Here is a 47,107-nt window from a genome sequence, read left to right on the forward strand (position 1 = left end):
CGAAGGTTACATGATATCAGCCAGACTTGGAAACTATCTCATCAAATTAGTTCCCCCATAGAACCTCCTTGAGCCATCTTGCACACTTTTCTCTTTTTGTCAAATTTTATGTTAAGAAAGATGTGACTAATGGATAGCTTAATAAGGGGGGCATCTGACAACTTTTAACGCCTACCTACTTATCTTTAGGCCTTTTTGAGATCAAAAAGTTCTGGGACTGGGAGTGAGCGGGGGGAAAATTGGGGGACTTTTGCCCTGAAAATTAGGTAATTGACCCCCTAAAAATGGCTGAAACCCCACAACCTACCCCTAGGAAAAACTTTTTGCCGCAAACCCTACTTATTTTTTGGCGGTTTTAACACAATCGAGGGTACGGACGATGGCAGCTGCCGCGTAGTTACGACGGGCGGGATCATTTGGTACAAAAGAACTACCCTGTTCGTTCAAGGGAGAGGCCACACCGCAAAATCCCGACATCTGGGTAATTAAACTGGCGGCCCAATGACCGGAAGTATCGGAAAAATTGACGGGAGTTTTAGTTTGGGCTAAATCGGGGGCTTGTTGTTGCTGAGTTTTCAGGTAGGTGGCGGCCTGTTTGAGAATCGCCATCAATTCGGCCCGGGTGATGGGGTCGGTGGGGCGGAATTCGCCGTTAGCTTTGCCGGCAACAATACCATTGGCCCGGGCCCATTGGATTTTTTTGGCACTCCAGCGCGTCGCTTCTACGTCGTTAAAACTGCCGCTGCTGGGGGGAATATCTTCTAGGTTAATTTTGGTGACAGTTCCCATCCCTTCAATAATCATCGAGACGAATTGTTCCCTAGTGACGGGATTTTCGGGGCGGAAGGTGTTATCTTCTTTAAAACCGGCCACTACCCCAAGGGCGATCGCTTTTTCGATCTCAGTTTTATAGATATCGCCGCTAATATCCCGGAAACTGGCCTCAGCAGTGGGGGGAGGAGTGGTTTCGTTGATAGGAGGTCTGCCGGCGGCTGCGAGAACTTCCGTTTCTTTGCCGCTAAAGTAGAAGTGGCCTAAACTTTTGCCTTGGAAAGTACGACGGCTGAATCTCCAACCCGGTTCGAGGATAATTTTCATAAATCCTGTTTGCATTCCTCGGGTTCTTCCCACCACTAATTCCGGTCTGCGGGCATCCCGGGGAGTTCCGACTAAGTATAATTCGCCATTGCGTTCCACAATACGCAGGATGTAATCTAGCCCAAAATCCCGGCCATCGAGACGGATAGAATAACCATTACTATCGGTGGCGCGGCGACAAATGCCGGTAAAGTCAAAGTTGAGAAGCAGCGGGTCGATCATGACGGGATTTGAGCCGCTTTCGCTCCAACACTTCTGTTTTCCCTGGATTTGTTCCAATACTAGCAGGTCAAATTTATTACCTCCGTAGGGACGAGCGATCGCTACTATCTGGCTCTGCTCGATGTCCTGTTCGTCAAAGTTGGCCGCTGGTGTGGCAGTTATGCCCAAGGTCATTAGGGCGGTTAGGGCGATCGATAATCTGGCTTTCATGATCTTTATCTATAAGACGATTTTTGCAGTAAAAATAATAGACGTGCTAATCCCAATATTCTAAGACTGAATGCTTCCAGTTGTTGTTCCAGACTGCGCCGGATTGTTGTCTGTCCGCACAAGTTTTCTCTCTATCTTCAATTTCCGAACCTATTGATCCGAGCAATATTCTGCTTGAACTGGTGGGGTGATCAATATTCATTCGGTTGGCTGTTGAAAGTGGCGAGATTTTGGCGGATTGTCGAAAATTTTAGCCAGCCATTTCAGTCTTAGGCTAAGATGGGGAGAGAGGCTTTTAATTGGCCGCATCCCTTGACTTCCTCACAGGATTTAAACCCAATAATTGCCTAAAAAATTGCAATTAATCGATTGAGGACTATCAGTGCTGCGGTGAAGATGTCAACATAGTTCATTAGCTCTGGTGAGCCATTGCCCTTTCTTTGGTGTGTGTGAGGTAAACAATTATGAGTAATTCCCCCGGCGATCCTTCTCCTCGTCCTAATCTTTTTCTGAGTATCGGTCGATTTGTCCGCCGGCCTTCTACTTTAATTGTCGGGGGAATTACTCTCCTAGGAATTACCTCCCTTGGCTATTTTACGACTCGTTATTTAGTTTATGAACGTCTCACCCCAATTTTAGACAATATCTTCAGTGAAATGCTGCACAGACCCGTCAGGGTAGGTAAGATAGAGGGCTTTTATTTTAATCGCATTCGTATCGGTAAATCGGCAATTCCAGCTACGGCCAATTCTGCCGATAGTTTATCTATTGATGCGATCGAATTGGGATTAAATCCGCTGCCCTTACTTTTAGGTCTGCCGCTGCCGGTTGATGTCAAGTTAATTAATCCCAGTATTTATCTCGATCAGGATAAAAATGGTCAATGGCTCGATAATTTAGAAAAAATAGCTAGTAACTTTGATCGGGAGGCACCCATTAGGTTAAATCTGGGTTTTCAGGTGGAGAAGGGAGCTATTACTATCCAACCCTATGCCCTGAAAAAACCGATAGAAATTAAGGCCGATGGTCAAGGAAGATTTATTGATAATCAAAGGCAGCCTCTCACCTACGATTTTAGCGCAGAAATCCTCAAAAGTCAAGTAAAAATTCAAGGAGAAACGGCGTTAAAAACGGGTGAAAGCCTAACTAATCTTCAGATCGACCGTTTAAACTTAAGTCAACTATTAACTTTAATTCCTAATCGCAATTTTCAATTAAATCAAGGACAAGTAAATGCTAATATTGCTCTCAATATTCCCAGTTGGGCAAAGCTAAATCAAAGTCAAGGTAATGGCAATTTTCAGGTGACAGATTTGGCGGGAAAATTCCAACCTTTTCAGTATCCAATTAAGCTAACAACTAAGTTAAATTTACAGGGAGATAAAGTATTAGTTGAACAGGCGATCGCAAGTATTGGCAAGATTAAAACTGAGGTAAGAGGAGAAGTAAATTGGCAAACTGGTTATCATCTCAAGGTCGCTCTAGAATCGGTGGATTTACAACAGCTTTTAAGAATTATTTATCTGCAATCACCTCTGGATTTACGGGGAGAAGCACGATCTACTTTTCAAGTGACGGGAAAACTAGATCAACCTCTAATTAAAGGAACCGTTAGCAGCAGCAAACCGATTATTTTTGAGCAAATTCCTATTCAATCAATAACCAGTAATTTTCAAACAAATCTCAATAATCTTAATTTAGATAAAATTAAAATTAAACCCGTCGCAGGTGGAGAAATTAAAGGGGAAGGAAAATTGCAGTTAAATATTCTGCAATCCCTGCAAAAAAATCAACCTCTTGACGGGACAAAAATGCCGATTAATTTGAATTTACAAGCGCATTTTCCCACGAGAAAAATCTTATCTCAATTCGCGACAATTCCCGCTAAAATTAATATAAATGATCTGCAAGCTAATATTAAAGCTAGGGGTAGTTTAGGACTGCCACAATTATTAATTAATTGGCAAATACCCACGGTTAATCAGTCAGGATTACTCAATGTTGCCGGGGAGGGTAAAGTATTTTTAGGGGGCAACAAAATAAATTTAACCGATACGGTCATTAAAACAAATGGCGGCAAACTACAGGTTAATGGTAATGGTGATTTTACCAGCAAATTAGTCCAGGCAAAAATCACGGGCAATAACTTTTTATTGACTCCTTTTGTGCCTCTTGTTTGTCAATATTTAGATAGTATTTGCCCCTACCTAGAAACCTTAGAACCCTTAAATTTAGAGACAGCTAATATTCAATTTAGTGGCAAAATTGACCAACTTAATATTAATACTTTAAACGGAATTGCTAACTTAGGAATTAGCGGTAAACAAGGCACAATTTTCGTCAATAGTCAAGTATTGCAAGGAAATCTTCAGGCTAACGCTTTCTTAGCGGGATTGCCGATTAATTCCCTATTGCCTAACTTACCAACCCAGGTTAAATTAACGCGATCACAAATTAATTTACAGGGTTATTTAGGGGAATTACTGAATAATAAAAATAATATTTTCAGCAGTTGGCAAGGTCAAGGGAATATGGAGTTATTAGTAGATAATAATCCTTTAATTGCCACAGCTAAACTGAATCGAGGTTTCCTGACAGGAACAGTTAACACTGGGGGAATTAGTCTCAATCCTCTAGTGGAAAATTTAACAGTTCCCGTCAGTTTAGGCAAGACAAAAATTAACTTTGCTGGTAGAATAAATTCTCTGATTAGCGGTACTTTAACGGATTTACAAACTTGGCGCGGAGAAGGAGATATACAGTTATTTGTCAATAGTCAATCTCTAAGAACGACAGCCCAACTGGAACAAGGTATTTTAAGTGGTATAGTTAATACGGCAGGCATTAACTTAAATCCGTTTTTACCCAAGATAAATATTCCTGTTAGTCTAGGAAAAACACAAGTCAATTTCACTGGTGCAATCAATAATTTACTAGCGGGAAAAATCCCTAATTTGTCCACCGTCAATGCTAGGGTAAATACTCGGTTGTTAGTGGATAATAATACGATTAATACTGATATTCAGTTAAACAACGGGATTTTTAATATTCTCAGTAGTTTAGAGAATTTTCAGACTAATATTCCCATACCTTTGAATATTTACCAAACCAGGTTTCAAGCAACAGGAAATGCCCAAACTATTTTCGACTCCCTGCTAGAAAAACGACTCAACTTAAGCAGTATCAAAGCAGTTTTTAACTCTCGTATTAATGTAGCTAAAGGAGAAATTAAAGCTAAGGGACAACTGAATAATAATTTATGGCAAAGTGATATTATTGCCGCTAATCTTAATCCCGCTGCCGTACTAGGACAATTACCAGGAATAAAATCAATCTCGATTCCTCACTTAGATTTTAAGGCCAATTTAGCGGGAAACATTCAAGAAATTTGGCAGGGAGTAACACCGATTCAGGTTAATAATCTTTCGGCACAGTGGGGAGAAAATAGCTTTGATGTGCGCGGAAATATTCTTTTAGCTAATCTTACCAGTCAACCTGATATCGCTGAGGTTAACTTAAATCTACAGGCAAAAACTGACTTTTCTACTATACCCTTAGATCAGATTATATCGCTTTTACCGATCGATCCTCGTTTGAAACCCAGAGAATCGACACTGACAGGGTTCGGAGAATTTCAAGGAAAAATCACAGGAAAAAATCTCTTAACTGCGTGGCAAAAAGTGGGAAATATACAAATCAAAGGAGATATAAATTTAGCTAACTTTAGCATTAATGATCGACCCTTTGAACCTATCTTAAAAGGAAGTATGCAAGCAGGAATTGGTCAAAATATTAGTTTAAATCTGCGGGGAAATCAGGACATTATTGACCTAACTTTCGATCCTTGTCAACAAAAGAATTGTCTGCTGCCCTATCTTCCCTTAGGGATAAATATTCGCCAAGCTTTTGGAAATAAGACTCCTTTTCTAGCAACAGCTAAACGAAGCGGAGAAAATTTAAATGTTCAGATTGCCAATTTTCCCCTAGAAATCCTGAAAATATCTCCAACGGCAGCCTATAATATTCCAGGGATTATTGCTGGACAGATGAATGCTAATCTAGACATCAATTTATTTAACTTACAGGGACAAGGACAACTAGAGATTAATCAACCTAGTTTAGGTAACTTAATTGGGGAAAAATTAACGGCAAATTTGGTTTATCGGGATTCCATAGTCCAACTGCAAGCGGGGAGTTTACAAGCGGGTGCAAGTCAATATAATCTGCAAGGTTTATTTAATTGGCAAACCCAAGCAATAGAAGCTAAACTCAGGGTAGATCAAGGTTATATTCAAGATTTATTATCAGTTGCTAGTATCTATGATTTAACCAGTTTAATCAACCTTTTCTCCTCGGAGAATAACCAGACTATTCAACTTAGTACACTAGGAGTAGGTAATCCCGAAGCGTCCCTAGCACAACAGGTAAATTTGCGGGCAAAAATTGAAGAAATAATCCAGCAATTAGCAGGTAAAAGAGGGGTAGTCGGGATACCTTCTGAACTAGATTTTCGCGGCCGTTATCAAGCAAATATAGCCTTAATTGGGACTTTAAAAAATCCCGATCTTAGCGTACAATTTCAGGGCAATCGATGGGAATGGCGACCACAAAGACCGACGGTAAATATTGTTAACCCTCTGGGAATTGTCACCACCGATACCCAATTAATTCCGATTGATGAAGTAACAATTAATCTTAACTTAAATCGTCAGTTGCTCAGGATAGAACCGATTAGATTAAAGTCACGAGATTCTTCCGTATTTTTGGCGGGTGATTTTTCCTTAAAAAAATTAGAGGGAACTTTTGCAGTGGAAAATCTTTCTCTCGATCTCTTGAGAAATTTCGTCCAGTTTCCCTTGGATGTATCCGGTAGTCTAAAAACTCAAGGACAAATTACAGGAACTTTATTAAATCCTCGTATTCAGGGTAATTTTGCCTTTATTGATGGTGCAATTAATGCCCAAAATATTAATCAGGATATAATTGGTTTATTTACCTATAATCAGTATCGTTTTGATTTGCGGACAACCTCCTCGGAATCAATCCAACTTTATGCCAGCATTCCCTATCCTCCCCTACCGGGTAATGATCAATTAAAAATCCAAGCAAAATTGGGAACCGATGCACTCAAATTAATTGAAGCTATCAGTCAAAACACCATTGAATGGGTTAACGGTGAGGGAGAGGTAGTTCTTTCAGCGACGGGAAGATTAGATATAAAAGAGGGTTTAAAAATCAAAGATTTAGAAGCAAATGGTATAGTTACTCTCGATAATGCCGCTATCCGCAGTGTTGCTTTTCCAGAGATTTTAACCGTAAATGGCCGCATTGGGTTAACCCCTGAAAACTTAACAGTAGAGGAATTACAAGGCTTGATCGCTGACAGACAAATTTCTGTGGTGGGAGTTTTACCTTTCTTTCAAGCCTTCAAAAATAATCCTAATCCCTTAACAATTAATATTCAAGAGGGAGATATAGCAATTAATGGCCTTTATCGAGGATTAATTGCTGGGAATGCTATGATAACGGGAACAATTCAGCAACCAATTATCGGGGGTAATGTGCGTCTTTCTAGGGGTAAAGTTTTTCTTCCTCGCACAGCAGAAATTAATCAAGAAACGGATAAACCAGTGAGTCGCTGGCTGCAGCCTCTCAACATTCCTCAGACCACCAATATTACTCCGGTTTTAAATAATTTCCAAGTGTCTTTAGCGGGATTATCAATCGAACAAGAACCTTTGTATCAATTTGATTTTAGTGGTGCTTTAACCTTGAACGGTTCGCTCACTCCACTGGAGAAATTACAAACCAATGGAGTGATTAATCTCGAGCGAGGACGGGTTAGCTACATCGATACTCGTTTTCTTCTTAACCGACGCAATCAAAATGTTATTGTTTTCGATTCTAGTCGCGGGTTGGGACTTTTTAATCCCTTTGTTGATATTCAACTGCGAACAATTCTCAGCGAATTTTCTCAATCTCGCGATTTTGCTATCTCCCGTCCAGGGGGGGATTTTCCTAGTAATGAAATTCCCGATGATAGCCTCAATCGCATTCAAAGGATCGATGTCACCCTCAGCGTTGAAGGGGAATTAAATCGCTTGCTACCAAATTTAGGTCGTAACATCAATGAAGTGTGCCAAATTCGTCCCGATAGTCCACCTTTTCCCCTAGAGGAAAACTATACAGATGCAGAATTACAAAAAGCTGCTAATTGTTTACAAGCATTGGCTTTTGCTAGAGGTGAAGATGAGGGATTGCTTAATACTCCCCTAGTTAAATTAACCAGCACTCCCCCCCGCAGTCAAGGAGAAATCGTTCGACTTTTGGGGGAACAATTGCTGTCAGTTTTTAATGGTTTACAGGGGAAAAATACGGAACAATTGATTCAATTTGGAGTGGTTCAGTTGGCAATTCCCCTCTTAGCACAAGGAGTCGTGTATGATGTGGAGAATGCGGTTAGTAATGCGATTGGAGCAACGGATTTTAATATTCTTCCCAATTTGGAAACCGTCTATCGAGTTAATTCCCAGTCTTTTATCCGCTTCTCCTACGATTATAATTTGAATGAGTTTACCGTCCGCTATCAAACCCAATTTTAAGGTAAGATTGAGAGATATAGGAGAGTTCAGAAGTTAGGAGACAAGGCAAAATTAGGTTATACTTCATCTTACTTGATATTCTATGATTATTCGCGAGGCTAAAGAAACAGATTTACCAACAATTATCGAGATTTATAATGCTGCTGTTCCCACTCGCAAGGCAACCGCAGATTTAAAGCCTATTTCCCTCGAAAGTCGGCGAGAATGGTTTAAAAAGCACGATCCTGAACAGTATCCCATCTGGGTAATAGTGCTCGAAGGTCGGGTGGTGGGTTGGCTGAGTTTACAGATGTTTTATGGTCGTGTCGCTTACCAAAAAACGGCAGAGGTTAGTTTATATATTTCCCCCGATTATCAAGGTCGTGGAATCGGTAAATTATTAGTAGAATATGCCCTGAATTGCTGTCCAAAATTGGGTATATCTAATCTTATCTGTATTATTTTTGCCCACAATCAGGCCAGTATTCGTCTCTTTGAAAAATTCGGCTTTCAACGATGGGGTTATTTACCTCAAATTGCCGAACTAGACGATTTTCTGGCTGATGTAGTCATTTTAGGGAAAAAAGTCGCTTAAATAGGCAATTCTCCCCATAGCTAGACTAAATTCTAGACTTAATTGAATATCAGTATTTTCTGGTTCGCCTAAAGATGATTTCTGGGTGAGAGAAAAGAGATAGTCTTCATGACCCTTCCTTAGCATAATTTTTTCTCATCAAGAAACTACTATCAAGGCTTAAGTTTTCTTACCAGACTCAGTTAATTTATCGATTAGGTCAAGCTGTGTATCGAGATCATCCCAGATATCCTATACTTATTTTACAGCGTTTCTCATCAAGATGAAGTGTAATCTAATTTGATATCGACCACCGACTCCCCAAAACGAGAACTGTTTACCTCATCATTAAGATAACTGCTATAACCATGAATAATTTTAAAATACTGCTCATCGGCTATGGTAATACTTTAAGAAATGATGACGGAGTGGGAGTGAGAATAGCCGAAATTATCGCTGAGGAGAATTTGCCTCATGTGCAAGTCATCGCTACCCATCAATTGACTCCTGAGTTAGCAGCCGATATAGCTGATGCTTCCCTAGTTATTTTTGTTGATGCGGTATTATCTAATCAAACTGATATCCAGATAGAAAAATTAGCGGCAGTTACGGAATGGAATAATTTCGGTCATGCAGAAAGTCCTGCTTCTTTATTAGCATTAACTCAAGCAATTTATCAACAAAGTCCCAGGGCCTGGGGAATATTTATTCCTGCTATTAACTGTGAATTTGGTGAAGAATTATCAACAATAACTCAAAAGTGCTTGACAAATGGGATTAAAGCTATTAGGAAAATTATTACTTCTGAGAATTTGACTGAATACCAAAAGCAGGACTTTGATAATCTTCCGGCAGATAATTTTCAGGAATAGTGCTGTGATTGCCATCCCGGAGAGCCTTGTAGTGAGGAGACATAATTTCGATACCGACTTCGTTACATTTATCCTGAATATTTTGATGTAATTCAGAATAAATATACACCATTTTGCTAGGATGATCGGTGTAGGCATTTAGCTGATAGCTGACATAAAAATCATCGAGACTGGTTTGCAAGACAAAAGGAGCAGGTTCTGAGACAATAAATTGGGTGGCTAAGGCTGCTTCTTTCAGGGTTGCGTGAACCTTACGCCAAGGTAAATCATAACCGAGAGTGACTGTGGTTTGCAAAATTAAAGGCTGTTTGAATTCCCGTTGAGAGACAGTAAAGTTAATCACATTAGTGTTTAACAGCGATGAATTAGGAATCGTGATAATTCTATTAGACGGTGTGCGAATACGGGTGACTAATAATCCTTTTTCAATCACATCTCCAATAACATCACCAATAGAAATTTTATCTCCTAGTTGAAAAGAGCGGGTATAGATGAGGATAATTCCCCCCACCACGTTAGCGATAGCAGAGGTGGAACCCAAGGAAAATAGTACCCCTAAAAATACCGACACCCCCTGAAAAGCAGGAGAATTAAATCCGGGTAGATAGGGAAAAGCGATGACTATAGCTAAGGCAATTATCAGCAGTGACAGTAAATTATAGGTTGGTTTTGCCCAATCGGGATAGAAACCATTAATTACTAAATTTTCTCTTTCCAATCCAGTGAAAAATGGTTTAATTGCTCTCAACAGATAGTGAGTTATAAAAACAATTATCAGTATAATAAAAATATTGGGTAAATATTTTGCTATCTCTTGGGAAATAACTTCCAAAGCACTAAAAAAGTATTGCAGAAAACCATCACCAAATTTTCTAGTCCAGGGAAAAAGACGAAGGACAAAAGTTAAATAAAAATAGAGAATAGTTAAAATAATTAGAGTTCGGATAAATTGCAAAACTCTTAGGGAAAAAATTCCTATTGTCCTAGAACTAATAATCTCAAAATTTTGGAATACGACCCCAGGAACTAGGGAGGTGATTAATCTCTGAATCTGGGGAAAAACCCGCGAAGATATAAAAATTATTACCCAGAAAATTAAGACCGTGGACAAGGTGGCACTTACCGTCAAAGCTGCATCTTTTAAGAGGTTATCTGGTTGACGTTCTTGACGATAACGGACAATGGCTGCTTTAATCTTTGCCAAAGCTCGTTCGGCCAATACTTCTTGACTTACTGAGTGTAATTTGGCATCTTTAGAAGTAATAGTAGCAATAACTGTATCTCCCAAAATAATCGAAGGGTTTTTGTCTTCAGGATCAATTTTTATCGTTAAATCTTCAGGAGAAAGAGCATCGTCATCGGCAATTTTTTCAATTCTGGTTGTAATCGATTTCGCTCTTTCTTGCGCTGAAAAAGAACCTATTCCTTGCCGAATCGTAAAAAGTTCTTGATTATCAAGCATGACGGGAAAAACTTCTCCCAAAGTTTCCAGGGGTGTTTCCTGTCCTTGTTTAGCAGGATTATTCTGGGCCGCTATCATGAAGATAGGGGATAAAGTCAGTAACAAAACTAAACAAAACAGCCCTAGGTAACGCCAGATTTTTTTCATCTTCTAAGCCACAATTGCACAGGAGCGATCGAGTTTAATACCTCTTTTTTTCATCGTAGCATGGAATAGTTCTGTGGATAACACCTGTTCCACGGGATAAATCCCAGCTTTTTGGAGTTTTGCCGCTAAGATTAATTCTGCCACGCTGCCAGTTCCCCAACCCGCTGCTTGAGCAGTGTTTTCGTGAAGCATAGTTGCTTGATAAACTGCTTTTTGCTGCCCTTGCCATCCGGCCACTTTGGCTAACATTGCTACCCCAATTCCCGAAAATTTATCGGTTACTTCTGTCATGCGATAACTAACTTGGGAAAAAAACTCAATTCCCCGAGAACTTTCTACCCAAGCATCGGGAAAAATATGGGCAGTAATCCAAGTTAAATGATTATAAAAATCGGGAATAGAACCAAATTTTGTGATCACATTTCGCACTTGAAAAGATTCAGCAAAAGTATAGGTTTCTGGCATATCAAACCAATAAACAACAGTTTTACCCAAAGGAGCAGGAAAGTCAATTACTTCTCTAGCAGTATAGGGTTTAATCTCTTGCCATTGTCCCTCAATCCAAGCTAAAAAAGGCTTTTTTAAACCGAGAAAAGTTGTCCGCATCACAGTTAATCCCGCACCTCCTGAACCGGCTACGGCATAATTTAAACGGATCGTTTCTACCCTATCTAATTGTTCGACTCCCTCCCGCACTATACTATTAGAAATACCGGGGAAAATTCCCGTATTAACCACGGCAGTTATTCCCGCTTTTATCGCTAATTCTCGATAGGGAATTAACTTTTGATAAAAAGAACGATGATCACTAACATCAATATAATTGACTTTTTCTTCGATGCAAATTTTTACTACCCTGCCATCGCGATAATGAAAGGGACCAGCACAATGAATGACTAAATCACTATTTTTAATTGCTTGTCTAAGCTTGTCTATTTCTTCTAAATCTAAAGCCAAAAACTGCATTCTTGGCAGTAATTTAATCGCTCTTTCCTTGCGTCCTGTGATAATAATTTTAGCTGCAGTATGATTAATAATATCTAGGGCGACACTTTGACCAATGCGACCAGTGCCACCTAAAATTAAAACAGTTTTTTCCATGGCAACTATCAATAATATTTGTTGCCCTAGTATAGCATACTCTTGGCAATTTTGCCTATTTTACAAGATGAAAATTTTAGAATAATCCCAACTTATTTAATGCGTCCGAGGGGCAAGAAAATAGTTAAAATCTCACCTTCTTCGGGTTTTTCACGCACAATAAATTTACCTCCCAAAGCTTGAAAAAGGTTTTTAGTTACCTTCATATTCAGACTTAAGCTACCCGTCTCTGGTTGAAACATTAAGACTTTTCCCAAAGCTTTGAAGGTAAGATTAGGAGATTTTACCTGAGTTTGGAACTGCATTTTTAATTGATTTCCTGCCGTTGATATATGTACTTGCAACAGGCCACCACTAGCCATACTGCGAGTACATTTTTCCACGACTCCATTTAACATTTGATCCAATAAATTCGGGTCGCTAATTACCGAAGGCAATTTTTTCGGTACATTAACTTCTAAATTGACATTGCGCCGTTTAGCTTGTTTTTGCCACCGTGGGATACTATCTTGAAAGACTTTTTCTAGAGCAATTGGAATTAATTGAATCGGTTTATCTCCCAGAGGATTAATACCCAATTCTGCGGCTCGGAAAATTAATTCCATGCGCTGAATTTGTTCACTACATTCTAAATCGATTGTTTCTAGATATTTCTGCACATCTTCCGTTACTTTTGCCCGTTTTAATAATAATCGGGTAATGGTGCGAATGGTGGTTAAAGGGGTGCGAATTTCGTGGGTTAAAGCGCGCAATAATTCCAAATCACAACCCGATTCTAAATTAGAATTATCTTCCTTTGGGGGAGTGATTTCGGCATTGATAGACGATTTCGTTTTTTTCAGGTCTAAGTTAGACTGGTTGGGTAAATTTTGTAGTAATTGGCGACTAAATTGGCTAACTAGACGATAATCCGGCGAGGGACTGCCATTAGCCTCGATAATTGCCTCTAAAGTCTCGATTTGCGGATAACGCAGATTAACTAATCGTTGCCGCAACTGCTGCCAAGCTTGCTGAGTGAGGACGGGATCAAAGGAAAATTGAAAAGAGGACAAACCCCACTGATCCTCGCCTAAAACCAGCAAAAGAGCGAAACTTTCGCTAAAAACCAGACAAAATCTTTCATTAGCAATCGGATCCGTTGGCAAGAGAGGCAATTCATGAATCTCCGTCGGGGAAACATCGGCGGCGGATTTTTCCTGAGAAGGCAATTGAAAACCCGGCCATTGTAAATGTTTTAAAGCTTTAACAGTAAAAACACCGAATTTAAAACCCGTTAAAGCCTTGCTTTCTCTGACTAAAGCCGTCGGACCGGAGAGAATTAAACCCCGACTGGCGGCATTATTTGGGTTTTGTAATAAGATATTTTCTAAAGCTGCGATCGCTGCGAACCATTCACTTTCCGCTTTCAGTTGCGAGCGCTTGAGCCATTCCGATAAATTAGGATAAAAAGCATTGGGGGTGAAAGTTTCCCGGTCCTGATGGTCAGTCGGCGGGAAAATATCGCTTAATTTCGGTAAAGACCCCTTTAACATCGTCTTCATCACTGACTAGATACAAATTCCTTACCTAGAATAGTACCCCCGTTAATGCTCATCCCATAACGGTAAAACCGAACTCTATTGGCAGTGATATCCGCGTTTTGATAGCAGTTATCTTAATGGTGAGGTACAAAGTCTCTGGTTTTTGGGAGTCGGTCGTCGATACCAAATTAGGTTACACTTCATCGGGGATGATCAGAAAGGCTGTATCAGTTAAGCTAAGACGCATTTAAACCGCTTATTCTTAGATTAGCCGAACCTCCCCCAATCCCTTTACTGTTGCCTTTTGCCTCTTGCCTCGTCTCAACAAGCAATTTAAATTACGAACAGCTTATCAGATCTGAGTTTTCAGTTTGCTGATCATATTTTTCTCTGATCCAGAGGACTTTTGGGTTCCCAAAGGGATAAGAACAGGAAAGTGTGGAGAATCCTCCCATAATCGCTACAATTTTTCTAGAGGCTAAGTCTTGCTCTCATTCAAGTTCTTTTGTACTAATTAAAAACCATGAAAATTCTTCACGGTACTTGGATTCCTGAATTAACGGACGAATTTATTCAGAAGGGCAGCTTTTATCTTTGGGGAGAAACTAGCACCCCGAAAAAGAGTCGCACCACTGCTAATAATTATCATCCTTTTCAGTTAAGCAAAGAAGAATTAACTAGCTTTCTCACCGGAGAATTAGGAATAGTTCAATCGAATTATAATCCTCTTAGTCGGCAATTTGTCCCCCGCTACTTTCTTTTACCTAGCCACGACAATCAACCTTTACCCTCCTTAGAATTACTGCGTTATCTAGAAAAAGAACCCCCAGAAAATAGCCAATGGCAATCTTGGCAAATTGATTGTTATCCCCTTAATCCTGTACTTAAACTGCTCAATGATCTGCACTTTATCTGTCTTTACAACTCCTCAGAGATTCAGTTAGGTGCAGATCTACTTTTTTGGTATCACTACAGTCAAGCTTTTAAAGAAATAATTCTCAAAGATAACTATATTCCTGCCTTTAAATATCGAGAATTAACCACAAATAACAAGAAAACCGCTAACTTTGCCATCTACCCTCTTTGGGAAATTATATCAGCAACCTACGAAACCAATCTCGATCGCTATCTCGAATATCTTCCCCGCATTTGTCTTGCTGGTGCTGAAAATCCCCATGCTTCACCACAATTATACGATCCCAAAACCCTACTCCGGCACTTCTCCGAATGTCTCCTCAATGAATTTGTCACTAATACGGCAATTCCTGCCAGTTTTGAGAAAAAAATTAGCGAGACAATTATAGGTGATTGCTTCTCTGTGACTAAGGCTGCTGGATTTCTGCAAACTGCCGCTGCCTTAGAAAAATATCAACAGTGGCAAACTTGGAGACAGCAATTACTAGGAGACCAAAATATATCTAGTTTTAGCCTTGGTTTTAAACTAACGGAAGCGCCAGAAAATAATATTGAACAGTGGCAAATTACCTTTATCCTCATCTCTAAACAAGACCCCTCCCTGCGATTAGAATTAGACGAATATTGGTATGCAGTCCCCGAAATTAGAACAAGCATACGAGCGCATTTTGGTCAAGATTTAGACAAAAATATTTTACTAAGTTTGGGTTATGCTGCCCGTATTTATCCCCCCATTTGGCAAGGATTAGAAACGGATAAACCGACGGGATTTTATCTCAACCTTGCAGAAGCTTTTACTTTCTTGAAAGAAACTGCTTGGATTTTAGAAGATGCGGGATATAAGGTAATTATTCCCGCTTGGTGGACTCCCCAAGGTCGTCAACGCGCTAAAGTTCGGCTAAAAACCACTTCTAAATCAGGCAAATCTACCCCCGTTAGTAAAGGGATTTTTAGCCTCGAAAACATCATTGAATATCAATATGAATTAGCCATCGGTGAAGAAACTATTAGTCAAGAGGAATGGCAACAATTAATTAACACCAAAACACCCTTAGTTAAATTTCGAGGCCAATGGGTAGAATTAGAACAAAATAAAATGCAGCAAATGCTGGATTTTTGGCAGAAATATCAGCAGAAAAATCCTGAGATGAATCTGATTGAATTAATGAAAAAAGCTGCCGAATCCCCAGAGGAGATTATTGTTAAAACCGATGAATTTTTGGGTTCTATGCTAGAGAAATTACAAAATCCTAGTCAACTAGAACCGATCGAAAATCCTCCCCAATTACAAGGAACGCTGCGGGAGTACCAAAAGCGCGGAGTTGCCTGGATTCAATACCTAGAACAATTGGGGTTAAATGGTTGTCTTGCTGACGATATGGGATTAGGAAAAACCCTACAGGTAATTGCTAGATTGATTGGGGAAAGAGAGGGAGATAATAATGTTTTACCAACTCTGCTAGTCGCACCCACTTCTGTGGTGGGAAATTGGGCAAAAGAAATTGAAAAATTTGCCCCCCATCTTCAGGTTTTAATTCACCATGGTAGTAAGCGCTATCAAAATGAGAACGAATTTCAGACAGTAGCTAGTCACAAGGATATCGTCATTACTTCTTTTACCTTAGTTCGCAAGGATTTGAAATTATTTAACTCGCAATCCTGGCAACGTTTAGTAATTGATGAAGCACAAAATATCAAAAATCCTAAAGCGGCACAAACTAAAGCAATCTTGAGTTTATCTGCACAACATCGTCTCGCATTAACGGGAACTCCAGTAGAAAATAGACTGCTTGATTTATGGTCAATTTTTAACTTCCTTAACCCTGGTTATTTAGGTAAAGAAACTCAATTTCGTAAAGCTTTTGAAGTGCCAATCCAAAAACAAAATGATCGTCTCCAGTCCACGGTTCTCAAAAAATTAGTGGAACCTTTTATTCTGCGTCGGGTAAAAACCGATAAGCAGATAATTAAAGATTTACCGGATAAAGTGGAACACAAACAGTATTGTAATTTAACTAAAGAACAAGCTTCTCTCTACGAAGTTGTCATCAAAGAAGTGGAAAAACAATTAGAAGAAGCGGAGGGAATAAAACGCAAAGGATTAATTTTATCTACCCTGATGCGCTTGAAACAAATTTGTAATCACCCGCGTCAATTTTTACAGGATAACAGTGCTTTTACTCCTGAGCGATCGCATAAGTTAGAGCGTTTGGGAGAAATGCTAGAAGAAGTAATTTTAGAGGGAGATAGTCTGCTAATTTTCACTCAATTTACTGAAATCGGTGACTCCTTACAAAAGTACCTCAAACAAACTTTTCGCTATAATACCTATTATCTTCACGGGGGGACTTCTCAACCAAAACGAGAACAAATGATCGAAGAATTTCAACATCCCGAAACAGAACCTTCCGTATTTATTTTATCCCTAAAAGCTGGGGGAGTGGGGATTACTTTAACCAAAGCAAATCATGTTTTTCATTTCGATCGTTGGTGGAATCCTGCGGTGGAAAATCAAGCAACTGATCGCGCTTTTAGAATTGGTCAACAAAAAAATGTTTTCGTGCATAAATTTGTCACTTTGGGAACCTTAGAGGAAAGAATTGATGAAATGATCGAGGAAAAGAAAAAGGTAGCTAATGCTATTGTTAGTAATGATGAATCCTGGTTAACGGAATTAGATAACGAAAGTTTTCGTCAGTTAATCGCATTGAATAAACAGACAATTATTTAATCGAGGTAAACCTATGAATAAATTTAGTAAAACTTGGTGGGGACAACGCTTCATAGAAGCATTAGAAGAATTTACCGACTCAGCGCGCTTGAGTCGAGGACGTTCCTACGCTAAAAATGATAAAGTCAAGAATTATACAATTGACGGTAATTTAATTACTGCTCAGGTGCGAGGTTCCATTAATCCCTACTTTGGAGTTTACAAAGAACCTTTGTATAAGGTGAGTATCGAGATTAAACCAATTACTAAAGCAGAGTGGTCACAAGCTTTATATAATCTTGGTTCAAGAGCGAGTATGATCTCTAAACTGCTGCTCAAAGAAGTTCCCGATAATATTGATGAAGCATTTAGCGATCTGAATCTGCACTTATTACCCCACAGTCAAAAGGATTTTATCACCAATTGTTCCTGTCCCGATTGGGAAAATCCCTGTAAACATATTGCTGGAGTTTATTACCTCGTTGCTTCCCAATTAGATCAGGATCCTTTCCTCTTATTTGAATTACGGGGTATCTCTCGTCAAAAATTACTGCAAGAGTTAGCAAAAACTCCTCTCGGTAAGTTGCTTTCCTCCTCCATCCAAGAGGAAAAAATTCCTCTTAACCCCGGGACTTCCTATCACACTAAACCCGAAACCATACCGGCATCAGAAACAATTGATCTCAAAGAATTTTGGCACTCTCATCACCGTTTACCAGAAAATCCTCAGTTAGTTAAATCCGCAACTATTCCCGCAATTGTCATTAAAAAAGCTGGTGATTATCCTGCATTTTGGGATAAGGATACCTCCTTTATCGAGGTAATGGAAGAAATGTATCAACGGGTACGCAATAAAAATGCAGGGATACTTTAAAAAAATATAAGTTTTCCTTTTGGGGAGTCAGCAGTCAGTCCCGATGTCAAATTAGGTTACACTTTATCTGGATCAGAAACGCTGTAGCTAAATTGCTGACTTTTTGACTTAGGTATCTATCCATAGGAGGGTAGATTAGAATAAACAGGTCAACAACTGACAGTAATTGAAAATCTACCCCTAACCTGTTAGTATTGTTATGAGACTGGACATAAGAGAGATACAATGGAATCCTTAATTATTGAAAATTTTCTGATTATTAAGTATGCGGAAATAGAGATAAAAAAAATTAATGTTATCATCGGTGAACAGTCCACTGGTAAAAGTATTATTGCTAAATTAGTTTTTTTATTTCAGACATTTTTGTTTTATCAAGTTAAATTATTAGTCACTAATCTTCAAGATCAGCAAGGACTCAAAAGGCACCTACAGAAGCGATTTGAGGAATTATTTCCTAAATACGCATGGAAAGAACAAGTATTTAAAATAGTTTATCGTTTGGATGACATGAACTTTTTGATTGAAAGATATAAGGACAAATCTGGCTATTTTAAACTACAATTTACCTATTCAGATAATTTTAAAAAGTTTTACAATACAACAATTAGACAAGTGAGTAAAATTGCCAAAAGCAATAACAAAGTCACTCAAGATATTTATTCAGATATGAATGATTGTGTGGCCAAAAATATTGCTGATTTTTTTCAAGGCAATGAAAAAATTTTTTCTACAAAGATTTTATTTGTACCAGCTAGTCGCACTCTTTTTGTTAAATACTTTACCAATAATATTTTTGCCTTTTTGTCCAATAATTTTGATCTTGATCCTCTGATTATCAACTTTGGCTCTAATTATGAAAATGCTCAACGCCTATACAGAATAATTAATGAATCAGAAAGTTTATTCCAAGATAAAAAAGATGATAAAAAACTTTATAATCAAATTAAATTAATTAGCGAAAAGATTCTATCAGGCAGCTATGCGCGCGTGAAAGATCAAGATTGGCTTTATCATGCCGATGGGAGAAAGATTAACTTAATTGATGCTTCAAGCGGACAGCAAGAAGCTTTACCAATGTTATTAATTCTCTTAGTTTTCTCGTTTTTTCCTGATTCCGAATCCAACCAATTTTTTATTGAGGAACCTGAAACCCATCTTTTTCCCTCCGCTCAAAGAGATATGGTAGAACTATTTACCTTACTTTATGCTAATAAAAATTGTCGTTTTTTTCTCACTACCCATAGTCCCTACATTCTCACAGCTTTGAATAATAAAATCATGGCGGCTAACGTTGAGCCTGTCAAAGCGGAAAAATCTTTAGGTTATAAAAATACTATTCAATTTCAAGATGTGTCAGCCTACACAATTAGCAATGGACAAACTCAAAGTATCTTAGATACAGAGGTGAACTTGATTGGTATCAATAACCTCGATGCTGTCTCCGATGAACTTAGTCAAGAGTTTGAAGAAATCTTAGAAAGAAAGGCTCAACAATAATGAATATTAGTCACTGTTCTGAATGCAATAATAATAAAATAGTCAAAGTTAAGGAAAATGGGAAAGAATTCATCGTCAATAATAATAGTCAGAAATTAATTACTAAGATAAAAATAGATAATTGTTTAATCATCGAGGGAAAAAGATGCGACTGGCTGTTAGAAATTGATAGTCCCTGTAGCTTGGCTCTTTATATTGAACTCAAGGGTAAAAATATTGAACAAGCTTATGATCAATTATTGTCAACTCTAAATCATTCTTACTTACAAGAAAGACATAAAAAATCTAAAAAAGAATGCTATATTGTCGCTTCTAGAGTACCAAAAGCTGGAACCAATGTTCAGGTTTATCAAGCAAGATTAAAGCAAGCTCATCCCGAAGTTAGTTTAAAAGTCAGGTCGATGAAAGCTGAAATCACTATTTAGGTTTTTCCCTCAGAAAAAAGCTGAACTAATTATTCCTGTCCCGATTGACAAAATCCCTGTAAACATATTGCTGGAGTTTATTACCTCGTTGCTTCCCAATTAAATATGGAAGAAATGTATCAACGGGTACGCAATAAAAATGCTGGTATGTTATAATTAGGTAGGTGTTTAAAATCGTCTAATACCCCCCTTGGTTAAAAGAAAATTAAGGGTAGATTAAGGGGAGATCAGCACCCCCCTTATCAAGGGGGGCAGGGGGGATCAGAAGTTTGAAAAAGCATTCTATTTTTTAAGACAAGCAGAATCTATGAACCAAGAATCTCTCAGCTTTGTCGATGGGAATGTCAAGTTAGCCGATCGCTTTTTAGTGTGTGGATTGGGTAGTCTCGGACAACACTGCGTCAAGTCTTTAAAAGAGTTTGGGGTTAGCGTTGTCGGTATCGAACTAATACAGCCTCCCAGTTGGGAAATTAATGATTTTCCCGATTTATTAGAGGAAATAATTATCGGTGATTGTCGTCAAAAAAACATTTTAGCAAGAGCGGGAATCGATCGCTGTCGGGCTGCTTTAATTGTCACCAGTGATGAGCGAATTAATGCCACCACTGCCCTAATTATTCGGCAATTAAATCCCCTTACCCGCTTAGTGGTGCGTTCTTCTAAAGATAATCTCAATCAGCTACTCAAGGAACGTTTAGGCAATTTTATCGCCTATGAACCCACCCAACTACCCGCCAATGCCTTTGCTTTAGCCACATTAGGCACGGAAACCCTCGGTTTTTTGCATCTCGACGGTCAGAAATTGCGGATTATCCAGAGACAAATTAGCCCCGAAGATGGTTTACTTGATCGCTTTTTAGGTGATTTAAATACCCCCACCCGTCGTCTGTTAGCACACACAGCCCCCGATGAACCTTTAAGGGCCGGATTTTATCAATGGTCCCCCACCACCACTATCGGGGCTGGTGATACCATTACCACCATCGAAACTACCTACCAAAACATCGATGCTGTCCGCCAGAAACCGTTAAATTCTCCCCAGAAGTTGCGGGATTTTTGGCAGAAATTCCTCAAAGAAATCCAACAATTCTGGCAATTGAGTTTTCAGCAGCAAATTCATCGGGTGGCTTTCCTGTCAGTATTTATCATTATCCTCCTAGTAATTATCGGGACTTTTCTTTTCCATCTCTACGCCCCGAGAGCTTCCTTTATTTCCTCTCTTTCAGGAACAGCGATCCTTTTATTAGGTGGTTACGGCGATGTTTTCGGTGGCTCTAACCCCGAAGATTTAAATGCGGTTCCCTGGTGGATGCAGCTATTTAGTCTCTTTTTAACCTTAGCTGGAACCGCTTTTATCGGGGTTCTCTATGCCATTTTGACAGAAACTTTATTATCATCAAGATTTCAATTTATCCCTAACCGTCCCCCAGTTCCCCAACAGAATCATATCGTTATTGTTGGCTTAGGTCGAGTCGGCAGAGAAGTGGCTAATTTATTACTAGAAATGCAACAGGCGATCGTCGGGGTCAGCTTAAATAGGGATTTTGATGGGACTATGCTGCCAAAAATGCCCCTGATGACGGGAAATATCGAAGAATCTTTAAAAAATGTCAATTTAGATAGGGCTAAAAGTATAGCGATTGTTACTGATGACGAAATCCTCAATTTAGAAGTAGCCCTAACCACCCGCAAACTCAACCCCCAAAGCTACTTAGTCATCCGCACCACCGACGACAACCTTAGTCAACAATTAAGTCAAATTCTGCCCCGCTCTCACATTTTGGGAACCAACACCGTAGCGGCAGAAGCCTTTACGGGAGCGGCTTTCGGAGAAAATATTATCTATCTGTTCCGTTGGGCGCAAAAAACGATTCTGGTGACAGAATACGAGATCGAAGCCGGAGATACTCTCAATGGTAGCTCGATCGGGGATATTGCCTACGGTTATCGAGTTGTGCCGATCCTACACCAACGAGAAAGGCAAGCCCCGAAATTAATGCCCGAAGATTATCTCAATTTACGCATCGGCGATCGCATTGTGGTGCTGGCCACCATCAACGGACTGCGACGGGTGGAACAGGGTCGTCGCACTCCCAAAACTTGGCGCGTGCGGGTGGAAAAAGCCTTTAACCGCAATATTGCCGCAGAAGCACCCACCGTAATCAGTCGTTTTTCTAATTGTCCCCTGAAAACCGCCAGCGATCTCATGGAAAATTTGCCAGCGACTCTCGGCGCCCCCCTCTACGAACAGCAGGCGATTCGATTAGTTTCCGAGTTAAAAAAAATTCAAGTTCAAGCATTGGCCATTCCGATTAACCCGAAATCGGGGTAAATGGGAGTTATACTTTTTTTGTCAAACTAGAAGGCTCTCTCGGTCTTTTTTTATGCAGTTAAAGTGATAGTAGCCTTGGCAGTTTGTCCGGAATCAGAAGTGGCAGTAATAGTAATTGTATCCCCAGCATTTCCTTGTGCAGGTGCAGTGTAGGTAAATTTGGCATCAGTGGTATTTTTATCAATTTTACCGCTGTCTGGCGGTGAGATTGTGATGGTGTATTTACCAACGGGGTTAATGCTAAATTCCTGGATTTTATTTAATGCTAAATTTTGGCTAGGCGGAGCGATCAAAATCGCTGGAGGTAGTCCCTGTCCAGTAGAACTAGCCTCTACAATTACTTTTTTCTCTACTTGACTAATTAAATCGGGAATAAGACGTTCGCTAAATCCAGCCACAAAAGCCATTGCCAAAAGTCCATATAAATAGGTGTCATTCCCCTTATCTTCAGTGCTACGCCGAATATCTATGGGAAAAATGTTAGAGTTAATAATTAGCAGAATAAAGAAAGCGAAACTTCCCCCTAAAATGGGTTTGGTTAAACCAATTAACAATGGCAAGAGGTCATCGTCATATTTTTGATTTTTGGGATTATCAAAATCTTGCAAACGAGTTAGAAGACTAACTCCTCCCCCTAAAGTGCCTGTTATCCACATCAAACGTATAATTGTTATTACTCCGTCCTCGGTATTTGAGCTATTTTTTCCCTGAGTATTTTGGTTACCTTCTCCCTGAGTATTTTGGTTACCTTCTCCCTGAGTATTTTGGCTACTTTCTCCCTGAGCATTTTGGTTACCTTCTCCCTGAGTATTTTGGCTACTTTCTCCCTGAGCATTTTGGTTACCTTCTCCTGGAGTATTTTGGTTACCTTCTCCCTGAGTATTTTGGTTACTAGATTTTATGATTGGAGGTAAGGAGAGTAACTCTTTCACCGGAGAGAAGTTCATAATAAACCAATTTACAGGTAAAGCGAACACTAATCCAATTAAAACTTTTGTAGGTATTTTGCAAGAATGGAAAAGATTATCTCTGAAGTTTGCTAAACCACTAAACCAAGAACCTTTTTGGATTTCTCTTAATCCCGTTGTTGCAGCATAGCGTAATTTTTGTGCCAAAATAATATTAGGTTGACCTGTTAAAGATTTAATCGCCATTTCCCCGGCATCTACCACCGACTTTACTTGCATGATATCACAAGGTTTGGAAATGTTCTTGAGTTCCACCTGTGCCATCCCTAGTATTTTAATTAATTTGGCTAATTCTCCCTGTACTTCCCGGTCTAATTCTTGAGTGAATCCCGCTACTTGTTCTTGGGTTTTTCCCAGTAAAATATCAATTCTTTTATTTAGTTTGATCACCTCATCTCTAGCTTTAATTTCATTGATTAAATCGTCTAAAGTTTGAAATAAAACACTTGCTTCTTGTACTTGTAGTTGTGCAAAATTATCTTTAAATTCCTTGACTAACTCTTCAAAGGGTTCATCTACTTCAGGAATTGAACTATATTTGTCTAAGTTATCCTTCAGTTCAGCAATCAAAGACTCATTTTTCTTTTGTAATTCCACAGTGGTGGAAAATTTAACCAAAGTATCTTTAACTTTTGTTTGCCAAGCAGTTAGCTTTTCCTTGAGTTTTGGCAAGTTTGCATCGTTAGCATTAGCATCGAATACAATCGTAATTGTTGTAACTAAACTATCAGTTTCTTGGCTGAAAGTATCAAGAGGAGTTTCTGAACTTTTGCCAGTAGATAAAAGGTTGATTGTCTCTACAAGCTGATCTATATGAGCTATTATTTGTTTTTCTAATTCTTCTCTGCTAGGTGAAGGGTCTGAAAAAGTTAATCCACCTAGTTTTTGAATAAGTTCATCTTTTAAATTCTTCGTTTCTTGAATGATATCTGTGGCTTCTTTTTGGTGAGCTAATTTAACTTTCAGAATAAATTCATTAATTTTTTGTTCGATAGCAGGATTAAGATTAATCATGATTGTCTTCTCCTAAAAAAATCTGAGGATAAAAAAACTGCATTATTCCCCGATCCATCCCACTGTTATGAAAATTGAGACCAGGTAGAATAATCAGACGATATCTCAAAAGTTCGTGGAACATGAACAAAGAAATAGGGCTTTATCAGCTACAATAATCTAGGCAGGATATTCATCTATCTCTTGGCGAAAATGGGCTAAAATTTTGTTAGCTTCCCTATCCTACAATAGTTATCATTGATTTTCTGCAATTATTAATAAATCTTGATGAATTTTTATTTTTTTTAACTCAATTCAGTCTGCGCTAGGGACATCATAAGCTAAACGGCGCTTAACCTGCATGATCCAATAGCTATAACCCTTTTGGAGTCTATATCGGTGATCCGAAGTAAAAGCCGTTTAGCTTACCCTGATCCCCTCAACATCGTTATCTCCTCAATAACCGCACACCTGGATTAGCACTCAAGCCCTAAGAGTGCTAAATTAACTATAAGGAGTCCTATCACAACAGCGATACCATGTCCAAAATCATTGCCTTTAAAGATGAATCCCGTCGCGCCCTAGAAAGAGGTGTCAACGCCTTGGCCGATGCGGTAAAAATCACCCTCGGTCCGAAAGGACGCAATGTCTTGTTAGAAAAGAAATACGGCGCCCCCCAGATCGTTAATGACGGCATCACCGTCGCCAAAGAAATCGAATTGTCCGATCCCCTCGAAAACACCGGGGCGAGATTAATTCAGGAAGTAGCGGCAAAAACCAAAGATTTAGCGGGAGATGGCACCACCACCGCCACCATCATCGCCCAGGCTTTAATTAAAGAAGGTCTGAAAAACGTTACCGCCGGGGCCAATCCCGTCGCTTTAAGACGCGGACTAGACAAAACCATCGCCTATCTGGTGGAAGAAATCGCCGCCGTAGCTAAACCGATCGCCGGAGATGCGATCGCTCAAGTGGCCACCGTTTCTTCCGGCAACGATGAAGAAGTGGGACAAATGATCGCCACCGCCATGGAAAAAGTCACCACCGATGGCGTAATCACCGTGGAAGAATCGAAATCCCTAACCACGGAATTAGAAGTAGTGGAAGGGATGCAGATCGATCGCGGTTATATCTCTCCCTATTTCATCACCGATCAGGAAAGACAGATCGTCGAGTACGACAACCCCCTGATCCTGATTACCGATAAAAAAATCAGTGCGATCGCAGAATTAGTCCCCGTCCTCGAAGCCGTTGCCCGTCAAGGTCGTCCCCTATTAATTATCGCCGAAGATGTGGACGGCGAAGCCTTAGCCACTCTAGTGGTCAACAAGGCCCGGGGAGTCTTAAATGTCGTCGCCATCAAGGCCCCCAGTTTTGGGGAACGTCGCAAGGCGGTTTTACAAGATATCGCCATCCTCACCGGCGGTCGTCTGATTTCCGAAGAAGTGGGCTTAAGTCTTGACACGGTTAGCCTCGATCTGCTGGGGCAAGCGGCAAAAATTACCCTAGAGAAAGACAATACAATTATTGTCGCCTCTGGGGACAGCCGCAATAAGGCCGATGTGCAGAAACGTCTCGCCCAACTGAAAAAACAGTTAGAAGAAACCGATTCCGAATTCGATAAGGAAAAATTACAGGAACGCATCGCTAAATTAGCCGGCGGTGTGGCCGTCATTAAGGTCGGGGCAGCCACAGAAACCGAACTCAAGGATCGCAAACTCCGCATCGAAGATGCCCTCAATGCCACCAAAGCCGCCGTGGAAGAAGGTATCGTCCCGGGCGGTGGTACAACCTTGATTCATCTGGCTTCTAAGGTGAAGGCTTTCAAAGCTTCTCTCACTAACGATGAGGAAAAAGTCGCCGCCGATATCGTCGCTAAAGCCCTAGAAGCCCCCCTGCGTCAGTTAGCTAATAACGCCGGTGTGGAAGGGGATGTGATCGTGGAAGGTGTGCGCGAAACCGCTTTTAGCGTCGGTTACAATGTCCTCACCGGCAAGTACGAAGACTTAATCGCCGCCGGAATTATCGATCCGGCTAAAGTGGTGCGGTCAGCCGTTCAAAACGCCGCTTCTATCGCCGGTATGGTCCTAACGACCGAAGCCCTCGTGGTCGAAAAACCCGTTAAAGAAGCCGCAGCCCCTGATATGGGCGGCATGGGCGGCATGGGCGGCATGGGCGGCATGGGCGGCATGGGCGGCATGGGCATGATGTAATTCCTGATGCCGTCTGGCCCTTGAAAATAATCTCATGCAATTGAGCCAATCTGTCCCTTTTCTGGTTATCGTCGGCATTAGGGACAGGTTTTTTTTCCTCGGGAAAAACTTTTTCAGCAGGGCGTTGCTGAATCAAGGTATGAATGCCAACTGTTCAGGTTCCCGTGCAAAAGTTAGTTTGGGTCTAGGTTTTAAGAAATTCTACCAAAGAAGATTCATACCTCAAATCAGGAACGCCGGAATTTCTAACAACAATGTAGAAAGAATCCCCCGTCACAGCCTAGCTTGACGGTGGGAGTATGTCAAACTAGAAAAGAAGGATTATTCCCAGAAATCATGACACTGCTGACGGTTCGATCGCTCAAAAAAGACTTCGGTATCAAGGAAATTCTCAAAGATGCGAGTTTTAGCCTCGATGATCGCGATAAAGTCGGCCTGATCGGTACGAATGGATCGGGAAAATCGACCCTATTGAAAATGATCGCCGGGTTAGAAGCGATCGATGGTGGCGAAATTCAAATCAATTCCGGGATGAAAATCGTCTATTTACCCCAGCAACCGGAGCTAGACGACGATAAAACGGTTTTAGAGCAGGTTTTCGCAGATAGTGGCGAGAGCATGACTTTAATTAAGGAATACGAGGAATTGTCCGATCGCCTTGTCCATGAGCCAGAAAATCTGGATACTATTATGGAACGTTTGTCAAGGGTTTCGCAACAAATTGATAAACTTGCCGCCTGGGATTTAGAAACCAATGCTAAAGTTATTTTAAGTAAACTGGGCATCGATAATTTTAATGCTCGCGTGGGAGATTTATCGGGGGGATATCGCAAAAGAATCGCCATCGCTACCGCACTTTTAGCCGATCCTGACTGTTTATTGATGGATGAACCCACAAACCATTTAGACGCGCTTTCCGTGGAGTGGTTACAGAGTTATTTGTCCCGTTTTCGGGGAGGATTATTATTAATTACTCACGATCGCTATTTTCTCGATCGAGTGACTAATCGCATCATTGAAATTGATCGGGGAGATTTATCTACTTATTCTGGTAATTATGCCTATTATCTAGAAAAAAAAGCTTTAGCGGAAGAATCGATCGCCAGTAGTCAACGCAAACACGCGGGAGTTTTACGACGGGAATTAGAATGGTTATCCCGGGGACCAAAAGCGCGCAGTACCAAACAAAAAGCGCGGATTGATCGCATTCAGGCAATGGGTAATAAGGAATTTAAACAGGTGGAGGGAAAAGTCGATATTGCCACCGCAGGAAGACGCATCGGCAAAAAAGTTATTGAAGTAGAAAAGATCTCGAAAGCTTACGGAGATCGCACTTTAATTAAAGATTTTACCTATATTTTTACTCCCGAAGATCGCATCGGTATTATTGGCAGTAATGGGGTAGGAAAATCTACTCTCATGGATATTATTACCGGGAAAATTCTCCCCGATTCAGGCACAGTTGACATCGGTTCCACTATTCATATTGGTTACTTCGATCAACAATCCGATGATCTCAATATTAACGAAAATCAAAGAGTGATCGAATATCTGAAAAGTGTGGCCGAATTAGTCAAAACCCTAGACGGCAGCGTGATTACCGCTTCCCAGATGTTAGAAAAATTTCTCTTTCCTCCCGATCAACAGTATGCACCAATTTATAAACTTTCTGGGGGAGAAAGACGACGCTTATTTTTACTACGAGTTTTGATGAGTGCGCCTAATGTTTTAATCTTAGATGAACCCACCAATGATCTCGATGTGCAGACTTTAGCAATTTTAGAAGAATATTTAGAGGACTTTAACGGTTGTGTGATCGTTGTTTCCCATGATCGCTATTTTCTCGATCGAGTAGTTGATACTATTTTTTCCTTTGAAACCGGGGGTAATATCCGTCAATATCCGGGTAATTATTCCCTTTATCTCGATCAGAAAAAAGAGGAGGAGGAACCCAAAGAAAAAAAAGTCACCCCAAAAACTGTTAAAGCTTCTCCCTCACCCGTCAATAAGAAAATCTCTTTTAAAGAGAAAAAAGAATACGAAGACATCGAAAAACAAATACCAATTTTAGAATCAAAAAAAGCTGAAATTGAACAGGTACTTTATGGAGAACCCCTAGAAGATTTTACCAAAATAACCGCTCTGACCGAAGAATTAGCTCAATTGAGTCAAAAAATTGATAATTTAACCGATCGCTGGTTAGAATTAGCGGAAAAATTAGGCTAGGATAATCCCTATTTTCCCGATCAATTTAGTCAAAACTGAGTAATAATTTCCGGTGAATCATCCTCATCCATGACCAGATCTACCGACTCCACCCGCAAGAGTGCCAAATTATCGTTAACCACCCCTTGAAGATAGATTTCCCCCATCCCTTCACCCCCAAGATCGATCGAGCCAAAAACTTGACCGGTTTTGGTATTAAAATTAAACTGAAAATAATTAGCCGAGGAAATTCCCTCGCTGACATTATCGTATTTAGCGATCTCTTGACCACTGTTATCATAAAAAGATACCTGAAAATCTTCTAAAACTTGCATCTTTCCCGAACCTTTTTCTGAAAAGATAGTCGGGGCCGTTTTTTCATCATAACTAAAAGAACCTTTAGCTGTATAACCCTGATTTCCCAACCATTGAAAATCGATCGTCACTGCTAAAACCCCTTGGCTATTCATGTTAGCAACTAAAAGCAAAGCTAATAGTAAAGTCAATATCCTCTTTTTCATTAGTCGGTTATTTGGCTCTCTTATTCTTTGTGTGATAAGTTTAACTTATATAGTAGCGATCGGTCTTTGTGTCCTTTGTGTCTGGAGTGGTTCGTTCCACTCACTTGCTCGTAAGACTGTATCTTAGAATACATTTTACCCACCAAACCTAAGAGAGCCATTATTTCAGTTATCAGTGATCAATGACTACAACCAGTCTTCGGGGTAATTTCTATGAGGTACTCTGTCTATCCCTATAAACCTTAAGAAAACTTCAATTACATGGGTACAAGAAAAGGAAACCCGAATGCTCTTTTGTGGGGGGGGTAACTTCCGTTTGCTGATATCACCCTATTTTAAGACAAAAATCGTCAAAAACCGCCATAACGTTCCTCCAACCATGGATCGCCTCGTCGATGGTAGCCATTAAGTTCCCAGAAACCCAATTGCTCTTGATCGAGAAATTCTAAGCCATTAATCCATTTAGAACTTTTCCAAGCGTAGAGATGGGGAACAACTAAGCGCAGCGGACCACCGTGGTCGGGGGGTAAAGGTTGACCAAACAGTTGAAAAGCGAAAAAATTATCCTCGTGCAGGAATTCCTCTAGGGTGAGGTTAGTGGTATAACCACCATAACAGTGTTGCATGACGTGGGTAGCTTCCGGCAACAGGTCAATTAAGGCCATAAAATCCGATACCTTAATTCCTGTCCAAGTCACATCTAATTTTGACCAACGGGTGACACAGTGAAAATCCTTAGTAAATTCCGACTGCGGTAAGACCATAAAATCCGACCAGTTAAAAATTTTAGTCGTGGCCACCTTTCCCCAAACCTTGAATAACCATTCCTCGGTCTTGATTTGGGGAGTATCTCCGTAGGTAAGCACAGGAAAACCACTAGCGAGATATTGGCCCGGAGGAACTCGGTCTTGATCGGGAGATTCTGGTTTTTTAAAGAATTTGCCTAACATTAGTTGAGACTCACAACGAAAACCCTAAACAAATCTTAAAATATTAGGGAGCGAAAAGGTTTTCTATACCTCACTCCCCACCATCAAGTTATTCCTCGTCTTCCCCTTCTTCTTCCTCTTTAGTGGGATAGACAAAGCTGTTAGAACGACCAGAAAGAACAGATTTACCCAAAGATAAGGCTTTTTGCGCTTCCCGAGCCGCTTGCTTTCTCCAGTGCGCTCTCCGTTGGTCGCGCTTGGCATTTGAGGTTTTCTTCTTGGGACAAGCCATAGTATTTTAACGATAGTTATAGACTCACAACCTTTCTATTCTACTCCCTATTTCCCTAATCGGCTCGCCAACTTGTCTTTATCCCCTACTCACTACTGCCCAAAATATTGATAAAACTTAATAATTATCATTGGCTTACCTATTTATGTTTAAAATCTTATATAGCTATGTAGTCAAGTAATTTCCATCATGGTCACTACCGTCGAACCTCCCTCCCAGAAAAAAGCTGTTCTGCGCGAAACTATCCTCACCCCTCGTTTTTATACCACCGATTTTGAGGCTGCCGCTAATTTTGACCTTTCTTTGCAAGAAACCGAAATCAAAGCGATGTTAGAGGAGATGCGGACCGATTACAACCGGCATCACTTTGAACGTCAGCAAGAATTTGAGAACTATCAAGATAATCTCGATGAAAAAACGAGAAATGCTTTTATAGATTACCTAGAACGCTCCTGTATCTCCGAATTTTCCGGCTTTTTGTTATTTAAGGAACTGTCACGACAACTAAAAAGCCGTAATCCCTTGTTAGGGGAGATATTTCATCTTATGGCTAGAGATGAAGCGCGCCATGCAGGATTTCTCAATAAAGCCATGGCTGACTTTAATATTTCCCTCGATCTAGCCAAAATTACTAAAACCCGCACCTACACCTTTTTCCCCCTTGAATGGGTATTATATACGGTCTATCTCTCCGAAAAAATCGGTTATTGGCGTTATATCCTCATTTATCGTCATTTAGAAGAACATCCAGAGTATAAATTTAATCCTCTCTTTAATTACTTCGAGAGTTGGTGTCAGGACGAAAATCGCCACGGAGATATATTTAAAACCTTACTGCGAGCTAAACCACAATTGTGGAATAATTGGCGATCGAGATTATGGAGTCGTTTTTTCCTGCTTTCCGTCTTTGCTACCCATAGTTTAACTGTACGCGAACGCTCAGACTTTTATGATGCTTTGGGAATGGATGCGATCGCTTTTGATCAAGAGGTAATTCGTCAGACTAATAATACCTCCGCTCGCGCTTTTCCCACCATTTTAAATGTGGACCATACCCAATTTTTTCCCCGTTTAAACCGTTGTGCCGAACGTAATTTACAATTAAAAGCGATCGATGAAAGTAGCTCTCCTCAATGGCTAAAAACAATGCGTAAGTTACCCTTACAGCTAGGTATCGTCGGGGATCTGTTGCGATTGTATCTGATTAAACCCATAGATGCAGAAGCCACCAGAGAAATGGTACTTTAATCAGTTATCAGTTATCAGTTCACAGCAAAAAACTCCCCAATTTCCAATTCATAATTCATAATTCCCACACCCCACACCCTACACCCTACACCCCACACCCTACACCCCACACCCCACACCCGTTCGGACCTCGGCGTGAGCTCGGTCGAACGCTGAGCTCACGGCCGAAGCCCACACCCCACACCCCACACCCTACCCTCACGAAAAACTTTTTCAGCAGACCCTAAGTGGTCGTGCCAAATTAATTTCCTAAACCTTGAGGAAAAATTCTGTAAACTTCGATCAAAAGCTGCGTAAATTCTGTATTTTCTCTGGAAGTCTTAGATATAGCCTTTAGAATTGTGACCATAGCACTAGGCTAATTCAGATCAATTAAACTTCTTCCTTACTCCCGACTTTGTTAGTATCATGAAACCTAACTCTGGCCGTAAACGTTTATTATCCCTGATATCTGCTGTTTCCTGTAGTTCCCTCTTGATTTTATCCCCTCTAGCCCAGAGAGCGCAAGCAGACGATATTACGGATGCCTTAGAAGCGGTAATTGAATATACGGCTCAATTACACCAGATCAATTTTAAGTATTTGTTAAGTGATGGCCCGATAACCACTCCCTGCGGTGTAATTTCCCTAGCGGCTTTCTGCACTGTAGATAATACAGTTTACGTCAATCTCCAGCAAGTCACTCGCATTAGTGATAATCCCCTATTTCCCCTTTACGCCGTCGCTCACGAGGCTGCTCACGCTGTTCAGTGGAATCGGGGTATCGGTGGCATCGATGAAGGCGGAATGAGCATCGGCATTGAATTACAGGCCGATTGTCTAGCGGGAGATACCCTTTCTTGGTTATTTACCGAAGCAAGAAGTTTATCCAAACAGGATTATATAATAGCAGGAAAACTTCTAGCGGAAGCGGCCTCGGAAGTGGGCGATTTTGAAGCTCCCAATCGCTCCCACGGCACACCACAACAGCGAGGTGATTCGGTCCTGCAAGGATTCTACGGGGAAAATCATCAAGCCTGTATGCGTTAACTAACACTCAAGACTGTATTTCCCCTAGAATGCCTAAAAAAGCCTAAAAAACTACTGTAACCCTAACCAAGATAACAGACCTTGGCCAGTTAGATACTCGATCAACAGGGTGATCACAAAACCAATCATAGCGGCCCTACCGTTGAGGCGCTCGGCATAGTCATTAAAACCAAATTTGGGATCTTCTAATTTGGGGGTTTGAGTCGGTTGTGGTTCAGTCATGATCTTTACGGGCTGTTTACATTTCTTTACTATTCTAGCGGAGTTAGAAGTTAGGTTGTAACTAATTTCTAACTCCTCTCTATTTGCCCTAATCTCGACCGTTAAGAGCGATTAAAAGGCGCAGAATAAAGATAAATAGGTTGATATAGGTCAAATACATCGATAAAGCAGCACTGAGATACTGTTCATCTCTGTAGGTACGGGGCAAGATGTAAAAGTCCACCACTGCGGAGCCGGCAAACAAGAAAACCCCGATGCCAGAAATGGCGATTTCTAACCAGGTGGGAGTACCGCCACCAAAGATAGAGAAAATTAGCTGACCAATGAGAACAATAAAAAGAGCGAGAATACCGATGCTAACGGTTTGAGTCAGTGCTAAACCATCTTTTTCCGACAGATTCGAGCCGATATTCCGTCCCAACACAAAAGCGATGCCGCAACCGAGGGCAGCAATTGCCACTCCCCGCAAACCAACACCGGAAGTACCTAAGGCCACATAGACGATTCCACTGAGAGTATAGCCAGAAAGAAGGCTATAGAGAGTCAGGAGGGGCAGAGCAGTGCTTTTATTGCCGCTTTCCGCACTATTACGCGCGACAAAAAATAAAATAATCTCGGCAACTATGGCGACAAAGAAAGTCGGGAAGAAAATCTGGGGATAGGATTGGATCACACCTAAACCGCCATAGGTTCCCACCGCAGTTAAAATTAGACCGCCACCGAGATAGGGCAGGGCCTTGGGGATAACATTAGGGCCGATAAGTGCTTGGCTTTTAGCCTCGCGTAAAGCTTGGCGAAAATTACTGGTATTACTCATGGTTACTAGGATTCGAGATACTTGTCTCAATCAATCTTGTTAAACAGAAACTATTCTTGATTAGTTCGTCAAGAATGGCGAATCGGAGGGAAGAAAAAAAGTAATCTTCTCCCCGGCATCGATTCCCTCTTGATTGTAACGAAAAGACTAGGAATCGAGCTAAGTAGGTAGGTATTAAAAATTGTCAGATGCCCTCCTTATCAAGGCGGGATCGGCACCCCCCTTATCAAGGGGGGATTAAGGGGGGATCGAACCGAAAATCTATTTTCACCCCTCTTGACGGATCAAGTTACCGTAAACCGAAGCCCAATTCAAGGCGATTATGTCCTATAAACTGGATATTTCCTGTTTTTATTAACTACAATCTTCAGAGTATCCCCTGACCTAAAGCCAAACCTGTCACCAACATTCCTAACACTAGAAAAGGCTGGGCGCTGGCTTGATATTTGACATCATTTTTGAGCGGATCCCGCAGAAAATACATATCTTGGAAAGTGATCTGAGGGATAATTAATAACAGTAAAATAGCGGCATAAAGATTCTGATGAATACTAATCAGATAACCCGCAATTCCTGCCTGAAAAACATCGATCATAATCACACAAATCCAAGCAGCGGTCGTAATTCCAAACATAACTGGCAAGGATTTTAAGCCTAATTTTTCGTCACCTTCCACACTTTTAAAGTCGTTGACCACAGCAATGCCTAAACCCGCCAGACTATAGATGAGGGTTAGGATCATAATTGTCCCATTTAACTGACCAAAAAGGGCGTGACCTGCCCACCAAGGTAATGCTATATAACTAGCACCGAGGGCATAATTTCCTAGCCAACCATTTTGTTTTAATTTTAAAGGTGGTGCTGAATAAATATAGGCGATAAAAGAACCAAATAGGGTTAAACAGAGCATGATCGGGAAATCATGACCAGCCCAGCGATCGAGAAGATAAGATATTCCTAACCCAGCTGCTAATAAAACCAAAATCTGGCCGACCACTTGCGGAATAGAAATGACCCCCGAAGGAATCGGACGATAGGGTTCATTAATTGCATCGATTTCTCGATCGTAAAAATCATTTAAAGTTTGAGTATAACCGGTCATCAACGGACCGGAAAGTAACATACAGGTGGCTGCTTTTAAGACATCTTCTAAAGACCAAGTATAATTACCTGATGAAGCAGCCCCACAGACAACCCCCCAAATGAGAGGAATCCAAGTGATCGGCTTCATCAATTGTAAGCGGATTTTCCAGAGGGAGGTTTCTGCCGATGAGGCCCCTTTCATGCCCAATAATTGGCGAGTTTTGGCCCCTCGCTCGTCCTTGTTTTCGATCTCGGTGTTCGACATAATCCCTTAAAAAGAAATAATTAAGTAACCGTCTTGGAATTTTGCCCCTTTTACCGCTCGTCCGGTTAGAGGCGGTGGTACATCAATATTACGCCGTTGATCCCCGGCTTCGATGGTTAATTCTGGACCTGATTGCGTCAGTTTTACCTGTTTTTTCTCGAATCCGGGTAAATAAACCTTGACCTGACCGGCTGCCGTATCGATTATTAACGGTTTGGGCGGCTGCACCGTGAGAAAATTGGGTAACTCGGCGATTAACTCCTGCCAATCTTCTCCTTGACGGTAGGGTAAAATCGCGGCCGGCAGCGGGGCAAAATCCTCCGTAGCACTCTGACAGCGATTAAAAATCACTCCCCCCACATTTAAACCGATTTGCTGCGCCGCACCCCAAAGATATTTGGCATCTGCGATCGCAATTGGATCATCATTGGTGACTAGATAGGCTAAAACTCGCCGGGGATCGGCTAAAGCGGAGCGCCCCTCGTCTAAAATGTTATTATCGGCCTTCTGCCCTAAACCGTCGGGATTAAAGGAGAAATTCAGCACGGCAGCGGCGATCGGTTGGAAAAAGGGAGAAAGGGTGCGACCAATCTCGGAATCACTAAAAACCTGCCGAAAACGCCGTAAATACCAGCCACCTACCTCGGGAATCCCCAACATTCTCAGGCTGTTGATATCTCCGCTGCCGTCGTAGATGATAACATCGTAATTTCCGCTTTTATCCTGTTCCCGCAGAAAATTTAAAGCTAGAGCTTGGTCCATACCGGGTAAAATGCCCAACTCTTGACCATAAACATTTTTCAAGGTAGGAGAACGCAAATACTGCTTTTCCAATTCCTTGACTTCTTCCCAACTTTTTTCTAGTAACTGCGTACTATTAAGCTGGACAACCGAGAGATTGGGGGCAATTTCCGTGACGGAGGAGCTAGGGGAGGCCTTGAGGAGTAATCCCCAAGCGGGGCCAGGATCATGACCGATCAAGAGAACTTTTGACCCCAGACCAGCCATTTTCTTTGCCGAAGCGATCGCTATTGTACTGCGACCGCTGCCCCCCTTGCCCAAAAAGGTCAAAATTAAGGACATAATTAATTCCTAAGCGTTATATTTAGATGAGTTTGAGTTCATCCTCAAAAAACCAAGTAGCGGTCTTATCATCGAACTGGACAACAGCACCAACACCGCTGCCATCGGTCATCTTAAAATTTTTGATGACACCCACTTTACCCAATTTACCCGCTACATCCGAGTTAACGCGGTCTCGTAAGCGACAGACCTTGACTTTTTGCCCGATTTCCATTACTTCCACAGTTTTAATAAGACGATAATTCAATAAACCAATCCTAAGTTTAATATAAATTCGTGTCAGATAAACCCCCCAATGCTCTTCAGTTATCGGTCTTTCTCAGATCATCTGCACTTAGCGATCATATATACTAAGCAATAGGACAAAATCAACCTCCTGGTTAGGATGAGCAAAAGGCAAATCAAAAAGGGGTTTTATTTGGTTTCTGGGGCAGGATTTTGCAGATTTTCCAGTTGTTCCCTTTGCTTGCGTTTAAACTCCTCGGCCGCTTCGTTGATATTATTGCGAGTATCTTCCTGAAATTCCGATCCGTCCCGGCTACGACGAAAATTACTATTATGAATCAAGTCTAGAGGATTAAAACCACCGAGATCATCCCTGCCATCGGAACTACGTTCATTTTTTTGATAATCCGGCTGACTGGGGTTCAAGCTTTGAGCTAACACTTGCGGACTAAAATCAGCCCCGACTAATAAAATAGTAGCTAGAAATAAAGACGATTTGAGTAACATTTTTTGAGTATTCATAATCCAAATAACTCCTCAGAAAATTATCTAGTTTTTGGTGGTGAGAAAGTTGTAGGCTTTTCAGTGAACAGTGAACAGTAAACTGATAACTGATAACTGATAACTGGTAACTGATAACTGATAACTGATTTAAGCAAAACGACGACGAAGTAAGGGCTGAATTGCCAAAAGTATTAGCAGATCAAAAGCTAAGAGCAGGCCTAAAACTGTCAAGAAATTGAGGTCAAGCCAAGGGGTTTGTAAGACTATGCTATCAAAAGACCAGTGCTGATTGAAATAAATATAACGGATCGGTTCGATCGCATAGGTAAGAGGGTTGAGACTAGCGATTACTTGTAACCAATCTGCCATAAAGTTTAAGGGAGCGAGGGCGGTACTGGCAAATAAAAGCGGTAAATTGGTGACGAAAATGACGGCGATTAATTCGATATGTCCGGGGAGAGCAAAGGTTAAACTGAGACTTAAGGCAGTCATACCCAAAACTATTAGGAAAACAATCAAAGCGATCGCACCTAATCCGGCTAAACTGGGCAATCCTGCCCCTAAAAAGGCACTAGCAGCCACGATCGAGGCGGTTTGGATGAAACTGAGGGCGATAATATAGATGGTAGAAGCGGCCACGATCGAGTAACGAGTGGTTAAAGGTGCCACCAAGAGACGGTTAAGGAAGCCAAATTCTCGATCGAACATTACCGGCAAACCGGCATTGAGGGCCCCAGAAAAAGCGGTAAAGACAATCACCCCGGGGGCGAGAAATTTAGCATAACTGAGATCGTTGCCGAATAGACCCTGGGGAGCCTTATAAAACAATGCCCCGAATAAAATCAGCCACATAAAGGGCTGAATTACCCCCGCGATTAGGGTTGAAGGACGACGTTGTAATTGGATGAACAGACGTTTAGTCATGGCCAGAGTTTCTTGCAGAAATTCCCCTAGCACATTTCCCCCATCGTCCACCGTTGCTGCTCTAGTGGGATTGGGGGCTAAACTAGCTTTTAAGGAAGAAGGTGTGATGGTTTGGCTCATGAAATATTTACCTCTAATGCAGTCTTAACGAGTAATTTAGATAGTCAACAGTTTATAAGTGATCAGATGGCTCTCTTGGGGTCTCGGTGATCGGCAAATCCTCTCGAAGAAAAGGCTTACACCCTACCACTTCTCCAATATACAAGGGGCGCAAGCCCTGGGGGAGAGGAATGTAAATATTTATTAAATTGTAGCTTTTAATACAATGTGGGGGGGAAGTGTGTAATTTACCTTTGACCATTCGCTTGTCATTGTTTTGGGTTGCCCTATTGCTTAACCCGAATCGAAATGTCACGCACTCAAACCATTTACCATTAACCCTTTTTTATGAAATTACAACTCGGCATTGTCTCCGCTGGGGTTGCCCTGGCTACTCTGGGAACGGCTAGTGCAGCACAAGCTGCTTTGGTGGTCGTCCCACCTGGCTTGGCTCCCGGCGCTCAGTATCGTTTAGTGTTTGTCACTGAAGGCAAACGGGATGCAACAAGCACCGACATCGACGACTACAATAACTTTGTCACCAGTCAAGTACGGCTCTCTATATTGCCAGGGACGACTGATACGGCTCTCTATCAGGCTTTAAATGCGGCTGGAATTGACCCGAATACGATTACTTGGAAGGCGATCGGTTCTACTGCTTCAGTCGATGCCCGTGATAATACGGGTACTAATCCGACATTGAGTACGGGTGTTCCGATCTATCTCATAGATGGCAACCGGGTCGCCAACAATAATGCCGATCTCTGGGATGGCAGCATCCAAACCGCTATCAATCGCACTCCTGACGATCTGCAATTGAATGAGCTAGTCTGGACAGGGACCAACAACAATGGAACAGCGGAGAATGGAAGACTTGGTGGTGGCTCCCTGGGGCAAGTAAGATACGGGCGCGCCAGTTCGATTACAGCTGAGTGGATTACCATGGACGATTCCAACCGCTTTGGTATCAGCCGGTTATATGGCATCTCCTCCGTGCTGACAGTTCCGACTCCAGCAGTCACTGTCCCCGAACCCTCTAGCCTTCTTGGTTTTATCACACTGGGCGGTTTAATGCTAGGGGGTGCTGTCCGCAAAGCTAGAAAATAATGCCCCAAGGGAGAGGAGACGCGGGTTTCCTCTCTCTATTTTTTTGGGGTTTCATGGGAAGATCGCTATGGTGCAATCCCGATCATCATGAAACGAGACTCGATATTTTACCGGCTTTTTCAACAATCCCCCTCCCTTCTCTTCGATTTACTGGAAAACCCGCCAGATAATGCCACCGAATACCGCTTTGACTCCGTAGCCGTCAAAGAACCCAAATTTGAGATCGATGGCGTATTCCTGCCACCTGATACTGATAGTAATGGGGTGATTTATTTTTGTGAAGTGCAATTTCAAAAAGACGAACGACTCTATGAACGGGTATTTGGTGAATCATTTTTGTATTTTTATCGTCAGCGAGAACGATTTACCGATTGGCAAATTGTTGTCATCTATCCCACCCGTAGCCTAGAACAAAGTAATGCCCATCCCTACCGGGCGCTGCTCAATTGTCCTCAAGTGCATCGAATTTATCTGAAAGAATTAGGCGAAATTCAGCAGTTACCCCTAGGAGTTGCCTTGATGGTACTCACTACTGTGGAAGAAACCCAAGCACCAGAAAAAGCCCGCTATTTACTGGCACGAACCCAAGAGCAAATTGCAGATACAGAAGCCAGTCGCGCCATAATAGAAATGATTGCCACAATTATGGTTTATAAATTTACTAACTTGAGTCGGCAGGAGGTGGAAGCGATGCTAGGACTACAATTGGCAGATACAAGGGTATATCGTGAAGCCAAGGAAGAAGGACGACTGGAAGGACGACTGGAAGGACGACTGGAAGGAGAATCTGCCCTGATTTTGCGTCTGTTGCAACGTCGCTTTGGTGCGGTGGATGAGGTGTTGGCTGCCCGAATTCAGGCTTTAGAAATCGAGCAATTAGAGTCCTTGGCTGAGGCTTTGTTGGATTTTACAACCTTAAACGACCTAGTGCTTTGGCTAAATCGCCCCTCGCAACCGCTTAACTAAACTTAGTCAAACCTAAGCCACCTGAAAGGATGAGTTAGGAAATTTTGATGGCCAAATATCCATCCCTGACGATAGGTGACAAGGGCAATTCTTGTCAGAGGGCAGATAAAAGTTTATGCGGATGGCGAGACTCGAACTCGCAAGGCGTAAGCCACACGCCCCTCAAACGTGCGTGTCTACCAGTTCCACCACATCCGCTTGATTTTAGCTTAATCACTATAGCACAGAAAAAAAATAATCTGCAAGCAACTTTTAAAAATTACTGCCGCACAACTTTCGCGCCACCTGAGTTAGTACGGATAAACCTTTTAGGGAACCTTGAATCAAATGGAAGGCCGGGAGAGGACGGATTAACATTTGTCGAGTTAGGGGCAATGGTAGCAGCTGACCTTGATTATCAATTGCCGGGGCTAAATCGGGTAAATCCTGCGTCACCTCGTCGCTAATCACGCGCACAATTGCCACTTTTTGCCCCGGTAAAGCCGCTAAAATCCTTGCTCCTTCCATATCTACCACTTCATAGCCCCCTTGTCCTAAACGTCGTTTTTCCTCGGATCGGCTAATCAGGCGATCGCTGGTTAAACCTTTAACAAGACTATATCCGGTTAATTGGGCGATTTCTGCGGTTATTTCTGGTTCGCACTGCCAATAACTCCCCGTTTCTGTGCCACAACCTTGATAGATTACCCCATCTCCGACTCGATAGCGATCGCTGAGACTGCCCGCTAATCCCATCAGCACAATTTTTCCTGTGAGCTTATTAAGAAATTCTAGAGATTGCCTAGAGACTGGGGAACTGTCGAGGAATTCTGGAGCGCCAAGGTTAATCGGGATAATTTGCGGGGCTAAATCGCCGATTTTCCTTAATCCTCGACGGATTGAGCTATGCTCGGCCCCCCGGGGAACGAGAATAATATCTTCAGGTGTGAGCATGAAATTTTTGAGAAAGTTTCCTAATTAGTCCAGTGAGATGTTATAAACAATAATAGTGAACTAATTAGGAATAATTCTTAAGTAAATAGCCCTGCCACTGACTGGGCGATTGTCTTTCTCACCATGAAAAAGTCTGTCATTCTGCGTTTATCCGAGGTTAACAAGCGTTTTCCCGCTTCTCCTACTCTAGCTGTCGATAATATCAGTTTTAGTTTAACAGAGGGCGAAATTCTCGGATTATTGGGTCCGTCGGGTTGCGGTAAAACCACTCTACTGCGGATGATTGCGGGATTTGAAAAACCATCTCAAGGAGTGATTGAATTGGGAGGGCGAATAGTTGCCGACGAAAAAACCTTTATTCCCCCGGAAAAACGCAATACGGGCATGGTTTTTCAGGATTACGCTCTTTTTCCCCATTTAACCATTGCTGACAATATCGCCTTTGGGTTAAAAAATTCTGGGGAGAAATTATCGAGCAGAGCTATTAACGCTAGGGTGGCGGAAACTTTGGATTTAGTCGGACTGCAAGGACTAGAAAAACGTTATCCCCATCAGCTATCGGGAGGACAACAGCAAAGAGTCGCCCTCGCCCGCGCTTTAGCCCCAAAACCCTCTTTAATCCTCTTAGATGAACCTTTAAGTAATCTCGATGTGCAGGTCCGGCAACGCTTACGGCACGAGATCCGTCATATCCTGAAAGCGACTGGTATCTCGGCCATTTTTGTCACCCACGACCAGGAGGAAGCAATGGTGATCAGTGACACAATTGCGGTCATTTGTCAAGGAAAATTAGAACAAATTAACAATCCCGAAGAAATTTATAGTCATCCGGCCTCGCGATTTGTGGCTGAGTTTGTCACCCAAGCTAACTTTCTCCCCGCTAGACGGAAGGGTGGACAATGGCAAACCGAGATAGGAGTCTGGGAAATCCCTGATGGTCAAGATTTGGACAAAGGGGAATTGATGCTGAGAGAGGAAGATGTCAAAATTAAGCCGGATGAGACGGGAGATCTGGTTATTTGCGATCGCCAATTTTTGGGGCGGGAATACCGTTATTGTCTGCTAACGGCTACCGGCAGCCAAATCCACGCTAGAACAACGATTAACACCCAATTAGACATCGGTACAAAGGTAAAACTATCAATTATTCCCGATAGCGTCCGTGTATTTGCCGACTGATAACTGATACTAAATCCTGTTTAAGGGGTGTGGGGTGTGGGGTGTGGGGAGATTTTTTTTAGTAAAAAGGCAGCTCCGAGCTTATCGCTTAATACTATTGACTGATAACTTACCCACTGATAACTGATAACTGATAACTGATGCAAGGCTGACAGCTAATATTGATATCGATCGCGATTTAGGACTAGGGTGGCATTTTTAGCGACAAAATCGATAATTTTTTTGGCTACATCCACACCGGTGGCCGCTTCTATTCCTTCCAAACCGGGAGAGGAATTCACCTCGATAACCACAGGCCCGTGATTGGACCGCAATAGGTCCACACCCGCAACCCGTAAACCCATGGCTTTAGTGGCCCGTATAGCCGTACTGCGTTCCTCTGGGGTTAATTTTATCTTTTCTGCTTTGCCACCGCGGTGAAGATTAGAACGAAAATCCCCTTCGGCCCCCTGTCGCTTCATCGAGGCCACCACTTTTCCATCGATGACAAAACAGCGCAGATCTGCCCCACTGGCCTCTTTAATATACTCTTGTACTAGAATATTAGCCTCTAGTTGCCGAAAAGCTTCAATAACTGACTTGGCTGCTTGGTCGGTTTCCGCTAAGACTACGCCAATACCTTGGGTTCCCTCTAATAATTTAATCACTAGAGGGGTGCCGCCGACGGTTTCGATTAAACCATCGATATCTTGAGTTGCGTGAGCAATTCCCGTCACCGGTAAACCTATCCCTTCCCTGGCCAGGATTTGCAGACAACGCAATTTATCCCGCGACCGGGAAATTGCTTGCGAGTCGTTGGCAGTAAAAACATTCATCACCTCGAATTGTCGGACTACTGCGGTTCCATAGAAGGTTTTTGAGGCGGCAATACGGGGGATAATCGCATCGAAACTCTCTAAGGGTTTACCGTTATAAACAACCGTGGGTTTATGGGAGGTGATGTTCATGTAACAGCGCAAATAATTGATCACTCGTACCTCATGGCCTTGAGCTTCTCCCGCTTCTTTCAGTCGCTTGGTGGAATAAAGAGAAGCATCTTGCGATAAAATAGCGATTTTCATAAATTTTCGCTTAAATATTGCTTTTACAACTGAATAGCTCCTTATTTCCCCATATTGACTTTTTTTGCTGGCAACTCATAAAATTTCTGTTCTCGATCGAAGTCCATCGATTATTATGGCACTGACAGTTCCCCTTTGAAAAGTTGGGTTAAGTAAAAAGTAAAAAAGAGCAAGCTTAAGACTAGATTTATTTTTGTCGTCAGGCTCAGTTTAAGTAGCTGGTTATAATTAAATTAAAAATGGATTTTGCCTTTAATCCCCCCTTGATCCCCCCTTAATAAGGTAGGGTTGATTCATGAATCAACCCTACCCTTGATAACGGGGGTGTCTGATAATTTTTAACGCCTACCTACTTATGACTTTACTAGCGAAATCTTTAGAGGAACTGACCGACTGGGTAAAAGACCAGGGACAACCCGCTTATCGGGGTAAACAATTACACCAATGGCTATACGAAAAAGGGGCGCATTCTTTGGCGGATATTTCCGTATTCCCCCAAGAATGGCGCAGCAAGCTGGCGGATTATCCTATCGGTCGTTCCCTTATACATTATCGCAGTGTAGCACCCGATCGCACTCGTAAATATCTGCTAAAACTGGCCGATGGTTTAATTATCGAAGCGGTGGGAATTCCCAGTGAAAAAAGATTGACAGTCTGTGTTTCTTCCCAAGTGGGTTGTCCCATGGCCTGTGATTTTTGTGCCACGGGAAAAGGGGGGTTTACTCGTAATTTAAAAGCGTATGAAATCGTTGACCAAGTGTTAACAGTACAGGAGGATTTTCAACAGCGAGTTAGTCATGTGGTGTTTATGGGTATGGGGGAACCTTTATTAAATATCCCCGAAGTGGTGACAGCGATTCATTCCCTGAATCAAGATGTGGGTATCGGTCAGCGTTGTTTAACGATTTCTACCGTGGGATTACCCCATAAAATCAAGCAATTAGCGGAACATAATTTGCAAATAACTTTTGCTGTTAGTCTCCATGCTTCTAATCAACAAGTTCGATCTAAATTAATCCCCAGTGCCGACCATTATCCTCTAACTAATCTGATCCAAGACTGTCAGGAATACGTTCAAATCACGGGACGAAGGGTGACATTTGAATACATTCTTTTAGCGGGAGTGAATGATTTACCCGAACACGCAGGGGAATTAGTCAAACTGGTGAAAGGGTTTCAGTCTCACGTCAATTTAATCCCCTATAATCCCATTCAGGAGGTGGATTATCAACGGCCTGATGAAAAGAGAATTAAGGCTTTTAAAACTATTTTAGAACAGGAAAAAGTCGCCGTTACTGTCCGTTATTCGAGAGGTTTAGCGACCGATGCGGCCTGTGGACAATTGCGATCGAGCGTCATGGTACAATGAACGGCCGTAAATCGGCCATTAACTAGGGTTGGCTGAATAAATCTAAAAACCTTGTTGGTTAAGACTTTTAGACTTTTGGAAAATCAAAAAGTGCCAGCCATTGGAGGGATCGGGGGGAAATTTCAGGGGAAAAGTACCTTAAAATAAAACCCTACACCCTACACCCTACACCCCACACCCTGGCCCCACGAGAAACTTTTTGCCGCAAACCCTAACTAGATTGCTAGTCTCCCTGCTAGGCTAAACTAGAGAACTATAACATCAATGTCGGAGCCATTTCGATGCAAAGTCTCTCTAGTGCCAAAGAAAATCGCCTTTTTGTCTATGAAGTCGTCGGTTTGAGTCAAAATGACAATACTGATAACCTAGATTATTCTATCCGTAAGAGTGGCAGTGTCTTTTTAACCGTTCCCTATAGCCGCATGAATCAAGAAATGCGTCGGATTACCCGTTTAGGCGCTCGCATCGTCAGCATTAAACCCTTAAACGCTGCTGCGTCCGAGTAGTTCATAAAATAATTATCGCTAATATTTGTCCCCCGCTCTTGCCCTCATCAGGCAAACTAGGGGGATTTTTAGCATAAATGGGAAAAAGTAACATAAATCTTAATAAAAAGTAAAATGCTGCAAATGTAACAGATTTTAACCAGAGACTTAACCTATCCTTAGCCAAAGATAAAAGCGATGTCTGTGGTTTTTTTAAGATAACTCTCAATTAGGCCTAGGTGTAGTGTACCGATGGTAGGCTAAACTATGGAACGATTATCGTGACTTGAGTTGGGAGTTATATTTAATGTACAGTCCGAGTACACTAGCGGGAAACCGTTTATTTGTTTACGAAGTGGCGGGTCTCAATCAAAACGACAATACTGACAGCTTGGATTATTCAATCCGTCAGAGTGGAAGCGTGTTTTTCACGGTTCCCTACAGTCGCATGAATCAAGAAATGCGTCGGATTACCCGTTTAGGTGGTCGTATCGTCAGCATCAAACCCTTAAATGGGATTGCCCCCGTAGCAACTGTTTCTAGTGCCTCCACACCACAGCCAATCGCTCAATCATCGCCCGTCCCCGAACAGACCAAGAAAAAGGCCATGACTCAAGCGAAAGAAAAAACAGATATCCCCGTCAATATCTACCGTCCGAACCAACCCTTTATCGGCAAATGTATCGAGAATTATGCTCTCGTTGATGAGGGGGGTATCGGCATCGTACAACACGTCACCTTTGACCTTTCTGGGGGCGATTTACGCTATTTAGAAGGGCAAAGTATCGGTATTATCCCCCCGGGTACCGATGCTAATGGCAAACCTCATAAATTGAGACTCTATTCGATCGCCTCCACCCGTCATGGTGATAAATTAGACGATAAAACCGTATCCCTCTGCGTGCGTCAGTTAGAATACCAGCACCCAGAAACCAAGGAAACCGTTTATGGGGTTTGTTCCACCCATCTCTGTAATATAGGGGTGGGGGACGATGTGGCTATTACTGGTCCGGTGGGTAAGGAAATGCTGCTACCGGGTGATGAAGATGCCACTATCATTATGATGGCCACTGGGACGGGAATCGCTCCCTTCCGAGCTTTTCTCTGGCGGATGTTCAAGGAACAACACGAAGATTATAAATTCAAAGGTCTAGCTTGGTTGATTTTCGGAGTTCCCAAAACGGCCAATATTCTTTACCAAGAAGAATTAGAGCAAATCGCGGCGGAATTCCCCGATAACTTCCGTCTCACCTATGCCATCAGCCGGGAACAGCAAAATCCCCAGGGCGGCAGAATGTATATTCAACACCGGGTAGCCGAACACGCTGACGAAATCTGGAATCTACTCCAAAGTCCCAAAACCCACGCTTATATGTGCGGACTGAAAGGGATGGAAGATGGTATCGACGATGCTATCAGTGGTGCTGCCGCTAAAAATGGCGCTGATTGGTCTGTCTATCAGAAACAACTGAAAAAAGAACATCGCTGGCACGTAGAAACCTACTAAACCAGAAAGGTTCTCTGAAAATTTTTTCGGGTGGGCATTGTCCACCCTTTTTTTCTTGGCTTCGGTTAAGATCGGTTTTTTGAAAGACCTTTAAAAAGATGAAATTCTCTCGACGCTTTTTTCCCGTTTTCCTTGCCCTCTGCTTGCTGTTTATTTTGCTGCCCCGGGCCTGGAGTTTTACTAATAGCCAAAAAGAAATTCGGCTCTTCCGAACTTGTCATGTAAAATTAAATAAAAAACAGACAATTATTGCTGACCAATAAAACAATAATTTATCTTTAAAAGCTCACTATGCTTGCAATACAGCAATTTATTGGTTAAAATATAAACAGCCAAGACC

36 protein-coding genes, 1 tRNA gene and 2 pseudogenes are annotated in these 47,107 nt (G+C 41.7%); 20 read left to right on the plus strand and 19 right to left on the minus strand.

What is annotated here, in order from left to right:
- Positions 1-339: 339 nt before the first annotated feature.
- Positions 340-1,530: a DUF3747 domain-containing protein gene (locus IM462_RS10505; RefSeq protein WP_287701736.1), complete on the minus strand. Its 1,191-nt coding sequence runs from the start codon at positions 1,528-1,530 to the stop codon at positions 340-342.
- 464 nt (positions 1,531-1,994) lie between these two features.
- Here IM462_RS10505 and IM462_RS10510 point away from each other — a divergent pair, with 464 nt between their 5' ends.
- Both IM462_RS10510 and IM462_RS10515 read left to right on the plus strand, forming a co-directional pair.
- Positions 1,995-8,132, plus strand: coding sequence for a translocation/assembly module TamB domain-containing protein (locus IM462_RS10510; RefSeq protein ID WP_287701738.1), 6,138 nt, complete (start codon positions 1,995-1,997; stop codon positions 8,130-8,132).
- 82 nt (positions 8,133-8,214) lie between these two features.
- Positions 8,215-8,706: a GNAT family N-acetyltransferase gene (locus IM462_RS10515; protein WP_287701740.1), complete on the plus strand. Its 492-nt coding sequence runs from the start codon at positions 8,215-8,217 to the stop codon at positions 8,704-8,706.
- Here the strand turns inward: IM462_RS10515 and IM462_RS10520 are convergent.
- Positions 8,686-8,832: a hypothetical protein gene (locus IM462_RS10520; protein WP_287701742.1), complete on the minus strand. Its 147-nt coding sequence runs from the start codon at positions 8,830-8,832 to the stop codon at positions 8,686-8,688. The genes IM462_RS10515 and IM462_RS10520 overlap by 21 nt on opposite strands.
- A 221-nt stretch (positions 8,833-9,053) precedes the next feature.
- Between IM462_RS10520 and IM462_RS10525 the strand changes: the two genes are divergently transcribed.
- Positions 9,054-9,557: a hydrogenase maturation protease gene (locus tag IM462_RS10525; RefSeq protein ID WP_287701744.1), complete on the plus strand. Its 504-nt coding sequence runs from the start codon at positions 9,054-9,056 to the stop codon at positions 9,555-9,557.
- Here IM462_RS10525 and IM462_RS10530 read toward each other — a convergent pair.
- From IM462_RS10530 to IM462_RS10540, 3 genes are all read right to left on the minus strand, one after another.
- On the minus strand, positions 9,484-11,166 hold the full coding sequence (locus tag IM462_RS10530; RefSeq protein ID WP_287701745.1) for a mechanosensitive ion channel family protein: 1,683 nt from the start codon (positions 11,164-11,166) through the stop codon (positions 9,484-9,486). The two genes, IM462_RS10525 and IM462_RS10530, sit on opposite strands and share 74 nt — an antisense overlap.
- Before the next feature lie 3 nt (positions 11,167-11,169).
- Positions 11,170-12,267: a saccharopine dehydrogenase family protein gene (locus tag IM462_RS10535; protein WP_287701747.1), complete on the minus strand. Its 1,098-nt coding sequence runs from the start codon at positions 12,265-12,267 to the stop codon at positions 11,170-11,172.
- A 92-nt stretch (positions 12,268-12,359) separates the two neighbouring features.
- Positions 12,360-13,799 carry a sensor histidine kinase gene (locus IM462_RS10540; protein WP_287715172.1) on the minus strand — a complete coding sequence of 480 codons (1,440 nt, stop codon included), beginning with the start codon at positions 13,797-13,799 and terminating at the stop codon, positions 12,360-12,362.
- A gap of 511 nt (positions 13,800-14,310) precedes the next feature.
- Between IM462_RS10540 and IM462_RS10545 the strand changes: the two genes are divergently transcribed.
- The 6 genes and pseudogenes from IM462_RS10545 to IM462_RS10565 all read left to right on the plus strand — a co-directional run bounded on the left by IM462_RS10545 (position 14,311) and on the right by IM462_RS10565 (position 22,540).
- Positions 14,311-17,433, plus strand: coding sequence for a DEAD/DEAH box helicase (locus IM462_RS10545; protein WP_287701751.1), 3,123 nt, complete (start codon positions 14,311-14,313; stop codon positions 17,431-17,433).
- Positions 17,434-17,446: 13 nt separating this feature from the next.
- Complete coding sequence (locus IM462_RS10550) at positions 17,447-18,286, plus strand: SWIM zinc finger family protein (protein ID WP_287701753.1); 840 nt, start codon at positions 17,447-17,449, stop codon at positions 18,284-18,286.
- A gap of 225 nt (positions 18,287-18,511) precedes the next feature.
- A complete protein-coding gene (locus IM462_RS10555) occupies positions 18,512-19,783 on the plus strand; it encodes an AAA family ATPase (protein WP_287701755.1) in 1,272 nt (423 codons plus the stop codon).
- Positions 19,783-20,208 (plus strand): hypothetical protein, encoded by a 426-nt coding sequence (locus IM462_RS10560; protein ID WP_287701757.1) that lies wholly within the window; start codon positions 19,783-19,785, stop codon positions 20,206-20,208. Before IM462_RS10555 ends, IM462_RS10560 begins: the two co-directional genes overlap by 1 nt.
- A 24-nt stretch (positions 20,209-20,232) precedes the next feature.
- Positions 20,233-20,319: pseudogene (locus tag IM462_RS21225) on the plus strand (SWIM zinc finger family protein); the annotation flags it as partial.
- A gap of 196 nt (positions 20,320-20,515) precedes the next feature.
- Positions 20,516-22,540, plus strand: coding sequence for a potassium channel family protein (locus tag IM462_RS10565; protein ID WP_287701759.1), 2,025 nt, complete (start codon positions 20,516-20,518; stop codon positions 22,538-22,540).
- Positions 22,541-22,590: 50 nt separating this feature from the next.
- On the opposite strand, the gene IM462_RS10570 is transcribed toward IM462_RS10565, so the two are convergent.
- Complete coding sequence (locus tag IM462_RS10570; RefSeq protein WP_287701761.1) at positions 22,591-24,522, minus strand: hypothetical protein; 1,932 nt, start codon at positions 24,520-24,522, stop codon at positions 22,591-22,593.
- Positions 24,523-25,040: 518 nt separating this feature from the next.
- Here IM462_RS10570 and groL point away from each other — a divergent pair.
- Positions 25,041-26,714, plus strand: a complete 1,674-nt coding sequence (gene groL, locus IM462_RS10575; protein ID WP_002759846.1) for a chaperonin GroEL — start codon at positions 25,041-25,043, stop codon at positions 26,712-26,714.
- Positions 26,715-27,050: 336 nt separating this feature from the next.
- On the plus strand, positions 27,051-28,940 hold the full coding sequence (locus tag IM462_RS10580; RefSeq protein WP_287701763.1) for an ABC-F family ATP-binding cassette domain-containing protein: 1,890 nt from the start codon (positions 27,051-27,053) through the stop codon (positions 28,938-28,940).
- A gap of 29 nt (positions 28,941-28,969) precedes the next feature.
- On the opposite strand, the gene IM462_RS10585 is transcribed toward IM462_RS10580, so the two are convergent.
- From IM462_RS10585 to rpmF, 3 genes are all read right to left on the minus strand, one after another.
- Complete coding sequence (locus IM462_RS10585) at positions 28,970-29,440, minus strand: hypothetical protein (RefSeq protein ID WP_287701765.1); 471 nt, start codon at positions 29,438-29,440, stop codon at positions 28,970-28,972.
- Positions 29,441-29,790: 350 nt separating this feature from the next.
- Positions 29,791-30,390 carry a sulfite oxidase-like oxidoreductase gene (locus tag IM462_RS10590; protein WP_287701767.1) on the minus strand — a complete coding sequence of 200 codons (600 nt, stop codon included), beginning with the start codon at positions 30,388-30,390 and terminating at the stop codon, positions 29,791-29,793.
- 88 nt (positions 30,391-30,478) lie between these two features.
- Entirely contained in the window at positions 30,479-30,661 is a 183-nt protein-coding gene (gene rpmF, locus IM462_RS10595) for a 50S ribosomal protein L32 (protein ID WP_002742494.1), read from the minus strand.
- A 189-nt stretch (positions 30,662-30,850) separates the two neighbouring features.
- On the opposite strand from rpmF, the gene acsF reads away from it, so the two are divergent.
- Positions 30,851-31,909 (plus strand): magnesium-protoporphyrin IX monomethyl ester (oxidative) cyclase, encoded by a 1,059-nt coding sequence (acsF, locus tag IM462_RS10600; protein ID WP_287662215.1) that lies wholly within the window; start codon positions 30,851-30,853, stop codon positions 31,907-31,909.
- 408 nt (positions 31,910-32,317) lie between these two features.
- Complete coding sequence (locus IM462_RS10605) at positions 32,318-32,938, plus strand: neutral zinc metallopeptidase (protein WP_287657734.1); 621 nt, start codon at positions 32,318-32,320, stop codon at positions 32,936-32,938.
- 51 nt (positions 32,939-32,989) lie between these two features.
- Here IM462_RS10605 and IM462_RS10610 read toward each other — a convergent pair whose 3' ends face one another.
- From IM462_RS10610 to IM462_RS10640, 7 genes are all read right to left on the minus strand, one after another.
- The gene (locus IM462_RS10610; protein ID WP_002742489.1) at positions 32,990-33,160 is read right to left on the minus strand and encodes a CAB/ELIP/HLIP family chlorophyll-binding protein; all 171 of its coding nucleotides are present in this window, start codon (positions 33,158-33,160) and stop codon (positions 32,990-32,992) included.
- Between the two features lie 88 nt (positions 33,161-33,248).
- The gene (locus IM462_RS10615; RefSeq protein WP_287701769.1) at positions 33,249-33,977 is read right to left on the minus strand and encodes a Bax inhibitor-1/YccA family protein; all 729 of its coding nucleotides are present in this window, start codon (positions 33,975-33,977) and stop codon (positions 33,249-33,251) included.
- Positions 33,978-34,344: 367 nt separating this feature from the next.
- Positions 34,345-35,325 (minus strand): chlorophyll synthase ChlG, encoded by a 981-nt coding sequence (gene chlG / locus IM462_RS10620; RefSeq protein ID WP_066029547.1) that lies wholly within the window; start codon positions 35,323-35,325, stop codon positions 34,345-34,347.
- A gap of 6 nt (positions 35,326-35,331) precedes the next feature.
- Positions 35,332-36,408: a Get3/ArsA fold putative tail anchor-mediating ATPase NosAFP gene (locus tag IM462_RS10625; protein ID WP_287701771.1), complete on the minus strand. Its 1,077-nt coding sequence runs from the start codon at positions 36,406-36,408 to the stop codon at positions 35,332-35,334.
- A 22-nt stretch (positions 36,409-36,430) separates the two neighbouring features.
- Positions 36,431-36,622: a cytochrome b6f subunit PetP gene (gene petP / locus IM462_RS10630; RefSeq protein ID WP_002742483.1), complete on the minus strand. Its 192-nt coding sequence runs from the start codon at positions 36,620-36,622 to the stop codon at positions 36,431-36,433.
- Between the two features lie 200 nt (positions 36,623-36,822).
- Positions 36,823-37,155, minus strand: a complete 333-nt coding sequence (locus IM462_RS10635) for a hypothetical protein (protein WP_287701773.1) — start codon at positions 37,153-37,155, stop codon at positions 36,823-36,825.
- 129 nt (positions 37,156-37,284) lie between these two features.
- Entirely contained in the window at positions 37,285-38,181 is an 897-nt protein-coding gene (locus IM462_RS10640; protein ID WP_002799574.1) for an ABC transporter permease, read from the minus strand.
- A gap of 327 nt (positions 38,182-38,508) precedes the next feature.
- On the opposite strand from IM462_RS10640, the gene IM462_RS10645 reads away from it, so the two are divergent.
- Together IM462_RS10645 and IM462_RS10650 are read left to right on the plus strand one after the other, a co-directional pair.
- Positions 38,509-39,267 (plus strand): PEP-CTERM sorting domain-containing protein, encoded by a 759-nt coding sequence (locus IM462_RS10645; RefSeq protein ID WP_287701774.1) that lies wholly within the window; start codon positions 38,509-38,511, stop codon positions 39,265-39,267.
- Between the two features lie 87 nt (positions 39,268-39,354).
- A complete protein-coding gene (locus IM462_RS10650) occupies positions 39,355-40,233 on the plus strand; it encodes an Rpn family recombination-promoting nuclease/putative transposase (protein WP_287701776.1) in 879 nt (292 codons plus the stop codon).
- Between the two features lie 116 nt (positions 40,234-40,349).
- Here IM462_RS10650 and IM462_RS10655 read toward each other — a convergent pair.
- Positions 40,350-40,431 (minus strand) — tRNA-Leu (locus IM462_RS10655).
- Positions 40,432-40,485: 54 nt separating this feature from the next.
- Entirely contained in the window at positions 40,486-41,166 is a 681-nt protein-coding gene (locus IM462_RS10660) for a nucleoside phosphorylase-I family protein (RefSeq protein ID WP_287701778.1), read from the minus strand.
- Between the two features lie 123 nt (positions 41,167-41,289).
- Here IM462_RS10660 and IM462_RS10665 point away from each other — a divergent pair, with 123 nt between their 5' ends.
- On the plus strand, positions 41,290-42,345 hold the full coding sequence (locus IM462_RS10665; RefSeq protein ID WP_287701780.1) for an ABC transporter ATP-binding protein: 1,056 nt from the start codon (positions 41,290-41,292) through the stop codon (positions 42,343-42,345).
- 155 nt (positions 42,346-42,500) lie between these two features.
- On the opposite strand, the gene rimK is transcribed toward IM462_RS10665, so the two are convergent.
- On the minus strand, positions 42,501-43,406 hold the full coding sequence (gene rimK / locus IM462_RS10670) for a 30S ribosomal protein S6--L-glutamate ligase (protein WP_002776181.1): 906 nt from the start codon (positions 43,404-43,406) through the stop codon (positions 42,501-42,503).
- Positions 43,407-43,761: 355 nt separating this feature from the next.
- Here rimK and rlmN point away from each other — a divergent pair, with 355 nt between their 5' ends.
- From rlmN to IM462_RS21230, 4 genes and pseudogenes are all read left to right on the plus strand, one after another.
- Positions 43,762-44,775: a dual-specificity RNA methyltransferase RlmN gene (rlmN, locus tag IM462_RS10675; RefSeq protein WP_287701782.1), complete on the plus strand. Its 1,014-nt coding sequence runs from the start codon at positions 43,762-43,764 to the stop codon at positions 44,773-44,775.
- 281 nt (positions 44,776-45,056) lie between these two features.
- Positions 45,057-45,281, plus strand: coding sequence for a rod-capping linker protein CpcD (gene cpcD, locus IM462_RS10680; protein WP_287701784.1), 225 nt, complete (start codon positions 45,057-45,059; stop codon positions 45,279-45,281).
- Between the two features lie 286 nt (positions 45,282-45,567).
- On the plus strand, positions 45,568-46,767 hold the full coding sequence (cpcD/petH, locus tag IM462_RS10685) for a bifunctional rod-capping linker CpcD/ferredoxin--NADP reductase PetH (RefSeq protein WP_287701786.1): 1,200 nt from the start codon (positions 45,568-45,570) through the stop codon (positions 46,765-46,767).
- A gap of 98 nt (positions 46,768-46,865) precedes the next feature.
- Positions 46,866-46,967: pseudogene (locus IM462_RS21230) on the plus strand (ChaN family lipoprotein); the annotation flags it as partial.
- Positions 46,968-47,107 lie beyond the last annotated feature (140 nt).

Source organism: Microcystis sp. M144S2 (assembly GCF_020246065.1).
Taxonomy (GTDB): Bacteria; Cyanobacteriota; Cyanobacteriia; order Cyanobacteriales; family Microcystaceae; genus Microcystis; species Microcystis ichthyoblabe_A.

Excerpts from the sequence above, each read along its gene's own strand:
- IM462_RS10505 (WP_287701736.1), bottom strand. The coding sequence starts at position 1,530 with ATGAAAGCCAGATTATCGATCGCCCTAACCGCCCTAATGACCTTGGGC.
- IM462_RS10510 (WP_287701738.1), top strand. The coding sequence starts at position 1,995 with ATGAGTAATTCCCCCGGCGATCCTTCTCCTCGTCCTAATCTTTTTCTG.
- IM462_RS10515 (WP_287701740.1), top strand. The coding sequence starts at position 8,215 with ATGATTATTCGCGAGGCTAAAGAAACAGATTTACCAACAATTATCGAG.
- IM462_RS10520 (WP_287701742.1), bottom strand. The coding sequence starts at position 8,832 with ATGCTAAGGAAGGGTCATGAAGACTATCTCTTTTCTCTCACCCAGAAA.
- IM462_RS10525 (WP_287701744.1), top strand. The coding sequence starts at position 9,054 with ATGAATAATTTTAAAATACTGCTCATCGGCTATGGTAATACTTTAAGA.
- IM462_RS10530 (WP_287701745.1), bottom strand. The coding sequence starts at position 11,166 with ATGAAAAAAATCTGGCGTTACCTAGGGCTGTTTTGTTTAGTTTTGTTA.
- IM462_RS10535 (WP_287701747.1), bottom strand. The coding sequence starts at position 12,267 with ATGGAAAAAACTGTTTTAATTTTAGGTGGCACTGGTCGCATTGGTCAA.
- IM462_RS10540 (WP_287715172.1), bottom strand. The coding sequence starts at position 13,799 with ATGTTAAAGGGGTCTTTACCGAAATTAAGCGATATTTTCCCGCCGACT.
- IM462_RS10545 (WP_287701751.1), top strand. The coding sequence starts at position 14,311 with ATGAAAATTCTTCACGGTACTTGGATTCCTGAATTAACGGACGAATTT.
- IM462_RS10550 (WP_287701753.1), top strand. The coding sequence starts at position 17,447 with ATGAATAAATTTAGTAAAACTTGGTGGGGACAACGCTTCATAGAAGCA.
- IM462_RS10555 (WP_287701755.1), top strand. The coding sequence starts at position 18,512 with ATGGAATCCTTAATTATTGAAAATTTTCTGATTATTAAGTATGCGGAA.
- IM462_RS10560 (WP_287701757.1), top strand. The coding sequence starts at position 19,783 with ATGAATATTAGTCACTGTTCTGAATGCAATAATAATAAAATAGTCAAA.
- IM462_RS10565 (WP_287701759.1), top strand. The coding sequence starts at position 20,516 with ATGAACCAAGAATCTCTCAGCTTTGTCGATGGGAATGTCAAGTTAGCC.
- IM462_RS10570 (WP_287701761.1), bottom strand. The coding sequence starts at position 24,522 with ATGATTAATCTTAATCCTGCTATCGAACAAAAAATTAATGAATTTATT.
- groL (WP_002759846.1), top strand. The coding sequence starts at position 25,041 with ATGTCCAAAATCATTGCCTTTAAAGATGAATCCCGTCGCGCCCTAGAA.
- IM462_RS10580 (WP_287701763.1), top strand. The coding sequence starts at position 27,051 with ATGACACTGCTGACGGTTCGATCGCTCAAAAAAGACTTCGGTATCAAG.
- IM462_RS10585 (WP_287701765.1), bottom strand. The coding sequence starts at position 29,440 with ATGAAAAAGAGGATATTGACTTTACTATTAGCTTTGCTTTTAGTTGCT.
- IM462_RS10590 (WP_287701767.1), bottom strand. The coding sequence starts at position 30,390 with ATGTTAGGCAAATTCTTTAAAAAACCAGAATCTCCCGATCAAGACCGA.
- rpmF (WP_002742494.1), bottom strand. The coding sequence starts at position 30,661 with ATGGCTTGTCCCAAGAAGAAAACCTCAAATGCCAAGCGCGACCAACGG.
- acsF (WP_287662215.1), top strand. The coding sequence starts at position 30,851 with ATGGTCACTACCGTCGAACCTCCCTCCCAGAAAAAAGCTGTTCTGCGC.
- IM462_RS10605 (WP_287657734.1), top strand. The coding sequence starts at position 32,318 with ATGAAACCTAACTCTGGCCGTAAACGTTTATTATCCCTGATATCTGCT.
- IM462_RS10610 (WP_002742489.1), bottom strand. The coding sequence starts at position 33,160 with ATGACTGAACCACAACCGACTCAAACCCCCAAATTAGAAGATCCCAAA.
- IM462_RS10615 (WP_287701769.1), bottom strand. The coding sequence starts at position 33,977 with ATGAGTAATACCAGTAATTTTCGCCAAGCTTTACGCGAGGCTAAAAGC.
- chlG (WP_066029547.1), bottom strand. The coding sequence starts at position 35,325 with ATGTCGAACACCGAGATCGAAAACAAGGACGAGCGAGGGGCCAAAACT.
- IM462_RS10625 (WP_287701771.1), bottom strand. The coding sequence starts at position 36,408 with ATGTCCTTAATTTTGACCTTTTTGGGCAAGGGGGGCAGCGGTCGCAGT.
- petP (WP_002742483.1), bottom strand. The coding sequence starts at position 36,622 with ATGGAAATCGGGCAAAAAGTCAAGGTCTGTCGCTTACGAGACCGCGTT.
- IM462_RS10635 (WP_287701773.1), bottom strand. The coding sequence starts at position 37,155 with ATGAATACTCAAAAAATGTTACTCAAATCGTCTTTATTTCTAGCTACT.
- IM462_RS10640 (WP_002799574.1), bottom strand. The coding sequence starts at position 38,181 with ATGAGCCAAACCATCACACCTTCTTCCTTAAAAGCTAGTTTAGCCCCC.
- IM462_RS10645 (WP_287701774.1), top strand. The coding sequence starts at position 38,509 with ATGAAATTACAACTCGGCATTGTCTCCGCTGGGGTTGCCCTGGCTACT.
- IM462_RS10650 (WP_287701776.1), top strand. The coding sequence starts at position 39,355 with ATGAAACGAGACTCGATATTTTACCGGCTTTTTCAACAATCCCCCTCC.
- IM462_RS10660 (WP_287701778.1), bottom strand. The coding sequence starts at position 41,166 with ATGCTCACACCTGAAGATATTATTCTCGTTCCCCGGGGGGCCGAGCAT.
- IM462_RS10665 (WP_287701780.1), top strand. The coding sequence starts at position 41,290 with ATGAAAAAGTCTGTCATTCTGCGTTTATCCGAGGTTAACAAGCGTTTT.
- rimK (WP_002776181.1), bottom strand. The coding sequence starts at position 43,406 with ATGAAAATCGCTATTTTATCGCAAGATGCTTCTCTTTATTCCACCAAG.
- rlmN (WP_287701782.1), top strand. The coding sequence starts at position 43,762 with ATGACTTTACTAGCGAAATCTTTAGAGGAACTGACCGACTGGGTAAAA.
- cpcD (WP_287701784.1), top strand. The coding sequence starts at position 45,057 with ATGCAAAGTCTCTCTAGTGCCAAAGAAAATCGCCTTTTTGTCTATGAA.
- cpcD/petH (WP_287701786.1), top strand. The coding sequence starts at position 45,568 with ATGTACAGTCCGAGTACACTAGCGGGAAACCGTTTATTTGTTTACGAA.